At 63.2% G+C, this 54,731-nt stretch carries 60 protein-coding genes, 1 other RNA gene and 1 pseudogene (2 of these 62 running past the window's edge); 29 read left to right on the forward strand and 33 right to left on the reverse strand.

Features of this window, described 5'->3' with window-relative positions; all coding sequences use genetic code 11:
• Positions 1-101 carry the 5' end (the start) of an Lrp/AsnC family transcriptional regulator gene (locus tag NKJ75_RS15695; protein ID WP_352499917.1) on the reverse strand. The gene continues 337 nt to the left of window position 1, outside the view, so only the first 101 of its 438 coding nucleotides appear in the window; its start codon is at positions 99-101; its stop codon lies beyond the left edge, outside the window.
• 129 nt (positions 102-230) lie between these two features.
• Between NKJ75_RS15695 and NKJ75_RS15700 the strand changes: the two genes are divergently transcribed.
• The 3 genes from NKJ75_RS15700 to NKJ75_RS15710 all read left to right on the forward strand — a co-directional run bounded on the left by NKJ75_RS15700 (position 231) and on the right by NKJ75_RS15710 (position 3,050).
• The gene (locus tag NKJ75_RS15700) at positions 231-1,148 is read left to right on the forward strand and encodes a DMT family transporter (RefSeq protein ID WP_352499918.1); all 918 of its coding nucleotides are present in this window, start codon (positions 231-233) and stop codon (positions 1,146-1,148) included.
• A gap of 143 nt (positions 1,149-1,291) precedes the next feature.
• On the forward strand, positions 1,292-1,939 hold the full coding sequence (locus NKJ75_RS15705; RefSeq protein WP_352499919.1) for a thiamine phosphate synthase: 648 nt from the start codon (positions 1,292-1,294) through the stop codon (positions 1,937-1,939).
• 46 nt (positions 1,940-1,985) lie between these two features.
• The gene (locus NKJ75_RS15710) at positions 1,986-3,050 is read left to right on the forward strand and encodes a tetratricopeptide repeat protein (protein ID WP_352499920.1); all 1,065 of its coding nucleotides are present in this window, start codon (positions 1,986-1,988) and stop codon (positions 3,048-3,050) included.
• Between the two features lie 9 nt (positions 3,051-3,059).
• Here the strand turns inward: NKJ75_RS15710 and NKJ75_RS15715 are convergent, their stop codons facing one another.
• The gene (locus tag NKJ75_RS15715) at positions 3,060-4,076 is read right to left on the reverse strand and encodes a zinc-dependent alcohol dehydrogenase family protein (RefSeq protein ID WP_352499921.1); all 1,017 of its coding nucleotides are present in this window, start codon (positions 4,074-4,076) and stop codon (positions 3,060-3,062) included.
• 113 nt (positions 4,077-4,189) lie between these two features.
• Here NKJ75_RS15715 and NKJ75_RS15720 point away from each other — a divergent pair, with 113 nt between their 5' ends.
• The 7 genes from NKJ75_RS15720 (at position 4,190) to NKJ75_RS15750 (ending at position 10,301) form a co-directional block, all read left to right on the forward strand.
• Complete coding sequence (locus tag NKJ75_RS15720; protein WP_352499922.1) at positions 4,190-5,041, forward strand: LysR family transcriptional regulator; 852 nt, start codon at positions 4,190-4,192, stop codon at positions 5,039-5,041.
• Between the two features lie 141 nt (positions 5,042-5,182).
• Positions 5,183-5,749: an elongation factor P gene (gene efp / locus NKJ75_RS15725; protein ID WP_023668757.1), complete on the forward strand. Its 567-nt coding sequence runs from the start codon at positions 5,183-5,185 to the stop codon at positions 5,747-5,749.
• A 22-nt stretch (positions 5,750-5,771) separates the two neighbouring features.
• Positions 5,772-6,572, forward strand: a complete 801-nt coding sequence (locus NKJ75_RS15730; RefSeq protein WP_352499923.1) for an inositol monophosphatase family protein — start codon at positions 5,772-5,774, stop codon at positions 6,570-6,572.
• A 109-nt stretch (positions 6,573-6,681) separates the two neighbouring features.
• Entirely contained in the window at positions 6,682-7,398 is a 717-nt protein-coding gene (trhA, locus tag NKJ75_RS15735; protein ID WP_023700276.1) for a PAQR family membrane homeostasis protein TrhA, read from the forward strand.
• Between the two features lie 179 nt (positions 7,399-7,577).
• Positions 7,578-8,603, forward strand: a complete 1,026-nt coding sequence (locus tag NKJ75_RS15740) for a MotA/TolQ/ExbB proton channel family protein (RefSeq protein WP_023668754.1) — start codon at positions 7,578-7,580, stop codon at positions 8,601-8,603.
• A 1-nt stretch (position 8,604) separates the two neighbouring features.
• Positions 8,605-9,636 carry a peptidoglycan -binding protein gene (locus NKJ75_RS15745; RefSeq protein ID WP_023684164.1) on the forward strand — a complete coding sequence of 344 codons (1,032 nt, stop codon included), beginning with the start codon at positions 8,605-8,607 and terminating at the stop codon, positions 9,634-9,636.
• 239 nt (positions 9,637-9,875) lie between these two features.
• A complete protein-coding gene (locus NKJ75_RS15750; RefSeq protein ID WP_023688945.1) occupies positions 9,876-10,301 on the forward strand; it encodes a hypothetical protein in 426 nt (141 codons plus the stop codon).
• 78 nt (positions 10,302-10,379) lie between these two features.
• Here NKJ75_RS15750 and NKJ75_RS15755 read toward each other — a convergent pair whose 3' ends face one another.
• Complete coding sequence (locus NKJ75_RS15755) at positions 10,380-10,733, reverse strand: DUF1304 domain-containing protein (protein ID WP_023806573.1); 354 nt, start codon at positions 10,731-10,733, stop codon at positions 10,380-10,382.
• A 153-nt stretch (positions 10,734-10,886) separates the two neighbouring features.
• Here NKJ75_RS15755 and NKJ75_RS15760 point away from each other — a divergent pair, with 153 nt between their 5' ends.
• Positions 10,887-12,374, forward strand: a complete 1,488-nt coding sequence (locus NKJ75_RS15760) for a carboxypeptidase M32 (protein ID WP_023694585.1) — start codon at positions 10,887-10,889, stop codon at positions 12,372-12,374.
• Between the two features lie 10 nt (positions 12,375-12,384).
• Here NKJ75_RS15760 and NKJ75_RS15765 read toward each other — a convergent pair whose 3' ends face one another.
• On the reverse strand, positions 12,385-14,187 hold the full coding sequence (locus NKJ75_RS15765; protein ID WP_352499924.1) for an ABC transporter transmembrane domain-containing protein: 1,803 nt from the start codon (positions 14,185-14,187) through the stop codon (positions 12,385-12,387).
• 204 nt (positions 14,188-14,391) lie between these two features.
• Between NKJ75_RS15765 and rpmE the strand changes: the two genes are divergently transcribed.
• Entirely contained in the window at positions 14,392-14,613 is a 222-nt protein-coding gene (rpmE, locus tag NKJ75_RS15770; RefSeq protein ID WP_023668748.1) for a 50S ribosomal protein L31, read from the forward strand.
• Positions 14,614-14,798: 185 nt separating this feature from the next.
• Here the strand turns inward: rpmE and NKJ75_RS15775 are convergent, their stop codons facing one another.
• Positions 14,799-15,437 (reverse strand): TetR/AcrR family transcriptional regulator, encoded by a 639-nt coding sequence (locus NKJ75_RS15775; RefSeq protein WP_023829284.1) that lies wholly within the window; start codon positions 15,435-15,437, stop codon positions 14,799-14,801.
• 117 nt (positions 15,438-15,554) lie between these two features.
• Between NKJ75_RS15775 and NKJ75_RS15780 the strand changes: the two genes are divergently transcribed.
• Positions 15,555-16,382 (forward strand): NAD(P)H-binding protein, encoded by an 828-nt coding sequence (locus NKJ75_RS15780; RefSeq protein WP_023668744.1) that lies wholly within the window; start codon positions 15,555-15,557, stop codon positions 16,380-16,382.
• Between the two features lies 1 nt (position 16,383).
• Complete coding sequence (locus NKJ75_RS15785) at positions 16,384-16,860, forward strand: anthrone oxygenase family protein (protein ID WP_023752629.1); 477 nt, start codon at positions 16,384-16,386, stop codon at positions 16,858-16,860.
• A 33-nt stretch (positions 16,861-16,893) separates the two neighbouring features.
• Here the strand turns inward: NKJ75_RS15785 and NKJ75_RS15790 are convergent, their stop codons facing one another.
• The 4 genes from NKJ75_RS15790 to NKJ75_RS15805 form a co-directional block, all read right to left on the reverse strand.
• Positions 16,894-17,205, reverse strand: coding sequence for an Rdx family protein (locus NKJ75_RS15790; protein ID WP_023668742.1), 312 nt, complete (start codon positions 17,203-17,205; stop codon positions 16,894-16,896).
• Positions 17,202-17,990 carry an RDD family protein gene (locus NKJ75_RS15795; protein ID WP_023700267.1) on the reverse strand — a complete coding sequence of 263 codons (789 nt, stop codon included), beginning with the start codon at positions 17,988-17,990 and terminating at the stop codon, positions 17,202-17,204. The genes NKJ75_RS15790 and NKJ75_RS15795 overlap by 4 nt, the downstream gene beginning before the upstream one ends.
• Positions 17,991-18,071: 81 nt before the next feature.
• Positions 18,072-18,821: a YebC/PmpR family DNA-binding transcriptional regulator gene (locus NKJ75_RS15800; protein WP_023668740.1), complete on the reverse strand. Its 750-nt coding sequence runs from the start codon at positions 18,819-18,821 to the stop codon at positions 18,072-18,074.
• 180 nt (positions 18,822-19,001) lie between these two features.
• Entirely contained in the window at positions 19,002-19,325 is a 324-nt protein-coding gene (locus NKJ75_RS15805) for an ArsR/SmtB family transcription factor (RefSeq protein WP_023668739.1), read from the reverse strand.
• A gap of 50 nt (positions 19,326-19,375) precedes the next feature.
• Between NKJ75_RS15805 and NKJ75_RS15810 the strand changes: the two genes are divergently transcribed.
• From NKJ75_RS15810 to NKJ75_RS15820, 3 genes are read left to right on the forward strand one after another with little or no spacing between them, the layout of a single operon-like run.
• Positions 19,376-19,858 carry an SRPBCC domain-containing protein gene (locus tag NKJ75_RS15810; protein ID WP_023668738.1) on the forward strand — a complete coding sequence of 161 codons (483 nt, stop codon included), beginning with the start codon at positions 19,376-19,378 and terminating at the stop codon, positions 19,856-19,858.
• A complete protein-coding gene (locus tag NKJ75_RS15815; RefSeq protein WP_460221647.1) occupies positions 19,855-20,241 on the forward strand; it encodes a VOC family protein in 387 nt (128 codons plus the stop codon). The genes NKJ75_RS15810 and NKJ75_RS15815 overlap by 4 nt, the downstream gene beginning before the upstream one ends.
• Before the next feature lie 29 nt (positions 20,242-20,270).
• Positions 20,271-20,753: an SRPBCC family protein gene (locus NKJ75_RS15820; protein ID WP_023698429.1), complete on the forward strand. Its 483-nt coding sequence runs from the start codon at positions 20,271-20,273 to the stop codon at positions 20,751-20,753.
• Positions 20,754-20,774: 21 nt separating this feature from the next.
• Here the strand turns inward: NKJ75_RS15820 and NKJ75_RS15825 are convergent, their stop codons facing one another.
• The 6 genes from NKJ75_RS15825 to ssrS all read right to left on the reverse strand — a co-directional run bounded on the left by NKJ75_RS15825 (position 20,775) and on the right by ssrS (position 23,932).
• Positions 20,775-21,536, reverse strand: coding sequence for a TerC family protein (locus NKJ75_RS15825; RefSeq protein WP_023694576.1), 762 nt, complete (start codon positions 21,534-21,536; stop codon positions 20,775-20,777).
• A gap of 73 nt (positions 21,537-21,609) precedes the next feature.
• Positions 21,610-22,434 (reverse strand): TIGR00282 family metallophosphoesterase, encoded by an 825-nt coding sequence (locus NKJ75_RS15830; RefSeq protein ID WP_023668734.1) that lies wholly within the window; start codon positions 22,432-22,434, stop codon positions 21,610-21,612.
• Positions 22,435-22,490: 56 nt separating this feature from the next.
• Positions 22,491-22,733 (reverse strand): hypothetical protein, encoded by a 243-nt coding sequence (locus tag NKJ75_RS15835; RefSeq protein ID WP_155923592.1) that lies wholly within the window; start codon positions 22,731-22,733, stop codon positions 22,491-22,493.
• Positions 22,730-23,017 carry a hypothetical protein gene (locus tag NKJ75_RS15840; RefSeq protein ID WP_155923591.1) on the reverse strand — a complete coding sequence of 96 codons (288 nt, stop codon included), beginning with the start codon at positions 23,015-23,017 and terminating at the stop codon, positions 22,730-22,732. The genes NKJ75_RS15835 and NKJ75_RS15840 overlap by 4 nt, the downstream gene beginning before the upstream one ends.
• Before the next feature lie 82 nt (positions 23,018-23,099).
• A complete protein-coding gene (locus tag NKJ75_RS15845) occupies positions 23,100-23,684 on the reverse strand; it encodes a 5-formyltetrahydrofolate cyclo-ligase (RefSeq protein WP_023698428.1) in 585 nt (194 codons plus the stop codon).
• A 92-nt stretch (positions 23,685-23,776) separates the two neighbouring features.
• A non-coding RNA gene (gene ssrS / locus NKJ75_RS15850) (6S RNA) lies at positions 23,777-23,932 on the reverse strand.
• Positions 23,933-24,081: 149 nt separating this feature from the next.
• Here ssrS and NKJ75_RS15855 point away from each other — a divergent pair.
• Positions 24,082-24,921 (forward strand): AAA family ATPase, encoded by an 840-nt coding sequence (locus NKJ75_RS15855; RefSeq protein ID WP_023694573.1) that lies wholly within the window; start codon positions 24,082-24,084, stop codon positions 24,919-24,921.
• Positions 24,922-24,964: 43 nt separating this feature from the next.
• Here NKJ75_RS15855 and NKJ75_RS15860 read toward each other — a convergent pair whose 3' ends face one another.
• Positions 24,965-26,503, reverse strand: coding sequence for an MFS transporter (locus NKJ75_RS15860; protein ID WP_023834630.1), 1,539 nt, complete (start codon positions 26,501-26,503; stop codon positions 24,965-24,967).
• A 141-nt stretch (positions 26,504-26,644) separates the two neighbouring features.
• On the opposite strand from NKJ75_RS15860, the gene NKJ75_RS15865 reads away from it, so the two are divergent.
• From NKJ75_RS15865 to msrB, 6 genes are all read left to right on the forward strand, one after another.
• Complete coding sequence (locus NKJ75_RS15865) at positions 26,645-27,508, forward strand: LysR family transcriptional regulator (RefSeq protein ID WP_023824273.1); 864 nt, start codon at positions 26,645-26,647, stop codon at positions 27,506-27,508.
• Between the two features lie 58 nt (positions 27,509-27,566).
• Positions 27,567-28,013 (forward strand): GNAT family N-acetyltransferase, encoded by a 447-nt coding sequence (locus NKJ75_RS15870; protein WP_023668728.1) that lies wholly within the window; start codon positions 27,567-27,569, stop codon positions 28,011-28,013.
• A 35-nt stretch (positions 28,014-28,048) separates the two neighbouring features.
• Positions 28,049-28,291, forward strand: coding sequence for a type II toxin-antitoxin system HicB family antitoxin (locus NKJ75_RS15875; RefSeq protein WP_031204429.1), 243 nt, complete (start codon positions 28,049-28,051; stop codon positions 28,289-28,291).
• A gap of 26 nt (positions 28,292-28,317) precedes the next feature.
• On the forward strand, positions 28,318-29,508 hold the full coding sequence (locus tag NKJ75_RS15880) for a vWA domain-containing protein (RefSeq protein ID WP_023815246.1): 1,191 nt from the start codon (positions 28,318-28,320) through the stop codon (positions 29,506-29,508).
• 16 nt (positions 29,509-29,524) lie between these two features.
• Positions 29,525-30,322, forward strand: coding sequence for an MBL fold metallo-hydrolase (locus tag NKJ75_RS15885; protein WP_023704917.1), 798 nt, complete (start codon positions 29,525-29,527; stop codon positions 30,320-30,322).
• Between the two features lie 100 nt (positions 30,323-30,422).
• On the forward strand, positions 30,423-30,827 hold the full coding sequence (msrB, locus tag NKJ75_RS15890; protein ID WP_013529102.1) for a peptide-methionine (R)-S-oxide reductase MsrB: 405 nt from the start codon (positions 30,423-30,425) through the stop codon (positions 30,825-30,827).
• Between the two features lie 62 nt (positions 30,828-30,889).
• On the opposite strand, the gene NKJ75_RS15895 is transcribed toward msrB, so the two are convergent.
• From NKJ75_RS15895 to NKJ75_RS15955, 13 genes and pseudogenes are all read right to left on the reverse strand, one after another.
• Entirely contained in the window at positions 30,890-31,201 is a 312-nt protein-coding gene (locus tag NKJ75_RS15895; RefSeq protein WP_031196451.1) for a hypothetical protein, read from the reverse strand.
• Positions 31,202-31,208: 7 nt separating this feature from the next.
• On the reverse strand, positions 31,209-31,649 hold the full coding sequence (locus NKJ75_RS15900) for a hypothetical protein (protein WP_352462247.1): 441 nt from the start codon (positions 31,647-31,649) through the stop codon (positions 31,209-31,211).
• A gap of 93 nt (positions 31,650-31,742) precedes the next feature.
• Positions 31,743-32,003 (reverse strand): DUF2312 domain-containing protein, encoded by a 261-nt coding sequence (locus NKJ75_RS15905; RefSeq protein WP_023668722.1) that lies wholly within the window; start codon positions 32,001-32,003, stop codon positions 31,743-31,745.
• Between the two features lie 149 nt (positions 32,004-32,152).
• Entirely contained in the window at positions 32,153-35,611 is a 3,459-nt protein-coding gene (gene pyc / locus NKJ75_RS15910) for a pyruvate carboxylase (RefSeq protein WP_352499925.1), read from the reverse strand.
• Positions 35,612-35,890: 279 nt separating this feature from the next.
• Positions 35,891-37,012 (reverse strand): branched-chain amino acid ABC transporter substrate-binding protein, encoded by a 1,122-nt coding sequence (locus tag NKJ75_RS15915; RefSeq protein WP_352499926.1) that lies wholly within the window; start codon positions 37,010-37,012, stop codon positions 35,891-35,893.
• A gap of 137 nt (positions 37,013-37,149) precedes the next feature.
• The gene (locus NKJ75_RS15920; protein ID WP_023806580.1) at positions 37,150-37,497 is read right to left on the reverse strand and encodes a DUF6867 family protein; all 348 of its coding nucleotides are present in this window, start codon (positions 37,495-37,497) and stop codon (positions 37,150-37,152) included.
• A 112-nt stretch (positions 37,498-37,609) separates the two neighbouring features.
• Positions 37,610-38,338 (reverse strand): ABC transporter ATP-binding protein, encoded by a 729-nt coding sequence (locus NKJ75_RS15925; protein ID WP_023668718.1) that lies wholly within the window; start codon positions 38,336-38,338, stop codon positions 37,610-37,612.
• A 20-nt stretch (positions 38,339-38,358) separates the two neighbouring features.
• Positions 38,359-39,465, reverse strand: a pseudogene (locus NKJ75_RS15930) (ABC transporter ATP-binding protein); the annotation flags it as partial.
• On the reverse strand, positions 39,465-41,060 hold the full coding sequence (gene livM, locus NKJ75_RS15935; protein ID WP_352499927.1) for a high-affinity branched-chain amino acid ABC transporter permease LivM: 1,596 nt from the start codon (positions 41,058-41,060) through the stop codon (positions 39,465-39,467). The pseudogene NKJ75_RS15930 and the gene livM, both read right to left, overlap by 1 nt.
• A 4-nt stretch (positions 41,061-41,064) precedes the next feature.
• Entirely contained in the window at positions 41,065-41,967 is a 903-nt protein-coding gene (locus NKJ75_RS15940; RefSeq protein WP_023668715.1) for a branched-chain amino acid ABC transporter permease, read from the reverse strand.
• 458 nt (positions 41,968-42,425) lie between these two features.
• Positions 42,426-43,427: a 4-hydroxyproline epimerase gene (locus tag NKJ75_RS15945; protein ID WP_023700251.1), complete on the reverse strand. Its 1,002-nt coding sequence runs from the start codon at positions 43,425-43,427 to the stop codon at positions 42,426-42,428.
• Between the two features lie 13 nt (positions 43,428-43,440).
• On the reverse strand, positions 43,441-44,859 hold the full coding sequence (locus tag NKJ75_RS15950; RefSeq protein ID WP_280938707.1) for an NAD(P)/FAD-dependent oxidoreductase: 1,419 nt from the start codon (positions 44,857-44,859) through the stop codon (positions 43,441-43,443).
• A gap of 51 nt (positions 44,860-44,910) precedes the next feature.
• A complete protein-coding gene (locus tag NKJ75_RS15955) occupies positions 44,911-45,804 on the reverse strand; it encodes a dihydrodipicolinate synthase family protein (protein WP_352499928.1) in 894 nt (297 codons plus the stop codon).
• A 69-nt stretch (positions 45,805-45,873) separates the two neighbouring features.
• Here NKJ75_RS15955 and NKJ75_RS15960 point away from each other — a divergent pair, with 69 nt between their 5' ends.
• Positions 45,874-46,563 (forward strand): GntR family transcriptional regulator, encoded by a 690-nt coding sequence (locus NKJ75_RS15960; RefSeq protein ID WP_352499929.1) that lies wholly within the window; start codon positions 45,874-45,876, stop codon positions 46,561-46,563.
• Positions 46,564-46,600: 37 nt separating this feature from the next.
• On the opposite strand, the gene NKJ75_RS15965 is transcribed toward NKJ75_RS15960, so the two are convergent.
• Positions 46,601-46,900: a hypothetical protein gene (locus NKJ75_RS15965; RefSeq protein ID WP_352499930.1), complete on the reverse strand. Its 300-nt coding sequence runs from the start codon at positions 46,898-46,900 to the stop codon at positions 46,601-46,603.
• Between the two features lie 202 nt (positions 46,901-47,102).
• Complete coding sequence (locus NKJ75_RS15970; RefSeq protein WP_023698411.1) at positions 47,103-48,599, reverse strand: CoA-acylating methylmalonate-semialdehyde dehydrogenase; 1,497 nt, start codon at positions 48,597-48,599, stop codon at positions 47,103-47,105.
• Between the two features lie 365 nt (positions 48,600-48,964).
• Between NKJ75_RS15970 and NKJ75_RS15975 the strand changes: the two genes are divergently transcribed.
• From NKJ75_RS15975 to NKJ75_RS15990, 4 genes are all read left to right on the forward strand, one after another.
• Positions 48,965-49,846, forward strand: a complete 882-nt coding sequence (locus NKJ75_RS15975) for a LysR family transcriptional regulator (RefSeq protein ID WP_352499931.1) — start codon at positions 48,965-48,967, stop codon at positions 49,844-49,846.
• Between the two features lie 123 nt (positions 49,847-49,969).
• The gene (locus NKJ75_RS15980) at positions 49,970-50,410 is read left to right on the forward strand and encodes a phospholipase A2 family protein (protein WP_352499961.1); all 441 of its coding nucleotides are present in this window, start codon (positions 49,970-49,972) and stop codon (positions 50,408-50,410) included.
• 93 nt (positions 50,411-50,503) lie between these two features.
• Positions 50,504-51,490, forward strand: coding sequence for a hypothetical protein (locus NKJ75_RS15985; protein WP_352499932.1), 987 nt, complete (start codon positions 50,504-50,506; stop codon positions 51,488-51,490).
• Between the two features lie 108 nt (positions 51,491-51,598).
• On the forward strand, positions 51,599-52,555 hold the full coding sequence (locus NKJ75_RS15990; RefSeq protein ID WP_245274186.1) for a phospholipase D-like domain-containing protein: 957 nt from the start codon (positions 51,599-51,601) through the stop codon (positions 52,553-52,555).
• Between the two features lie 102 nt (positions 52,556-52,657).
• Here NKJ75_RS15990 and NKJ75_RS15995 read toward each other — a convergent pair whose 3' ends face one another.
• Positions 52,658-53,914 carry a D-amino acid dehydrogenase gene (locus NKJ75_RS15995; RefSeq protein ID WP_023668705.1) on the reverse strand — a complete coding sequence of 419 codons (1,257 nt, stop codon included), beginning with the start codon at positions 53,912-53,914 and terminating at the stop codon, positions 52,658-52,660.
• Positions 53,915-54,007: 93 nt separating this feature from the next.
• On the reverse strand, positions 54,008-54,731 hold the 3' portion of the coding sequence (gene alr / locus NKJ75_RS16000) for an alanine racemase (RefSeq protein ID WP_023834625.1). Its footprint extends 422 nt past the window's final position; only the last 724 of its 1,146 coding nucleotides appear in the window; its start codon lies off the right edge, out of view — the gene reads right to left on this strand; the stop codon is at positions 54,008-54,010.

Raw genomic sequence — 54,731 nt, forward strand, 5'->3', positions numbered from 1 at the left:
CTCGGCGACGACAGCCCGACCTGCTGCGCCAGATCCTTCAACGAAGTCCGCGAATCCAGGATCAGGATGTCGAGAAGCTTTCTGTCCAACTCGTCCAGCATTTTCATCTCCTCGCAAAAGGGCAGCGCGCGCCTTATTAAATAAGGTGTTGTCCCCTTATAACCTTTCATAGGGCATATAAACCCTCAAGACGGCATGAGATTATGGCCTCAACAGATAGAGGTATTGTCATGGACAACACGGTACGCGGCACGATCGAGATGACGGCGGCGATGACGATCGTCGGCACGATCGGCTGGTTTGTCGTCATGTCGGGCCAGCCCGTCATGGACGTGGTGTTCTGGCGCTGCGCCTTCGGCGCGGTGGCGCTGCTGATCACCTGCGCGGCACTCGGGCTGCTGCGCGGCAGGCTGACGCTGCGCATTGTTGCCATCGCCGCTCTTGGCGGCGCGGCCATTGTCATCAACTGGCTGTTGCTGTTCAGCGCCTTCTCCCGCGCCTCGATCTCGATTGCCACGGCGGTCTACAACACGCAGCCCTTCATGCTGGTCGGCTTCGGCGCGCTGTTCTTCGGCGAGCGGCTGACCCTGGCCAAGCTGACCTGGCTCGGCATCGCCTTCGCCGGCATGCTGCTGATCGTGCAGACAGGGCCCGATGCGGGTGTCGGTTCCGGCATAACCGGCACAGATTATGTCATCGGCATCGTCATGGCGCTCGGAGCGGCCTTCTTCTGGGCTGTCGCGGCAATCGTCGCCAAGAAGCTCAAGGGCACCCCGCCGCATCTGATCGCGCTGATCCAGGTCTGCGTCGGCGTCGTCATGCTGGCGCCCTTCGCCAACCTCTCGCATTTGCCCGCCGATGCCTGGAGCTGGGCCATGCTGGCCACGCTTGGCGTCGTTCACACCGGCCTGATGTACGTATTGATGTACGCCGCCATCCAAAAACTGCCGACGCATCTCCAGGGGTCACTGTCCTTCATCTATCCTGTCGTTGCGATCCTGGTCGATGTGATGGCCTTCGGCCACCGGCTGCATCCGGCCCAGCTCGTCGGCGCAGCCGCGATCCTGATCGCCGCCGCCGGCATGAATCTCGGCTGGACTTTGTGGAGGGCCAAATCGCCGGCCGAAAGCCCGCAAGCCGTCAAATGAGCCGCAGAGCGTCGGCTCGCCGGCGATCGTAAACCAAAGCCATCGCATCGATCCCCGCCCGCCTGTTCAAGGCGGGCGCTTTGTTCTATGCCGCAATGCAACCATCTTCGCCCGGCATAGGCGAAACCCGGGATCGAAAGCCAATGAACGACGCAACACCCCCCAACCGCTGCCGCATCGTGCTGATCGCACCCAAGGACGCTCCGGCCGAGCGCATTGCGGCTGCCTTCGACGGCGGTGATATCGCTTCGCTGATCCTGCCTGAGAACGGCATGGACGAGGCTGCCTTCCAGGCTTTTGCAGAACAGATCGTACCGGCCGCGCAAGCGGCCGGCATCGCCGTCATCATCGCCGGCGATACCCGCATTGCCGGCCGTGTCCAGGCCGACGGCATTCATGTCGAGGTTTCCAAGGACGCGCTCGCCGAGACCATCGAACACTTCCAGGGCAAGATGATGGTCGGCGCCGGTGGCGCCAAGACGCGCGACGACGCGCTGGAACTCGGCGAAACCAGGCCCGACTACATCTTCTTCGGCCGCTTCGGCTACGACAACAAGCCCGAGCCGCACCAGCGCAACCTGTCGCTCGGGCAATGGTGGGCGGACGTGATTGAGATCCCTTGCGTCGTCATGGCCGGTTCCGCCATCGCTTCGGTAGAAGCGGTGGCCGCCACTGGCGCCGAGTTCGTGGCCGTCTCAAGCGCTGTCTTCGCCGAAGGCGCCGATCCGAAGGCGGCGATTGCTGCCGCCAATGCGCTGCTCGACCAAACCGCGCCGCGCTTCGAGGGCTGACGTGCGCCGACCTGGACTTCCTCTCGCGGTTCTCGTTGCGGCCTTGATGAGCGGGGCAGCGATCGCGGCGGAGACCGTTCCGCTGCCGCAGCCGAGGCCGGACACCAGCCCGCCCGCCCTCAGCGTGCCGGATGCGGTCGCCCCCGATGCGGGTGCCCCAAAAGCCGGTGCCACCGATTCCGGCGTCCATATCGACAAGCCGATCGACACCCCGCTGCCCCAGCCCGCGACCACCGCGCCGCTGCCGTCGGCCGACGCCATCAACCCCGAACGTTTCGGCGCCAAGCCGGCGGACCCCGCCTATGGCGCTTTCCAGCGCGGTCTTTATAAGACGGCCTACAATCTGGCGTTGGTGCGGGCTCAGAATGGCGACCCGGCGGCGCAAACGCTGGTGGCCGAGATCCTGTCGCGCGGGTTGGGCGTGCCGCTCAACCCAGCGGAAGCCGCCAAATGGTATGCGCAGGCCGCCGAGCAGGGGATTCCTGAATCGCAGTTCCAGTATGCGCTGATGCTGCTCGACGGCCGCTACGTCAAGAAGGACGAGAAGGGAGCTTATGCGCTGATGCAGGCCGCCGCCGAGGCCGGCAACCGGCTGGCGCAGTTCAACTTCGCGCAATTGCTCGTGCAGCAGGATCCGGGCGATGCCGGCATCGCCAGGGCTGTGCCTTATTATGAGCGTGCCGCGGCGACAGGGCTTGCCGACGCCCAGTATGCGATGGCGCAGGTCTATGCCAATGGCGTCGGCGGCAAGACCCGCGACGATGGAAAGGCCCGCAGCTTGCTGGCACAGGCTGCCAGGCAGAACTACGACACCGCGCAGATCGATCTTGCCGCCTGGATGATCGAGGGCCGGGGCGGTGTTCGCGACCTGAAATCCGGCTTCAACTGGATGAAGCAGGCAGCTGAAGGCGGCAATGTCGCTGCCCAGAACCGGTTGGCAAAGCTCTATATGGGCGGCATCGGAACCGACCCCGACCTGATCCTGGCCGGGGCCTGGTATGTGGTCGCCCGCCGCGCCGGCCTTATCGATCCGGAGATGGACGATTTCCTGCAAGGGCTGACCGACGACCAGACAAAGCAAGCCTTGCAGAAGGCCAACCGCCTGCCCTGACACGCAACGTCACTGTGTATGATCCAGAACGACCTTGCCGAAGGGAGAGCCGTGTTCGAGATGGCGAAAGGCCTGCGCTGCCTCTGCCCATGGGAAGACCCGGTCGATCACCGGCCGCAGCCGATTGACGGCGAGCGCCCGGTTCATCGCTTCGAAGGACTCGCGCGAGCCGACCGGTATGCCGCGTGCTTTCACCTGGCGTCGGAAGATGTCGAGCGGATTGATCACCCCTTCGCTGCCGCCGAGATAGCCGATGACATTGATCTGGGCGCCGCGCGCCGACGCCTTGAGCGACTGCGCGAAACTTTGTGGCCCGCCGACTTCGACGATGTGATCGGCGCCGCGGCCATCGGTCAGCGCCAGCACGGCCGACGACCAATCCGGATTGTCGCGGTAGTTGACGCCATCATGCGCGCCAAGCCCCTTCGCCCGGGCAAGCTTCTCATCGCTGCTCGACGTAACAATGACGCGCGCGCCGGCCGCGCTTGCCAACTGCACGGCAAACAGCGACACGCCGCCGGTGCCGAGGCTGAGCACGGTTTCGCCTGGCTTGAGCTTGCCCTCGGTGAACAACGCATGCCAGGCAGTGACTGCGGCGCAAGGCAATGTCGCCGCCTCGACATCGCTGAGATGTGCCGGGACGATGACCGCCGCCTGTTCGTCCAGCCGGGCGAATTCGCTTAGCAGCCCATCGATGGGGCCACCGCGCTGGTATGAGGGTTCGGCCATGGCGAAGCTGCCGCCGACCCATCGCTGCCAGAACGTGCCGCAGACCCGGTCGCCAACCTTGAAGCGGCTGACCTCGGGGCCAAGCGCGACGACCTCGCCGACGCCGTCGGAAAGCGGCACCAGCGGCAAGGGGAATGTCGTGTGATAGCTGCCGCGCGCGATCTCGACATCGCGATAGTTGAGCGCCGTCGCCTTGACGCGGACGATCATCTCCTGACGGCCGGGCTCCGGCATTGGTCGTTCGACCATCTTGAGATTGTCGATGCCGCCCGGCTTCTGCAGTTCGATTGCCTTCATTGTCGTCGTCCTTTCGTTTGAAAGGAAAATTGCTTGCCAGGCGATGGATTTCAAATTCATAATGTTTACAATGATTATGCTTACGAGACATAGTTCTAGCTGTGCTTGAGGAATTGCGCACGCTCGCCCTGTTTGCCGAGGAGGGCTCGATCCAGAAGGTCGCCCGGCGCCTGCCGCTGACGCAGCCGGCTGTGACCCGGCAAATCCAGCGGCTGGAGGACATGCTTGGCACGACGCTGCTCGACCGCCGGCAAAAGCCGCCGCGACTGACGCCGACGGGGCTGGAAGTGCTGGCGCGCGGACGCGATATCATCGCTTCCGTAGAAGCGCTGAAATCCTTCGCCGGAAAGACCGAGCCGGAAGGACTGTTCCGCCTGGGTCTCGCCCATGGCCTCTCGGACCGCGACATCGCCGGGGCCATCGCCAACGCCGCGGCGGCGTTCCCGAAAGTGTCGCTACGGCTCAAGACGGGCTGGAGCGCCGAACTAATCGGTCAATTCGAACGCGGCGAGCTCGATGTGACGATTGTTCTGCGATCGTCGGATAAGCCAGGCCCGGAAGCGCTTGGCACTGAACGTCTTGGCGTCATAGCTGCGTCCACCGTCCCCGATCCGGAAGACGGTGGCCGGACACCCATGCCGTGGGTGCTTAGTCCGGCCCCTTGCGACGCGCGCCAGAAACTCATGTCCGTTCTGGTCGGCGGAAGGCGTTATTTCGAGATCGCGGCGGAGATACAGGATCCGGCCTTGCAGATGGAATGGGTCCGTCGGGGGCACGGCCTTGGGCTAGTGCCGTTGCGTCTTGCAAGGCGCGGACTTCCCGACGGCCTCATGCTGGTCAACACGGAAGATGTCGACCTTTCCTTGCAGGTCGCCGCACTTCGTTCGCCTCATCTCAACCGGCTGACTGAGGCTGCGGATGCCATAGTCGAGGCCGTCGGCAAAGTCATTGCAGCCCAGGTTTGAGGCTACCAGCCGCTGTCGGGCGATCTGGCATCCCTTGCCTCTCCTGCCGATTTGTGGTCTTGGGGGCCCGAAATCGCTTGTCCAGCAACCATCCCCATACCAACGGCCAAGCCGTTGGTAGCATCCCGGATCAATCTCATCATGGCCAAGATCAATGGCAACGAAATCCGTCCCGGCTATGTCATCGAGCACGATGGCGGCCTCTGGGTGGCGGTCAGGACCAACACCGTCAAGCCCGGCAAGGGCGGCGCCTACAACCAGGTCGAACTTAAGAACCTGATCAACGGCACCAAGCTCAACGAGCGCTTCCGCTCAGCGGAGACCGTCGAGCAGATCCGGCTCGATCTGAAGGATTTTTCCTTCCTCTACGCCCAGGACGACGCGCTGGTGTTCATGGACACGCAGAGCTACGAGCAGCTCGAGCTGGCGAAGGATTTCGTCGGCGACCGCGCCGCCTTCCTGCAGGACGGCATGATGGTGACGGTCCAGCTCTATGAGGACAGGCCGATCGGCATTTCGCTGCCCGACCAGGTGACGCTGACCATCACCGAGGCCGACCCGGTGGTGAAGGGCCAGACGGCCGCGTCCTCGTACAAGCCGGCGGTGCTGGAAAACGGCATCCGCGTGCTGGTGCCGCCATTCATCGGCGCCGGCGAACGCATCGTCGTCGACACCAACGAACTCACCTACATGCGCCGCGCAGACTGACGCGTAGGCAGGAACAGATACGATGGCACGCTCCGCACTTCTCAATGTCATGGTCCAGGCCGCCATGAAGGCCGGCCGTTCGCTGTCGCGCGACTTCGGCGAGGTGCAGAACCTGCAGGTGTCGATGAAGGGACCGGGCGACTATGTCAGCCAAGCCGACCGCAAGGCCGAGGACATCCTGTTTGCCGAACTGTCGAAGGCGCGCCCGGGCTATGCCTTCCTGATGGAAGAGCGCGGCATGGTCGAAGGCGACGACGACCAGCACCGTTGGATCGTCGACCCGCTCGACGGCACCACCAATTTCCTGCACGGCATTCCGATCTTTTCCATCTCGATCGCGCTGGAGCGACAGGGCCAGTTGGTCGCCGCCGTCATCTACAATCCGGCAATGGATGAGCTCTACACCGCCGAGCGCGGCGGCGGCGCCTTCATGAACGATCGCCGGCTGCGCGTTGCCGGCCGCAGCAAGCTCACCGACTGCGTCATCGGCTGCGGCGTGCCGCATCTCGGCCGCGGCCAGCACGGCAATTTCCTCGTCGAGTTGCGCAATGTGATGGCCGAGGTCTCGGGCGTGCGCCGCCTGGGTTCCGCCGCGCTCGATCTCGCTTATGTCGCCGCCGGCCGCATGGACGGCTTTTGGGAAACCGGCCTGTCGGCCTGGGACATTGCCGCCGGCCTGCTGCTGATCCGCGAGGCCGGTGGCTTCGTCTCCGACATGGATGGCGGCCAGGATATGCTCGAGGCGGGTTCGCTCGTCGCTGGCAACGAGGTCATCCAGCGCGCGCTGCTCAAGGCGGTGAAGAAGCCGATCTCGGCGCGCTGATTACTTGGCATGCCGGCGCGGCGCGCTGAAGCGCCGCAGTCGCAAAACCGCAATCAAAGCTTGAAATACTGCCCGGCGGCCGCCCAGATAAGGGTGACGCAGGATCTTTATGACGAGCATACCTTCACTATCCTCGCGAGAAGCGCAGCCAGACCAGCCAATTGAAATCCCTTTTGTCGGGCGTTGGCACTATTCGCGTGCGGAGATGATCGCCGATGGCATCGTCCACGCGGTCGGCATCGTGCTGGCAATAGCCGCCGGCTCGGCGTTGCTGGCGCTGGCCGCCTTCCATGCCGGTCCCGGCGAATACATCGCCGCCGCCTTCTTCGTGGTGTCGCTGCTGACTGTGCTGTCGATTTCGCTGACCTACAATCTGTGGCCGGTGACGTCGCCGGCGAAGTGGATCTTGCGGCGCTTCGATCATGCGGCGATCTATCTCCTGATCGCCGCGACCTACACGCCCTTTCTGGCCCAGCTCGACGGCTCGCCGCTGGCGCTGCCGATGATTGTCCTTGTCTGGACCGCTGCTTTGACCGGCATTGCCATGAAAGTGTTCCTGCCCGGCCGCTTCGATCGTCTGGCCATTGTCTTCTATCTCGCCATCGGCTGGAGCGGCGTCGTCCTGGTCAAGCCGCTGGTGGCGACGTTGCCGACGACCTCGATCGCGCTGATTGTCGCCGGGGGCATCGTGTACTCCTGCGGCGTCATCTTCTTCGCCTGGAAACGCCTGCGCTTTCACAATGCCCTCTGGCACGGCTTTGTCGTCACCGGCGCCGGGCTGCATCTTGCCGCCATGGTCGACTGCCTGGTCGTCAACCGCCTCTGAACGGCGTGGTGCGGCCCGACAGTCGGGCAATATTGCCAAGCGCCATTCAATTTGGTCACAATTCCGTTTAGAGTCGCGAATTACGTGATCGGCGGCACTGGAGCAGTTCCAGGGAAGTATGAGCGGCTTCCCGTTCGGAATTGCGTCAAGGCAAATAGAGCATCGGAAACGGGGCACGGATGGCTTTTCTCAGATCCTTCGGCGTGGGCAGGCGTTCTGATGTCCTGATGTACGATCCGCACAAACTGTCGAGCCCGCAGGTCTTCCTCCTGACCATGGTCATCTTCCTGGTCATCGTCGCCTTCATCGCCGCCATCCTCACCCGCCAGATCTCGACCGCTTTCGGGAGCAATCCCGGCCTCAACGGCCTGATCGTCGGCGTCCTTGTGGTCGGCATCCTGCTCGCCTTCGCCCAGGTCGGACGACTGTTTCGCGAAGTGCGCTGGGTCAATTCCTTCCGCGCCGGTTCCGAAACCACCGAGCCGGTGCTGCTGGCGCCGATGAAGGCGATGATCGGCCGCTCCTCGACGGTGGCCTTCTCGACGTCTTCGATGCGCACCATGCTGGATTCGATCGCCACCCGCCTCGACGAAAGCCGCGACACGTCGCGCTATCTTGTCGGCCTGCTGGTGTTCCTCGGTTTGCTCGGCACCTTCTGGGGCCTGCTCAACACCATCGGCTCGATCCGCGAAACCATCGAATCGCTCGATCCCGGCACCGGCGACGCCGCCGCGGTGCTCGATTCGCTGAAGCAGGGGCTGTCGGCACCGCTGGCCGGCATGGGCACGGCCTTTTCGTCCTCGCTGTTCGGTCTTTCCGGGTCGCTGGTGCTAGGCTTCCTCGACCTGCAGGCCGGCCGCGCCCAGACCCGTTTCTATACCGAGCTGGAAAACTGGCTCTCCTCGGTCACCGATCTCTCCTCCGACATCGCCGTCGCCGACCCGGCCAAGACTGAATCCTCCGACGAGATCCGGGTCCTGTCGGAACGGCTGCGCAGCATGCAGGAAAGCGGCGGCGGCTCCAATCCGCGCGTCGCCACCGCCATGGCCAATCTCGCCGACGGCATTTCCGGCCTGGTCAAGAACATGCGCTCCGAGCAGCAGATCATGCGCGACTGGGTCGAGGCCCAGTCGGACGAGCAGAAGGCGATGCGCAACACGCTGGAAAAGATCGCCGACGCGCTGAAGAAACCCGGGGTCCACTAGCATGGCTCTCGCCAGGGGCCGGCGCACCGATCGCCGGATCGACTATTGGCCGGGCTTCGTCGACGCGCTGTCGACGCTGCTGCTCGCCATCATGTTCCTGCTCACCGTTTTCGTGCTGGCGCAGTTCCTGCTCGGACGCGAACTCTCCGGCAAGGATACGGCGCTCACGCGCCTCAACTCGCAGATCAACGAACTGACGCAGTTGCTGGCGCTGGAGCGCTCGAGCGCGCAGGACAAGGACGATTCGCTGGCCAATCTGCAGGCGTCGCTGTCGGCCGCCGAAGCTGAGAAGAGCCGGCTCGAGCAGCTGCTGGCGCAAGGTGCCGGCGCCGGCGACGCCGCCACCCAGCGCGCCGCGGAACTCGGCGGCGAACTCGACAGCCAGCGCCAGATCAGCCAGCAGGCGCTGAGCCAGGTCGAGATCCTGAACCAGCAGATCGCAGCACTGCGCAAGCAGATCGGCGCGCTCGAGGACGCCCTCAATGTGTCCGAAACGCGCGACCGCGATTCCAACACCAAGATCGCCGATCTCGGCCGTCGGCTCAACGTCGCGCTGGCGCAGCGCGTGCAGGAGCTGAACCGCTATCGCTCCGACTTCTTCGGCCGCCTGCGCGAAATCCTCGCCGACCGCGAGAACATCCGCATCGTCGGCGACCGCTTCGTCTTCCAGTCGGAAGTTCTGTTCCCGACCGGGTCGGAAGTGATCAACGATGCCGGCAAGGTCGAGATGAAGAAGCTCGCCGATGCCATCATCGAGTTGCAAAAGGAAATCCCGCCCGAGATCAACTGGGTGCTGCGCGTCGACGGCCACACCGACAACAAGCCGCTGTCCGGCGCCGGCCGCTATCGCGACAATTGGGAATTGTCGACGGCGCGTTCGACCTCGGTGGTCAAGTTCCTGATCGAGAACGGCGTGCCCGCCAACCGGCTGGTTGCGGCCGGCTTCGGCGAATTCCAGCCGCTCGACCCCGCCGACACCGAAGACGCCCGCAACAAGAACCGACGCATTGAACTGAAGCTCACCGAACGGTGATTTTCAGTCACGCGAAATTGTTTGCCGGCTCAACTCTAGGGCGCAACGCCAGGTCGGCAAGGCCTGAAAACATTATCTTTCTTTAATTACACTTCGCGTTTCCGGGCTCCTACTTTGACGCGCAGGGCCGAGAACCGCCGGCGATGCCTCCCATCGCGACGCGACGGAACCGGACGGCCCGCTTCCGGAAGGCGGAGCGAAAGCGCTTGCCCCTTCCATAGCAGGAGGAGACGCACATCATGCGCTCTTTGAAGACTCTCAGGACCGCAACCCTCACGACACTTCTGATCACTGTTCCACTCGCCGGCGCCTATGCCGCCGGACATCACAAGGGCGCCCTCGACGCCAGCGACCCGACCGACATGACCGGTCCGCGCGTGACCGGCCTGATCGAGCAGGTGCGGGGCGTCGAACAGGGCATCACGGATGCGCGCGAGACGAAGGGCATCTCGACCTCGGAAGCGCAGTGGCTGCATCTGCGTGCTGCGCATATCGGCCAGGCCGCCGAACGGGTCGCCGCTTCGGACCATGGCCGGATCCCGGCCGCGCAATATCACGATCTGCTGCGCCGCCTCGACAATGTCGATCAGAGGCTGATGTCCGACACCGGCAGCGGCTTCATGATCGGTGATGGCTCCGACGGCGGAAATTATCCGAACGGCTGAGATCCGCTCTGATATCTCCAGGAATGAGGAAGGGACTGTCTGACGCCCCCGGATCTGGCTCCGAGGGCGTCTTTTTTGTCACCAGCCCAGCCACAGCGCAGCGAGGGCCAGCACCGCCGGCACGGTCTGAATATAGAGGATCTTCCGGCTGGCAGTCGCCGCGCCATAGAGGCCGGCGACGGCGATGCAAAGCAGGAAGAACACCTTGATCTGGAATCCGGCTGCGCCGAGATAGAGGCCCCAGATCAGCCCGGCGGCAAGGAAGCCGTTGTAGAGCCCCTGATTGGCGGCGAGCACCTTCGATGCGCTGGCGAAGTCCGGCTTGAGGTTGAACGCCCTGTGCCCGCGCGGTGTGTCCCACGCCACCATCTCCAGATAGACGATGTAGAGGTGGATCAGGGCCACCAGCCCGACCAGGATATTGCCGATCATCTTAGTCTCCCCTGCATGGCGGTGTTCCACCGCCAGCCAGCATTCCACGCACAAGCTCATCGGCGCAAGCTGCATCGGCGAAAGCCACCTTTGAGGGTTGCCAATCCTGGCGCGTTGGTATCTTTTCCCGCGGTCCAAAACGCGGAACCTGCCATGTCTTTTCAGAAGCTCGATGATCTCGGCCACAAGCTCGAAGCGCTGGAACATGCGCTCGCTATCCTCGGCGCCGACGAGGCGACCCACATGGCCGTCGGCGGCGGCGAGAAGCGCGCCGAAGCCATGTCGTCCCTGGCCGGGATGCTGCATATCAGGGCTACCGCGCCGGAGATCGCCGACTGGCTCGCCGCCGCCGAACAGGAGGCGCTGAACGAGGAGCAGCAGGCGGCGGTGCGCGAACTGCGTCGCCAATACACCAACCTGACCTGCCTGCCGGTCGAATTCGTCGAGCGCCAGACGGTGGCGCGTATGCGCTCCGAGCAGCTCTGGCGCGACCTGCGCGCCAAGAATGACTGGGCAGGCTTCCTGCCGGCGCTCGAAGGTGTCATCGCGCTGGTGCGCGAGGAAGCCGCTTTGCGCGCCGACGCGCTCGGCCTCGATCCCTACGACGCACTGATGGAGCAATACGATCCTGGCAACCGCGCCGCCGACATCACGCCGGTCTTCACCGAGCTGAAGACATTCCTGAAGGGCTTCGTGCCGGAAGCCCTGGCCGCGCAGGAAGCGCGCCTGGCCAGGCATCCCGTGAAGCCGCTCTCCGGCAGCTATGCGATCGACCGGCAGCGCGAGCTTGGTCTCGCCATGATGGCTTCGGTCGGCTTCGACCTCACCCACGGTTCTCTGTCCGTATCGCACCATCCCTTCTGCGGCGGCGTGCCGAGCGACGTGCGCATCACCACCCGCTACAAAACGTCCGACTTCCTGTCGGCCTTGATGGGCGTGCTGCACGAGACCGGCCATGCGCTCTACGAGCAGAACCTGCCGAAGGCCTGGGCGCACTGGCCGCTCGGCAAGGCGCGCGGCATGGCGGTGCATGAAAGCCAGAGCCTGTTCGTCGAGAAACAGGTCGGCCGCAACCCCGAATTCTGGCGCTGGGCGCTGCCCGTGGTCGAAAAGCATCTCGGCGAAGCCTGGTCGCTCGACGACATCCTGCCGCATGTGCACCGGGTCGAGCGCGGCCTGATCCGCGTCGACGCGGACGAGGTAACCTACCCGCTGCATGTCATCCTGCGCTACGAGTTGGAGCAGGAGCTGGTCTCGGGGCGGCTGCAGGCGGCCGACCTGCCCGAAGCGTGGGACGCCAAGATGCGGGAGTATCTTGGCCTTTCGACCATCGACAACCCAGCCGACGGACCGATGCAGGACGTGCATTGGCCGGGCGCCGCCTTCGGCTATTTCCCGTCCTATACGCTGGGCGCCATGATGGCGGCGCAGCAATGGGCTGCGCTGACGCGCGACCATCCTTCAGCCGACAGCGATCTCGCCAGGGGCAATTTCGCCGCCATCAATGACTGGCGCCGCGACAAGATCTGGTCGCAGGGATCGCGCTGGTCGACGCCCGAACTGCTTGAGCGCGCCACCGGCGAGAAACTGAATGCCGCGCATTTCACCGAGCATCTCCGCAAGCGGTATGGTCCCGCCTGATTGCGGGTTGCTACTCCGCGGCACCCCTGAAGGCGCTTGCTCCGGTTTCGAACTGCAGCTTGGCCAGCCTTGCATAGATTCCGCCCTTGGCGACCAGGCTCTGGTGCGTGCCTTCCTCGACGATGCGGCCGCCATCCATGACCAGGATGCGGTCGGCCTTCAGCACGGTCGCCAGCCGGTGGGCGATGACGATGGTGGTGCGGCCCTGCATCAGCCGTTCCAGCGCCGTCTGCACCAGCGTTTCGCTTTCGGCGTCGAGCGCCGACGTGGCCTCGTCGAGCAGCAGGATCGGCGCGTCGCGCAGGATGGCGCGGGCGATCGCCACGCGCTGGCGCTGGCCGCCGGACAAGGTGACGCCGCGCTCGCCGACCTGGCTGTCGTAGCCCTTGTCGAGCCTGAGGATGAACTCGTCGGCCAGCGCGTCCCTGGCGGCGGCCTCGATCTCGGCATTCGTCGCGCCCGGCCGGCCAAAGCCGATATTGTCGCGCGCGCTTGCCGCAAAGATGGTGACATCCTGCGGCACGATCGCAATGCGCTCCCGCACTTCAGCCGGATCGGCTTCGCGCACGTCGACGCCGTCAATGGCGATGCGGCCGGTTTCTGGATCGTAGAAGCGCAGGATCAGCGAAAAGACGGTGCTCTTTCCGGCGCCCGACGGGCCGACGATCGCCACCGTCTCGCCGGGCTTGACCTGAAAACTCAAGCCGTGGACGGCGGCACGGTCCGGCCTTGCCGGGTAGGAGAAGGAGACGTCGTCGAAGCTGATCGCGCCTGTCGCCTTGGCGGGCAGCGGCAGCGGATTGGCCGGCGGTTGAATCGCCGGCGTCTCGTCGAGTATCTCGGTCAGCCTTTCGGCCGCACCCGCCGCCTGGGCAAGCTCGCCCCAGACTTCCGACAGTGCGCCCAGCGCGCCTGCGGCAAACACGGAGTAAAGCAGGAACTGGCCGAGCGTGCCGGGCGACATCGTGCCGGCAAGCACGTCACGCGAGCCGAACCACAACACCGCCACGACCGAGGAAAAGATCATGAAGATGGCAAAGAAGGTGAGCAGCGAGCGGGAGAAGATCGACGAGCGCGCCGCCTGGAAGGCGGCTTCCACCGCGGCCGAGAACCGCCCGGTGACCAGCGTCTCGTTGGTGAACGCCTGCAGCGTGCGCACCGCGCCGATCTGCTCGCTGGCATAGGCGGTCGCTTGCGCCAGCGTGTCCTGCGCCTGCCGTGACCGGCGCCTCACCGAACGGCCGAACGCGACCAGCGGCAGCACGATGAGCGGAATGGCCGCGATCACCAGGCCCGACAGTTTCGGGCTGGTGACGACCATCATCGCCGCCGCGCCAAGGCCGAGGATGACGTTGCGCAGCGCCACCGAGGCGGTGGCGCCGACGGCGGATTTCACCTGCGTCGTGTCGGCGGCAAGCCGCGAGACGATCTCGCCCGATTGCGCGGTGTCGAAGAAGGACGGCGAAAGCGTCGTGACATGCGAAAACACGTCGCTGCGGATGTCGGCGACGACCCGCTCGCCGAGCGTGATGACGAAGTAGTAGCGTCCGGCCGACGCCGCCGCCAGAATGGCTGCCATCGCAACCAAAGCGGCGAAATATTCGGCGATGACGACGGTGCCGGAAGCACTGAAACCGTGGTCGATCATGCGCCGCACGGCCAGCGGCAGCGCCAGCGTCGTCGCTGCGGCGATGGCGAGCGAAATGAGGGCGCCTATGACCAGTTTGCGGTAGCGGAATATGTAGGGATATAGGCGCCTGAGCGGCCCGAGCGAGCGCCTGCGCCCGTCTTGCTCGCCGCTGATGTCCGCCATGACCGTTTCCTCTGGCCGCTCCAGGTGGGCGCGTTCAATATGCGCCTGCCGTGGCCTTGTGATTCAATTCCGGCTGATGTATAGGCTCGCCGACCGTTTTAGAAGCCGTGGCTTTTCAATAGCTGCGGCTTCGAGTTTTAAAAAGGGGCGCATCGACGCAGGCCGCGGGCCCGTCTGTAGCGCCGCAAGCCAGGAAGCACGACAATGAAGGCCGATATCCATCCCGACTACCACACCATCAAGGTCGTCATGACCGATGGCACCGAATACTCGACCCGTTCGACCTGGGGCAAGGAAGGCGATACGATGAACCTCGATATCGATCCGACCACGCACCCGGCCTGGACCGGCGGCCAGCAGACCCTGCTCGACCGCGGCGGCCGCCTGTCGAAGTTCAAGAAGCGCTTCGAAGGTTTCGGCCTCTAAAGTTTACCTGTATCGCTGAATCAAGAACCCGCCTTTGTGGCGGGTTTTTTTGTTGCCGCCAAAGTCAGTCGCTTCGAGCTAACGCGCCGATACCTCCCGCTTGTGGGGAGGTCGCCCAGGGTCGGGTGCGGTCCGACGCCTCCACCCTGCTGCTTCGAAGCGACCCTTCCCAGAGTGGTGCGAGCCTACCCGTCCACCAATTCCCGCAGCGCCATGCGCTTGTAGGCGGCGACCAGCCTGTCGCCCTCCTGCCGGTCGACCGAGATCGCCAGCCGCACGGCAGCCTCGCCCATCTGCCAGACCAGAAACGCTGTGGTCTCCAGCGCCACCGGATCGGCGCCGGGATGCAGCCGCTTCAGCACCATCGTCAGGAATTCGGCATTCGCCCGGCTGTCGGCGAGTTCGAGCTGGCGCAGCGCCTTGTCGGCCTGGGTGCCCGACCAGATGTCGCGCATCACCGGCTCGGCCAGGAACAGCTGATAGTAGATATCCACCAGCTCCGAAAACGCCTGCCGCAGGCCCTCGGCGTCGACGACATCCTTGAGCGCCGAGGAGATGCAGGCCTGGCTTTCGGCGGTGTATCGCTCGGCCAGCGCCCAGACGATCGCCCGCTTGTCGGGAAAGAACTGGTAGAGCGAACCGATCGACACCGCGGCCCGTTCCGCTACCTCGCCCATGCGCATGGCGTCGCTGCCTTGCTCGGCAATCAGCGCCGAGGCTGCGGCCAGCATGCGCTCGACCCGCTCGCGGCTGCGCTGCTGGGTGGGCGCCCGTCGCGGCGATGCGACCTGCTCCTCAGATGCGGGCGTTGCTGTGTCTTCCATGACGGCCTCCGGTCTCGACAAAATCTGCCAACAAACGGCTTGACTCCCAAAATACGAGGGTTTATCACATTTTGCAAATGTGAGGATTATTCATATTTGTAACAAAGGAAAACCACCATGACCGACACCAAACCAGTCCTGATTCTCGGTGGCACTGGCAAGACCGGCCGTCGCCTCGCCGGGCGGCTGACCTCACAGGGCATTCCCGTGCGCATCGGCTCGCGTTCCGGCAGCCCCCGCTTCGACTGGGAGGTTCCGGCGACCTGGGAGCCTGCCATGCAGGGCGTGGGCGCCGTCTACATCAGTTACTATCCCGACATCGCCGTGCCGGGCGCCGCCGAGACCGTCGGCGCCTTCGCCAGGCTTGCGGTGGCAAATGGCGTCACCCGCATGGTGCTGCTCTCCGGCCGCGGCGAGACCGAAGCCCAGCGCGCCGAAGAGATGGTCAAAGCCTCGGGCGCTGACTGGACGATCCTGCGTTGCGCTTGGTTTTCGCAGAATTTCAGCGAAGGTTTTCTCGTCGAGTCCTTGCGGCAAGGCGAAGTGGCTTTGCCTGTCGGCCCTGTTGGCGAGCCCTTCGTCGATGTCGACGACATCGCCGATGCTGCCTTCGTTGCGCTGACCGAACCGGGTCATGTCGGCCAGCTCTATGAGTTGACCGGGCCGCGGCTGCTAAGCTTCGCCGACGCGGTTGCCGAGATCGCCAAGGCGACCGGCCGCGACATCCGCTATATCAAGATCTCGCATGACGAATTCACCGCCGCGACGGCGGCATACGAACTGCCGCCCGAAATCGCCTGGCTGCTCAACGAGCTGTTCACCGAAGTGCTTGACGGCCGCAACGAGACGCTGACCGACGGCGTCCAGCGTGTGCTCGGCCGCGCGCCGAAAGACTTTTCCGCCTACGCAAATGAAACCGCTGCAACCGGCATCTGGAGCAACTGAGATGATCAAGCTTCTTCCCACCCTCACCATCATCGCCGCCATCGGCTCGGGCGTCGTCGGCGGCGTGTTCTTCGCCTTTTCCAACTTTATCATGGCGGCGCTTGCCCGGCTGCCGGTCCCCCAAGGCATCGCAGCGATGAATTCGATCAACATCACGGTGATCACGCCCACCTTCATGACGGCGCTGTTCGGCACCGGCCTGCTCTGTCTGGTGCTTATCGCCGCCGTTCTCATGGGGTGGAGCCAGTCCGGCTCATACTGGCTGCTTGCCGGCGCCGTGATCTATTTGATCGGCAACCCGATCGTGACCATGGTCTTCAATTTGCCGCTCAACGATGCGCTCGCCGCCGTCGACCCGGCCAGCGCCAATGGCGCAGCCGTGTGGGCGAACCATCTGAATCAATGGGTGATGTGGAACCACGTCCGCACCATCACCGCCATCGTGTCGATGGCCTGCTTCATCTTCGCATTGCTCTGAAAAATGACACTTCGCAAACGCAAGGACCTCGCCTCAAGCGGGGTCCTTTTGCGTGTGACCCTTGCGGTCGGAATGACCGAGATCGCGGCCCGGATCGATGACGTCGCGCACCAGCTGCTTGAGCTTGGCGGCATCGGGAAAGCCGCCGTCGCGCTTGCGGTCCCAGACCAGCACATCGTTGCAGGAAACGGTGAAGATGCCGCCTGTGCCCGGCACCAGCGTCACTTCACCAAGATCCGTGCCGAAGGTGGAGAGCAGTTCCTGCGCCATCCAGCCGGCCCGCAACAGCCACTGGCACTGCGTGCAATAGGTGATGACCACGCGGGGCCTCTCCGGCACACTCATGTCTGGGCCTCCTGTATGCGCACCGTGGTATTTGCGAATCGATCGTGTATCGGGTCGTCGCCCAGAGCTATGGATATCGCAATCCAGACCGGCCAGATCAGCACCAAAACGAGGGCAGCGGATGCAACCACTATTTCCAGGCTGGAGTAATCCTGCACGCCACCGGGAGCGGTGCCCCAAGCCTGAAAAGCATACCAGCTTCCCGTCAGGACGATCGGTAATGCGCCGAGAAACTTGATAAGTTGCCGCCGAACAGCCTTTCTCGCCGGCAGGCCGACCCTATGTCTGTCGTCCTCATCATGTACAGTGAGCTCCGTGAGCCGCTTGCCGATTGATTGGCCGGACTTCAACTCCATAATGAGGAGATAAGACGCCAGAGCGATCAGCTCGAGGAAACCCAGGTCCAATGCTGCAGGCCTGAAATTTCCTTGCGAATCCAGATCGATCGAGATTGAGGAGGTTTCTCCAGGCTTTGAGCCCGGCGCCGTACCCACGCTCCATATGGCGACCGGCAAACCGAGTACTGATGTTCTACACACCTGCCAGTCATAACGGGCAAGTGTCGGGGCACCGTGAACCGTACCCTCCTGGCATAGTTTCCAGTTCAGCCAAAAGCTGCCTTTTACGCCACCGTTGGTCAGCAGAAATAGAGCCCCTACGAGCAAATAGAGGGCGATCAGGATTACAAGGTAGTCGATGAGTGCAGCGAGAAACCGTCGCCATATGCCGGGCCGGCGAGGCCAGGCCACCGCATCGGCAAAACTTGCCTCTTTATAGTCGGTCATCGGCCCCCCCTGATAACTGACTAATCTATAGGCAGGCCGCCGTCATACAGCAATATTCGCATCCGACTGTATTGCACGGACCTACGCCGCGCTGAGCTTGGCCATGGTCTCGTCGTCGACCTCGAAATTGGCGTAGACGCTCTGCACGTCGTCATCGTCCTCGAGCGTTGCCACCAGTTTCATCAGCGATTGCGCCCGCTCTTCGTCGACCGGGACATTGTTCTGCGGCTGCCAGATCGGCTTCACCGATTCGGCCTCGCCAAGCGAGGCTTCCAGCGCCTTAGACACTTCGCCCATACTCTCGAACGCACAGTAGATGGTGTGGCCTTCCTCGTCGGACTCGACGTCATCGGCGCCGGCCTCGATCGCCGCGTCCATCACCTTGTCGGCGCTGCCGGCGGAGGCCGGATAGTAAATCTCGCCGGCGCGGTTCCACATGAACGACACCGAGCCGGTTTCACCAAGCGCACCCCCGGCTTTGGTGAAGGCGGCGCGCACGTTCGAGGCCGAGCGGTTGCGGTTGTCGGTCAGCGCCTCGACGATCAGCGCCACGCCGCCTGGCCCATAGCCTTCATAGCGCACCGCTTCGTAATTCTCGGCATCGCCCATCGATGCCTTGTTGATGGCGCGCTGGATGTTGTCCTTCGGCATCGACACCGCCTTGGCGTTCTGAATGGCCAGGCGCAAACGCGGGTTCATCGACGGATCCGGTGTTCCGCTCTTGGCGGCGACGGTGATTTCGCGCGCCAGCTTGGAAAACATTTTCGACCGCACCGCGTCCTGCCGGCCCTTGCGGTGCATGATGTTCTTGAACTGTGAATGGCCGGCCATGGCACCCCTGTCGTCTTCGGCTAGAGCATCCCGAAGCGAGGTGGTCTCACCTCGTCCTCCCGGGTACTCGAATTCAAATTTTCAGAGCCGTCCAAGGTGCAACGCGATGGATGCACGGCGTTCTCTGTCGGAATGGCCGGCTTATAGATAAATCGGCTCAATTCGTCCAGCCGCGCCGGTTCAGCCCTCCAGATCGGACTTCAGCCGGTCGATAATGCTGAGCGCATGGCCGGCATACTGGCTGATCCAGCGGTCGTGGATGTGCTTGATCGGCAGCGCGTTGAGATGGTTCCAGCGCTCTCGCCCTTGGCGCTTTGCCACCACCAGTTCGGCTTCTTCCAGCACCTTGAGATGCAGCATGACGGTGCAGCGATCGATGTCGGGAAACGCCTCGCACAACATGCCGGTCGTCTGCGGCGCATCCTTCAGCCGATCCAGCAATTCGCGACGGCGCGGATGCGCCAACGCCTTGAAAACGTGATCGTCTGCGGTTTGGCTTGACATGTTATGTTTCTATAACATATCGTCGAGCCAATCAAGGAGGAGCTGTGGATATGTCTCTTGGATTCAGAGTTTCCGGGCGCATCGGCAAACCGGTCGCCGAAGTCTTCGACGCCGTCGTCAATCCCAAAAAGCTGAGTGGCTATTTCACCACCATCGGCGGCGCCAGCGCGCCGCTGAAGGCCGGCACCGGGGTGGTCTGGTGGGGCAAGGTGCCCGTCGAAGTCGATGAGGTGATCAAGGACCGCCATATCGTGCTGCGCTGGGATGCCACCGATGCCGAAGGCAAGCCCGCCTACAAGACACGCATCGAGATGAACTTCGAGCCGCTGGACGATGGCGGCACCCTTGTGACCATTGCTGAATCCGGCTGGCCGGAAGGCGTGGTCGGCCTGCAGAAATCCTACCTCAATTGCGAGGGCTGGTCGCAGATGCTGGCCTGCATGAAGGCCTATGTCGAATACGGCATCAATCTGCGCGACGGCTACTACCGCGGCGAGATGAGGGGCGAGCCGGCCAACGAGACAAACAGATGAACAGCGCAACGGAGCCCGCAATAACCGCGAAAATGACAGGTGGAATCAACATCGCCATGAAAGTCCCGTCACATCAGTACGAGGCGACGATCGCCTTCTATCGCGACGTCGTCGGCTTGAATCCATTCACCGCCAAGACGCCGGCCATCGGCTTCGAGCTTGGCCCAAACCGTCTGTGGATCGACGAGGCGCCGATGCTGAGCCAGGCCGAAGTCTGGCTTGAGCTTTTCACCGACAATTCTGCAGCCATTGCGGATCATCTCGCCAAGGCCGGCGTCGTCCGTTGCGACGCGGTCGAGCCCCTGGGCGAAAGCTTTCGCGGCTTCTGGATCGCCAACCCGGCCAGCATCGTTCACATGGTGCGCGAGCCTTACGCCTGGTGAGCGCAAACCGGACAAGGAAAGGAGCATCGATGGAAATTCACAAAACGCCGACTGCCGAAGCCGGCATGCTGATCAGGCGGCCGGTCGCCGAGGTCTTCGAGGCGATCGTCGACCCGGCCATCACCACGAAATTCTGGTTTACCCACAGTAGCGGCCGGCTGGATAGCCGCAAAGAGGTTCGCTGGGAGTGGCGCATGTACGGGGCCTCGGCGATGGTCAATGTCAGCGAGATCGTCGAGAACAAGAAGATCGTCATGCAATGGAGCGATCCGCCGACCACTGTGGTCTGGACATTCACGGAGATGCCCGGCGCCGAAACGCCTGACGGTGCGACCTTTCTTGAGGTCAGCAATTTCGGCTTCGCCGGCACCGCCGACGAGCAGGTCAAGCAGGCGGTCGGCTCGACCGACGGCTTCGCACTCGTTCTTGCCGGCGCAAAGGCATGGCTGGAACAGGGCCTGTCGCTTGGCCTGATCGGCGACCGTTATCCGAAGGGCGTGCCGGGGCGCTAGGATCGCCCCGATCGCCCAGCCTCAATGCCCACCGCTGGATTTCTTCCTTCGCCGCGCCAGCATGTTGAGGCCCTCGACCAGGGCGGAAAAGCCCATCGCGGCGTAGATGTAGCCCTTCGGCACATGATAGCCCATGCCGTCGGCGATCAGCGTCATGCCGATCATCAGCAGGAAGCCCAGCGCCAGCATGACGATGCTCGGGTTTTTGGCGATGAAATTGGCCAGCGGCCCGGCCGCCAGCATCATCACGCTCACCGCCACGATCACGGCGATGTACATGATGGCAATCTCGTCGGTCATGCCGACGGCGGTGATGATCGAATCGATCGAAAAGACGAGATCGAGCAGCAGGATCTGGAAGATGGCGCCGGCAAGCGAGATCTGCAGCGTCTCGCCCATCATCGTATCCTTGTGGTCGTCGGGATCGACGGTGTGGTGGATTTCCTTGGTCGCCTTCCAGACCAGGAACAGGCCGCCGGCAATCAGGATCAGGTCGCGCCAGGAAAAGCCATGGCCGAACGCTGTGAACACCGGCGTCGTCAGCTGCACGATGATGGAGATGGTTGCGAGCAGCACCAGCCGCATGATCAGCGCCGCCGAGATGCCGAGACGGCGGGCGCGGGCGCGCTGCGCCTCAGGCAATTTGTTGGTCAGGATCGAGATGAAGATCAGATTGTCGATGCCGAGCACGACCTCGAGGACGATCAGCGTCAGCAACGCGACCCACGCGGTTGGATCGGAAACAAATTGAAAATGCGGCGCAAAGAACTCGATCAGCTGCATGGAGGTCGTCCCCTCTTTAACGATCTAGAGCAGTTTCGTCGCCAGTTAGGTACTTTACTCGACTATATCAATGTCAAGACCAGAAGGATGGCGCGGTTTCTTCGAGCCGCGGCCCGCGACGAAAAGGCGCGATCTTCTCGGTCAGGCCGGTGCGGTCGGAAATAGTGACGCCGACGCCGCACAATGTCGCCGGTCCGGTCGCCGCCTCGAAGCGGCCTTTCGGCACTTTCGACAGGAAGCGGTTGAGCGGCTCTTCCTTGTCCATGCCGAGCGAGGAATCATAGTCGCCGCACATGCCGGCATCGGACATGTAGCCGGTGCCGCCGTTGAGGATCTGGTGGTCGGCCGTCGGCTGGTGCGTATGGGTGCCGATGACGAGGCTGGCGCGGCCGTCGACGAAATGCGCGAAGCACATTTTCTCCGAGGTCGCTTCGGCATGGAAGTCGATGACCACGGCATCGGCCTGCTCGCCCAGCGGACAGGCGGCCAGCTCGCGCTCGCCGGCCTGGAACGGATCGTCGAGCTCGGGATGCATGAACACCCGGCCCATGATGTTGGCGACCAGCACGCGCGCGCCGTTTTTGGCGATATAGACGCCGGAACCGCGCCCCGGCGTGCCCTTGGGGAAGTTGGACGGGCGCAAGAAGCGCTCCTCGCGCGGCGCGAAGACCAGTGCGTCGCGCTGGTCCCAGACATGGTTGCCGGTGGTGACGACATCGGCACCGGCGGCGATGGTGTCGCGAAAAATGTCTTCGGTGATGCCGAAGCCGCCGGCGGCGTTCTCGCCATTGACGATGACGAAGTCGAGTTTGAAATCCGAGATCAGGCCGGGCAGTTGTTCCCACACCGCCGTACGTCCCGATTTGCCCACCATGTCGCCGAGGAAGAGAAGTCTCATCCCCACTTCTATCCAGAGGCACGGACGCTAGGCAAGCGCTACCCGGGCGATTGGCGCTAACGCCGGCCGAAAGTACCACGCTGCTGTTGAGACGGCTTTGCGCTCGCGCCCGCGACGCGAACTGCCGAAGGCATCATTGGTGACGCCGGCGGTGCGGCGCGTCCGCGCAGCCAGAAGAACCAGACGTAGAAACCAGTGAACCCACCAGTAGCGGCCAGGAGCAACAGCCCGCCGCGCCAGCCCTTCATCGCCGCGGTATCGAGGATAGATGGATTGGCAGGGTTGTAATACAACTTCACCGCGTCGCCTTGGACGCCGTGTAGAGGCCGATGTCCTTTCCCTTGCCGGACCACGTCATCGGTGCATCGTTCGCGACATAGGTGACAGCGACGTTGATGCCTTTCGCGGTGAGGCCATTACCCTGGGCTTCGCTGTAGGAACTGACATCCGTCACTGTGGCAACCGTCTGATGCCAGGCGAACTGGTGGTGCAGGGCCGTTCCGGAAATGTGCAATGCCATCGCGAACAGCGTTACCGCGATGAGGACGAACGGCATCAGCAGGAAGCGTGCGAAGACAAACATGATGGCCGCCATCGGCTCGGACTGTGTTGCCGGAATACTATCCGGCACGTCTTGGAAACGCGTTAAGCGGGATCGCGGTCTTTTAAGCGATGTCGAAGCGGCGCAAACCGCTCTCGGTCAGTATTTCCGGGATGATGACGTCGTGCGCCTCATCCGGCACCAGACCCACCTCCTGGCAATCGAAAGCGATGCCGATCAGTCGTGGCGGCTGGCCCTTGTCGATCAGCCTGGCGATGGCGCGGTCGTAATAGCCGGCGCCATACCCGATGCGATGACCGCGGCTGTCGAAGGCCGCGAGCGGCACCAGCATCACCGCGGGATCGAGAACCTCGGCCTCCGCATGCGGACCGACCGTGCCAAAACCCATCTCGACCATCGGCGCGCCGCGCACCAGTTCGCGAAAGACGATGGTGGTCTTGTCGAGGATGGCCGGCAGGCAAAGCCTGGCCCCGTTCTCGCGCAAGGCGAACATCAGCGGCCTGACGTCGACTTCCGATCGCATCGGCCAGAAAGCTGAAACGATCTGACCCGGCTCGATGGCGAGGTGGTCGCGCGCCGTCTCGGCCATTTCAAGCGCGATCTCCACCCGCCACAGCGGATCGAGCGCATCGCGACGGCCGAGTGCCTCGAGGCGCAACTGCTTTTTCAGGTCTTTGGGAGATGTCATGCGCGGCCGATAGAAAAGGTCGGATCTGGGTGACGTTTCATGAGCGACGTTTTCTACCACATCATCCGCCAAACTGGGCGGATAGAGGTAAGTGACGATCCACACAACCGGTGGAGAGAGCGATCCCGGGAACCTACAAAGTAGGTGGGCGCCGTATGAGAAAACCCACGGGTCTTCCCAGGGACAGCTCCCTAAGGATCGTTAAGGCCCCGGGGAAAATGTTCTCCTGCCGGGAAGCGCAGACCGCCAAGCCCAATATAGGCGGCTGGTCGGTCAAGCGCTAGTGACATGAGCCGATGTTTCGATTTCGATCTCACACGCTTTGGTCGCAGCCGGCTCGCCCTTGCACAGGTCAAGCAGCGTCCTTACGCTCGCGCTGACCAACCGAGGAGCAAGTATGCGTTTCGAAGGCACGGCGGCCTATGTCGCCGACAAGGATCTGATGGTGGCGGTGAACGCCGCGATCGCGCTGGAGCGGCCGTTGCTGGTCAAGGGCGAGCCGGGCACCGGCAAGACCGAGCTTGCCCGCCAGGTGGCATCGGCGCTCGGCCTCGACCTGATCGAATGGCACGTCAAGTCGACCACCCGTGCGCAGCAGGGACTGTATGAATATGATGCTGTCTCGCGGCTGCGCGACAGCCAGCTCGGCGATGCCAGGTTCAACGACATCAAAAACTACATCAAGCGCGGCAAGCTCTGGCACGCCTTCGCGGCCGGTAAGAAGGTCGTGCTGTTGATCGACGAGATCGACAAGGCCGATATCGAATTCCCCAACGACCTGCTGCAGGAACTCGACCGGATGGAGTTCTTCGTCTACGAAACCGGCGAAACGATCCGCGCCGCTGTGCGCCCCATCGTCATCATCACTTCCAACAATGAGAAGGAACTGCCCGACGCCTTCCTGCGCCGGTGCTTCTTCCACTACATCCGCTTTCCCGATGTCGACACGCTGCACAAAATCGTCGACGTGCACTATCCCGGCATAAAGCAGAATTTGGTGCGTGCTGCCCTGACCCAGTTCTACGAGATCCGCGACGTGCAGGGGTTGAAGAAGAAGCCGTCGACCTCCGAGGCGCTCGACTGGATCCGCCTGCTGGTCGCCGACGACATCGCACCCGAGGATCTGCGCGCCGACCCCAGGAACGCGCTGCCGAAACTGCACGGCGCGCTGCTGAAGAACGAGCAGGACGTGCATCTGTTTGAGCGCCTTGCTTTCATGGCCAGGCGGCAGGGATAAGGATCGTCGGGCGGGCTGAGCGCTATGAGCGGGCTTCGGCCGATCACTCGGCCGCCGCAAGCCCTGTCTCCTGCGGCGCGACGCGCTTCGGCCCGAAGATGGCGAAGCCGATGACCGACAGGGCGAGAACGCCGATCCCGCAATAGAGCATGACCCAGCCGAAACCGTTGACCAGGGCGGCATGCACGATGGCGCCGGATGGGTCGAGGGCTGCGAGCTTCGGCGTCCCCTGCGCAAGGCCCTCCAGATTGCCGGTGGCGACCCTTTCCGCCAGTGCCCGCAACTCATCCGGCTCCAAAGCCGCGCCGAGTGTGGCCCGCAGGTGGGAAACGATACCTTGCGTCAGCAGCAGGCCGAGCACCGCGATGTTGATGGCAAGCGTGATCAGGCGTGCGCTGATGTCGATGCCGGACGCCATGCCGGCGCGATCCGGCGATACCGCGCCGGTCGTGGTGTTTGTGGTCGGCGAATTGGTGAGACCGATGCCGATGCCGGCAATCAGCGTGCCCGGCAGCATGGTCAGCCAGGTGGCGCCCTCGAGCCTGGAGCCGATCCACATGGCGATGAAACCGATCCCTAGCGTCAGCAGACCGAGCGGGATGGCAATTCGTGCCTGATAGCGCGCGCGAATGCGCTCGGCGATCGGCGGCATCACCATGAAGGGCAGCGTGTAGACGAGCAATAGCAGGCCGGTCGTCGTGCTGTCGTAGCCGAGAACGCCGGAATAATAGATCGGCAGATAGATGATGAACGGCCAGTAGCTGAAATTCATGCCGATGGCGCCCATGATCGCGCCGGAAAACTGGCGGATGCGGAACACGGAGAAATCGAACATCGGATAGGGATTGACCCTCTCGGCCACAAGGAAAGCGATGAACGCAGCCACGGAGGCTGATATCACGCCGATGCGGGCGCTGGTCCCGAGATCCGCACCCTGCGTAATCAGATAGGAGAAGCCGAACACCGCCGCCGACAGCGTCAGCATGCCGGCCCAGTCGAGCTTCTGGGCGTTGTGATCGCGCGATTGCGTGACACCGGCGCCGATAAAGGCGAGCGCCAGGAGCGCCAGCGGCACGTGGATGAGGAACACCCATTGCCAGTTCGACAGCGCCACGATCAAGCCACCGATGGCGGGACCGAAACCAAGCCCGATGCCTGAGACGACGCTCCAGGCAACAAAAGCCTTGCCGCGTTCGCGGCCGTCCTGGAACTGATGCGACAGCACGGCGACGCTGCAGGTCAGCATCGCGCCGCCGGCGAGGCCTTGCAGGAAGCGGGCGGCGATCAGCAGCGCCGCACTCGGAGCCAGGCCGCACAGCAGCGAGGCGAGGCCGAAGGCGACGGTGGTGATCACCATCACGCTCTTGCGGCCGAAACGGTCGGCCAATGTCCCCGTCGCCATCAGCACCGTGGTGCAGGCAATGGTGTAGGCGTTCATGATCCATTGCAGGTCTTTGAAATCGGCGGCGAGCACGCTTTCGAGTTTCGGCAGGATCATCGGCACGCTGGAGATTTCGAGCCCGAACAAGAGCGACGCCAAGCACACGCCGGTGAGCGCGATGGTGTTTCGTTGAATTGGCATATCGATCTCTTTCCATCCGAGTATGAGGCGCTCTTCAAACCGCGACCAGTTTGACATAGAGGAGACTTGACCATGAAAAAAGACTATGCTCGGCTATATCAGAAATGACAAAATCGAATAGTTGGCCAATGGAGTGCTGCGATGACCAGTCTTGATGTGGACGCCGTACGAACCTTTGTGATGGTGGCCGATCTGCAGAGCTTCACCCAGGCGGCATCGGCGCTGGGCAGCACGCAGGCGACGATCAGCGTCAAGCTGCGCCGCCTTGAGGAGAAGCTCGGCGCGCGATTGATCGAAAGAACGCCGCGCCGCGTCAGCCTGTCGGCACGAGGCGCCGTCTTCCTCCCCGCCGCGCGTGACTTCCTTGCCGCGCACGAGCGCGCCATGGCGGAGTTTGCGTCAGCACCGTGCCGGCTTGCGCTCGGCTTTGTCGATCATGCCGCCGGTCCGGCGCTGTCCATTCTGATTGCCCAGCTCCATGCGCACGATCCATCGCTGACGCTCAGTTTGAGGATCGACACCAGCACGGTGCTCAAGGAAGCTTTCGATCACGGCGAGCTCGACGCAGTCATCGTGCACCGCGAAGGCGACAGCCGTCCTGGCCGGACCTTGTCGCGCAACCACTATGGCTGGTTCGCCGCACCTTCCTTCGAGTGGCAGCGCGGAACGCCGTTGCGCCTCGCGCTCTTAAGCACCGTGTGCAACTGTCCGGATCGTGTGCGGGCGCTCGAGGCGCTGGACAAAGCAGGCATCGCCTGGGAGGAGGCCTTCGTCGGCGGCGGCGGCGCGGCCGTCAACATTGCGATATCGGCGGGCTTTGCCGTTTCGGCGCTGGCTCACTGCGTCGCTCCGCCCGGCCTGATCGAGGTTGGCCGCAAGCTCGGCCTGCCGTCGCTTGACCCCTCCGAAGTGGTCCTGCATTCGCACAATCTGGCGCCGCGGGCGCGTGACGCGCTGCAAATGCTGGCGACCGCATTTCGCGAGTACAATTCGCCGGTGGATTAGGCGATGGTGTTTCCGATCTGATTCCGCCGGAATCCGATAAGGCCTTCGAGGAACCGAAATGACCGAGATCACCGTCCGCCCGCTGGCGCTGGCCGACCATGCCGACTGGCGGCGGCTGTGGACTGCCTACCTCACCTTCTACGAGACCAAGCTGCCGGACGAGGTCTACGACATCACCTGGAAACGACTGTTCACGGAAGGTGAATTCGAACCGAAGGGGTTTATCGCCACGCTCGACGGCAAGGCGGTCGGCCTGACCCATTATCTCTATCACCGCTCCGGCTGGTCGGAGAAAAACAACTGCTACCTGCAGGACCTGTTCGCAGACCCTGATGTGCGCGGCAAGGGCATCGGTGCGGCCCTCATTGAAGCGGTCAAGCAGGAAGCCGGCAAGATCGGCGTCAAGAACGTCTATTGGATGACCCACGAAACCAACGCCACAGCGCGCAAGCTCTACGACCATGTCGCGCGGCGGACAGGTTTTATCGAGTATGATCTGCTATGATGCGAGCGCGGTCGAAATAACGCGGAAGGAGCCGAATGATCCGCTATGTCGGAATCCTGGATGGCAGTGACGGCGTTTGGGGAGTGCGGATGCCCGATCTCGCCGGCTGCCACGGGGCCGGCGCAAACCCGGCGGAAGCGATAGCCGATGCCGCCTCGGCTATGCGCGAATGGGCGGAAGCCCGCATCGCAAAGCACTTGCCCATGCCCAACCCACGACTGTGGCAAATCTTCTGCAATCCGGCGAAATCGACAGTGCCCGTGGCGACTCCGCCGTGACCGTTCGGCATAGATAACGGCAAACCATGTTCCTCCCCTTCTTTCTCGAACTAAAGGCCGCGCGCGTTCCCGTTTCGCTCAGGGAATATCTGTCGCTGCTGGAAGGGCTGGAGGCCGGGCTGGTCGACTATGACGTCGAGGGTTTTTACTACCTCGCCCGCGCCGCGCTTGTGAAGGACGAACGCCATATCGACCGCTTCGACCAGGTGTTTGCGCATGTCTTCAAGGGGATCGAGGCGCTCACCGGCCCCGATGCCGTCGGTGTCGCCAACATCCCTGAGGAATGGCTGCGCCGGCTCGCCGAAAAGCACCTGACCGAGGAAGAGAAGAAACTGATCGAGGCGCTCGGCGGTTTCGACAAGCTGATGGAGACACTGAAGCAGCGGCTGGAGGAGCAGAAAGGCCGCCACCAGGGCGGCTCGAAATGGATCGGCACCGGCGGCACTTCGCCTTTCGGCGCCTATGGCTACAATCCCGAAGGCGTGCGCATCGGCCAGCATGAAAGCCGCAATCGCCGTGCGGTGAAAGTCTGGGACAAGCGCGAGTTCAAAAATTTCGACGACGCCGTCGAGCTCGGCACCCGCAACATCAAGGTGGCGCTGAAGCGCCTGCGTCGCTGGGTGCGCGAGGGTGCGGAGGAAGAGTTCGACCTGCCCGGCACCATCCATGCCACCGCCGAGCACGGCTATCTCGATGTGCAGACGCGCCCCGAACGGCGCAACGCCGTGAAGCTCTTGATGTTCTTCGATGTCGGCGGCTCGATGGACGACCACATCAAAAGCGTCGAGGAGCTGTTTTCGGCCGCCCGCGCCGAATTCCGCCAGCTCGAATATTTTTACTTCCACAACTGCCTTTACGAGGGCGTCTGGAAGGACAATCGGCGCAGGCATGCCGAGACCATCCCGACCTTCGATCTGCTTCACAAATACGGCCCCGACTACAAGGTGATCGTCGTCGGCGATGCCTCGATGAGCCCTTACGAGATCGCGCATCCCGGCGGTTCGGTCGAGCATTGGAACCCGGAAGCCGGCAGTGTCTGGCTTGGCCGCCTCATCCAGCAATGGCCGAATGCGGTCTGGCTGAACCCCGAAAACCAGAAAAACTGGGGCTTCACCCATTCGATCGCGATGATCCGCGATCTCTTCGGCGGCCGCATGTTCCCACTGACGCTGGCCGGGTTGGAAGCCGCGACGAAGCAGCTCTCACGCAAGCATTGATATGAGAGGAAAACCGATGACCTGCTTTCTTTGCCCGCAATGCGGCGTCCAGTTCGCGGCAACGCAGACCCCTCCAGAAAATTGCCCGATCTGCGAGGACGAGCGGCAATATGTGCGCTGGGAAGGCCAGGCCTGGATCACTGGGGAAGAACTCTCTGCCGGGCATAGGCTTGTGATGAAGGACGATGCCGGCGTTCTCGCTTTCGGCATCGAGCCGCGCTTTGCTATCGGCCAGCGGGCGCTGCTGGCGCAGACGCCGCACGGCAATGTGCTGTGGGATTGCATCTCGATGGTGAGCGACGAGGCGGTAGCCGAAATCAACCGTCGCGGCGGCCTGGCCGCGATCGCCATTTCGCACTGCCACTATTATTCGGTGATGGTCGAGTGGAGCGAGGCGTTTGGCGGCGTGCCGATCTATCTCCATGCCGACGACCGCCAGTGGATTATGCGGCCGCACAACGCCATCGTCAGCTGGGCGGGCGAGACGCTGGCCATAAACCCGTCGCTGACACTCGTGCGTTGCGGTGGCCATTTTGCCGGCGGCCAGGTGCTGCATTGGAAACGCGATGACGGTAACGCCCTGCTGTCCGGCGACATATTGCAGGTGACGCCGACGCGTCGCCATGTCAGCTTCATGTACAGCTATCCGAACTACATTCCGCTCAATGCGCCGGCCGTGCGACGCATCGCGGCGGCACTTGAGCCTTTCGAATTCGACGACATCTACGGCGCGTGGTGGCAGCAGAACATCATCGGCGACGCAAGAACGGCATTTCATGCGTCGATCGCCCGCTATCTTCAGGCGATTGGGTAGGAGCTCGGCTGAAAATGCGAGCAAAACACGTAACAAACGCCTATCTCTAAGCGAATATAGCTTGCAACCAACAACAAGCCGCCAAGGCTGAGGAGATCAAATGGACACCCACACCTACCCTGTCACTCGCACCGACGCCGAATGGCGCGCCCGCCTGACGCCCGAGCAATATGCGGTCATGCGCGGCCATGGCACCGAACGGCCCGGAAGCTGCGCGCTGCTCTACGAAAAGCGCGCCGGCACCTTTTCCTGCGTCGGCTGCGACCAGCCGCTGTTCGAATCCAAGCTCAAGTTCGAGAGCGGCACCGGCTGGCCGAGCTTCAATGATCCGGTGCCCGGTTCGGTCGAAAACACCGTCGACCGCAGCTACGGCATGGTCCGCACCGAATGCCACTGCGCCCGCTGCGGCAGCCATCTCGGCCATGTCTTCGAGGACGGCCCGCCGCCGACCGGCCTGCGCTATTGCATCAACGGCGTGGCGCTGAAATTCGAGCCGGCGGCTTAAGCCGCGGCTTGACCACCATCTTCAAAGGGCGGCTTCGGCCGCCCTTTTTCGTGTCAATCTTCTCAGACAACCACCACCAGGATCAGCCAAAGCGTAGCCCCGAGGGTCATCAACGAAGCCTTGGCGCCACTGGATTTTTCCGTGGTTCGCCAGACGGCAAAGGTCAGAAAGATGTTGTAGGGCACGGGCGCGAAATGCACCGCCAGGACGACGGCGAGCGGCAGCTTCAAGCCGAGCAGAATGAGCGCGGCCACCGACGAGGTGATGTTGATCGCCGTGCCGACAAGGACTAGATCGCGCCAGAACAACCGCTCGACCGGAACCGCGCCTTGCCAGCGCGAGCCGAAGAAGGATCCGATGCTTTGCACCAACACCTGATAGCTATCCCTCTCCCAGCACGTCGGTGACGGCGCGCTCGAAGCGCGAGCATTCCGTCACCAGCCAGTCGGCCATGGCCGGCCAGTTGTCCTCGGCATAGCAGTTCACCCGCCACATCGAATTGGTGCCGAGGGCCTCGCAGCTCTGCTCCGGCCTGAGCTTCAGCCTGTCTTCGATTGCCGGTTGGAACGGCTTCAGCCGCGACCAGACCCCGGTCGCGCCGAACTTCTCGTTACGGCCGAAAAAGACGCCAACTTGGCTTTGCGCCGGCGCGACATACATGGACAGGACCAGAGCGAAGTCGGGCAGCCCGCGCTGCCAGAACCAGGGTCCGCGCCGCGCCATGGAAGCGCGTTCCTCCGGATGCCGTTCGGCGAACAGCGCCCAGAAGCTGCGTTGGCGGAATTCAGAGGCGCGGCGGGCGCCGAAGTCGAATTCGCTCATGGTTCGATGCCCGTTCCAGCATCATTCCTTGGCCCGAGACTGTTTCGAAATTCGCTCCGGCGATATCAGCCGGAGTAGAATTTCCAGACAGCCTTACACCATGCCGAGCGCGGCCTTGTAGAGATCGAGGATGGTTTCCTCTTCCTGGCGCTCGGCCTGGTCCTTCTTGCGCAGCCGGATGATCGACCGCATCGCCTTGGTGTCGAAGCCGGTGCCCTTGGCCTCGGCGAACACTTCCTTGATGTCGTCGGCGATGGTCTTCTTTTCTTCCTCGAGCCGCTCGATGCGCTCGATGAAGGCGCGCAACTGGCCGGCGGCAACAGTCTGGCTGGTATCTGTGATGTCGTCGGCCATGTTTTTTCTCCGCTACTTTTTAAGCACCGCGATTCTGGGCGGTAAATTGGGAGCGGGTTCGATGCCCGAGCAGGCGCGGCGGGTCAAGCCATTATCGGCGCTTCGTGAACGGCTGCTGCCAGCCGTCCCCAGTGTGATGGATCCGCGCGTCAGCCAAACGCGATCAACAGATCCTTCGCATCGATCTGATCGCCGGCCTTGACCAGCACTTCGGCCACTGTGCCGTCGCGCTCGGCATGCAGGGCCGTCTCCATCTTCATGGCTTCGATCGACAACAGCACGTCGCCGGCCTTGACCGCTTGGCCGGCGGCAACCGAAAGGGCGGAGACCACGCCCGGCATCGGCGCGCCGACATGCGCCTCGTTGCCGGGCTCGGCCTTGCGCCGAGCCTTGGCCGCCGAGGCGCCATGCGCCCTGTCCGGCACCCGGACACGGCGCGGCTGGCCGTTGAGCTCGAAGAACACGGTGACCATGCCCTTCTCATCGACGTCGCCGATCGCAAGGCAGCGCACTACAAGCGTCTTGCCTTTTTCGATGTCCAGGAAGATCTCGTCTTCGGACTTCATGCCGTAGAAATAGGTCGGCGTCGGCAGCACACTGACCGGCCCGTAGGTTTCCTGCGCGGCGGCGAAGTCGGTGAACACCTTCGGATACATCAGCCAGGAGGCGAATTCGTACTCCGAGAGCTTGCGCTCCAGCTTCTGCTCGATCTCCTTGCGGCTGGCCTTGAGGTCGGCTGGCTTGAGCAGCGAGCCCGGGCGCTCGGTGATCGGCTTGCTTTCCTTCAGTGCCTTCTTCTGCAGCTTCGCAGGCCAGCCGCCGGGCGACTGGCCGAGATCGCCGCGCAGCATCGAGACGACCGAGTCCGGGAAGGCGATGTCCTTGGCTGGGTTTTCGACGTCGGCAACGGTCAGATCCTGGCTCACCATCATCAGCGCCATGTCGCCGACCACCTTGGACGACGGCGTCACCTTGACGATGTCACCGAACATCAAATTGACGTCGTGATAGGCTTGTGCCACCTCGTGCCAACGCGTTTCCAGCCCCAGCGAACGCGCCTGTTCCTTGAGGTTGGTGAACTGGCCGCCCGGCATTTCGTGCAGATAGACTTCCGAGGCTGGCCCCTTGAGGTCGCTTTCGAAGGCGGCATACTGGTTGCGCACCGCTTCCCAGTAGAAGGAGATTTTGCGGATCCATTGCGGATCGAGGCCGGGATCGCGCTCGGTTCCCTTCAGCGCCTCGACGATCGAGCCCAGGCAAGGCTGCGAGGTGTTGCCGGAGAAGGAATCCATCGCCGCGTCGATGGCGTCGACGCCGCTTTCCACGCCGGCCAGCACCGTCGCCGCCGACAGGCCTGACGTGTCGTGGGTGTGGAAATGGATCGGCAGGTCGGTCGCCTCGCGCAGCGCCTTGAACAGCACGCGGGCGGCAGCCGGCTTCAAAAGCCCGGCCATGTCCTTGACGGCGATGATATGGGCGCCGGCTGCCTGCAATTCCTTCGCCAACCCGACATAGTATTTAAGGTCGTATTTGGCGCGCGCCGGATCGAGGATGTCGCCGGTGTAGCAGATCGCCGCTTCGACCAGCTTGCCCTCCGCGCCCACCGCGTCCATGGCGACGCGCATATTCTCGACCCAGTTCAGGCAGTCGAAGACGCGGAACAGGTCGACCCCACCGGCCGCTGCCTGGCTGACGAAATGTTGCACGACATTGTCGGGATAGTTGGTGTAGCCGACGCCATTGGCGCCGCGCAGAAGCATCTGCAGCAAAAGGTTGGGGGCCGCTTCGCGCACTTTGCTCAACCGCTCCCACGGATCCTCGGTGAGGAAGCGCATGGCGACGTCGAAGGTGGCGCCGCCCCAGCATTCCAGCGACAGCAGCCGCGGCAGCGCGCGCGCATAGGTACCGGCAATGCCGGCAATGTCATGCGTGCGCATGCGGGTGGCGAGCAGCGACTGGTGACCGTCGCGCATCGTCGTGTCGGTGACAAGCACCTCTTTTTGCTCACGCATCCAGGCAGCGAATTTCTCCGGCCCCAACGCGTCTAGCTTCTGCTTGCTGCCATCAGGCACATTGCCGTTGAGATAGGGCACGACAGGCGCTGCCGCATCGGTCTTGGGCATCGGTCGGCCGCGGGTTTCGGGATGGCCGTTGACGCTGACGTCGGCCAGATAGTTGAGCAGCTTGGTGGCGCGGTCCTGCCGCTTCACCTGCGCGAACAGCTCCGGCGTCGTGTCGATGAACCTGGTCGTGTAGGAATTGTCGGCGAAGCGCGGGTGGTTGATGATTGCCTCGAGGAAGGTGAGGTTGGTGGCCACGCCGCGGATGCGGAACTCGCGCAGGGCCCGATTCATGCGGGCGATCGCCTCGGCCGGTGTCGGCGCCCAGGCAGTCACCTTCTCCAGCAGCGGATCGTAGAAGCGGGTGATGACCGCGCCCGAATAGGCGGTGCCGCCGTCGAGGCGGATGCCGAAACCGGCGGCTTCGCGATAAGCGGTGATGCGGCCGTAGTCCGGAATGAAACTATGCTCCGGATCCTCGGTCGTGATGCGGCACTGCAGCGCATGACCGTTCAGCCTGATGTCGGCCTGCGCCGGCACGCCCGACTCTTTCGTGCCGATGGCAAAGCCGTCCAGTATGTGGATCTGCGCCTTGACGATGTCGATGCCGGTCACCTGCTCGGTGACGGTGTGCTCGACCTGGATGCGCGGATTGACCTCGATGAAGTAGAATTTGCCGGTGTCGGCGTCCTGCAGGAATTCCACCGTACCGGCGCCGATATAGCTGGTCTCGCGCGCGATCTTGAGCGCATAGCCGCAAAGCTCCTGGCGCAATGCCTCGCTGAGATAGGGCGCCGGCGCCCGTTCGACGACCTTCTGGTTGCGGCGCTGGATCGAGCAGTCGCGCTCGAATAGATGTACAGCGTTGCCATGCGTGTCGCCGAGCACCTGGACCTCGACATGGCGAGCGCGCTCGATCAGCTTTTCGAGATAGACCTCGTCCTTGCCGAAGGCGGCCTTGGCCTCGCGCTTGCCTTCCATCACCTCGCGGGCGAGGTCGGCTTCCGCGCGGATGGCGCGCATGCCGCGCCCGCCGCCGCCCCATGATGCCTTGAGCATCACCGGATAGCCGACTGTCTTGGCGAGCTGCTTGACTGCTTCCATGTCGTCCGGCAGCGGTTCGGTTGCCGGCACCACCGGCACGCCGACCTCGATGGCCAGATTGCGCGCGGCGACCTTGTTGCCGAGCCGGCGCATCGTGTCGGGCTTCGGTCCGATGAAGGTGATGCCGGCCTCGGCGCAGGCATCTGCGAATTCAGGGCTTTCCGACAGAAGGCCATAGCCTGGATGGATGGCGTCGGCGCCGGACAGCCTGGCGACGCGGATCACTTCCTCGATCGACAGATAGCTTTCGATCGGCCCCATGTCCCTGGCCAGATGCGGCCCGCGCCCGACCTGGTAGCTTTCATCGGCCTTGAACCGATGCAGCGAATATTTGTCCTCCTCGGCCCAGATCGCCACGGTTTTGAGGCCGAGCTCGTTGGCCGCGCGAAAGACGCGGATGGCAATTTCGGACCGGTTGGCGACGAGGATCTTCGTGATGGCCAAGGAAGCAGGCTCCGGACAGGAGGGTGGGGCAGAGGCATGATTAACGCGAAAATGCTGCAGTGCAACCAAAATCGGGGAGAGGTTAAACCGATTTAAATGCGATTCTAGCACCACCGATCGAAAAGATGCGTGCGATTGGCGTCGCGAGCTGACGCTAATTGTCGTGCCCGCACAAATTCGACCCGGCTAGCGGCTTATCCAGCCACCCTCGCTGCGCCCTGTCACCAAAGAAAAATGCCCGGCGCGAGCGCCGGGCATTCCATAGAGCTGCGTTCCGAATTACGACTTCGGGAACCAGGAGATCTTGCCGTCCGGACCCTTCTTCCATTCGTACATGATGTAGCCCGGGAGCTTCGGATCGCCCTTCGCGTCATAGGCGAGATCGCCCAGAACGGTCTTGAACGGGCCCTTCTCGTGCAGCGCCTTGGCCACTTCCACGGGGTCGTTCGACTTGGCCACGGCAGCAGCCTCGGCGATCACCTGCATGGCGGCGTAGGAGTAGAGAGTGTAGGCTTCCGGCTCGAAGCCCTGAGCGCGGAACTTCTCGACTAGTGCCTTGTTCTCGGGGATCAGGCGCGGATCGGGACCGAAGGTGTTGAGCGTGCCGATAACCGCATCGCCGGCGATCGCAGCCAGCTCGTCGGTGACGACGCCGTCGCCCGACATCAGGGTAGCCTTGAGGCCCTGGTCCGCCGACTGGCGGATGATCAGGCCGGCTTCGGTATGCAGGCCGCCCCAATAGATCAGGGTAACACCGGCGTCCTTCATCTTGGCAATCAGCGCCGAGAAGTCCTTGTCGCCGACATTGACGCCTTCGTACATGACTTCGGTCAGGCCGGCTGCGTTCATCGCCTTCTTGGTCTCGTCGGCAAGGCCCTGACCATAGGGGGTCTTGTCGTGGATGACGGCAACCTTGGCGTCCTTGAAGTTGGTCGCGATATAGCCGCCGGCGATGCCGCCCTGCTGGTCATCGCGTCCGCAGGTGCGGAACACGTTCCACAGGCCGCGCTCGGTGAATTTCGGGTTGGTCGCCGCAGGCGTCACTTCGACGATGTTGTTGTCGACGTAGACTTCCTGCGAAACCGGGATCGAGACCCCCGAGTTGAAGTGGCCGATCACGAATTTCACGCCGTCGCCGACGAACTTGTTGCCGACCGAAATGCCCTGCTTCGGATCCGAGACGTCGTCGCCGACTTCGAGCTTGATCTGCTCGCCGTTCATGCCGCCTGCTGCGTTGATGTCGGCAACGGCCGCTTCCGCACCCTTCTGCAGCTGCGCACCGAAGGCCGCATTCGGACCGGTGATCGGACCTGCGACGCCGACGATAACGTCAGCCCATGCATTGCCACCGAACGCGACAAGCGCGGTCAGGGCAACGGCGGACAAAAGTGATTTCTTCATTTAAACGCTCCCATTTACGAGGTGGGCGTGGATGAAACTTTCATGCGATGCCCACCCTTATCGCAGAAAGCGTACTTTGCCGATTTTCAGGCCCTTGTCACGCCGATTCATCCCCGGAACGGCGTTAATGATGAACGTCAACCTTTCGGTTTCCAGCTTAAGATCGAAGCCCGTTCGTAAAGCCAATTATACTGCGTCACCATCTGGTTCGTACGCGTGTATTGAAAGCCGACAAACCCCAATATCATGAGCACGATTGTGTCCACGACATAGTATTGCAGCGAAAACATCGTGCCGCCGAACAAGGCATGATGGATGAACCTGATGCCGATGCCGAGGCCCAGCAGATAGGCGAACAGCGCCGGCAGGCTGCGCCATGTCTGGGCGCTGGCCTTGCCGGTCATCCATGCCGCCCAGCCGCCGAGCAGACAGGTGACGAAGAAGAACTGCCAGATGGAAGGTTCCTCGTGAAGAATGCCTTGCATGATGAAGACTCCCTAGCATGATCCCGAAAAGTTGCAGACTTTTCGGACAAAGGTCATGCGACAAACAAACAAGTTGGAGCGGAATACCGTATGCATACATTCCGCTCCAAAATCAGTGATGGCCGCCTTCGAGATAGGCCGCCCGCACTTCCGGATTGGCGAGCAATTCCTTGCCTGTGCCGCTCATGGTCACGTTGCCGTTGACCATGACATAGCCGCGCGTGGCGAGTTTGAGCGCGCCGAAGGCGTTCTGCTCGACCAGGAACACGGTCAGCCCTTGCGTGCGGTTCAGTTCGCGGATGGCATCGAAGATCTGCTTGACGATCAGCGGCGCCAGACCCAGCGACGGCTCGTCGAGCAGCAGCAGCTTCGGCCGCGCCATCAGCGCACGTCCGATCGACAGCATCTGCTGCTCACCGCCCGACAGCGTGCCGCCGCGCTGGGCAATGCGCTCCTTGAGGCGCGGGAACAGCGCGAACACCTTCTCAGCATCTTCGTCATAGTGCTTGAGATTGTCGAGACCGGCGCCCATCTGCAGGTTTTCCATCACCGTCATGCGCGGGAAAATGCGCCTGCCTTCCGGCGACTGCGCAATGCGCATGCGGGCGATCTCGTGCGTCGGCATCTGGGTGATGTCGGTGCCGGCGAAAGTGATTGAGCCGGCACGAGCGCGCGGCGCACCGAAGATGGTCATCATCAGCGTCGACTTGCCGGCGCCGTTGGCGCCGATCAGCGCGACGATCTCGCCCTGGTTGACGTGGACATCGACGCCGTTCAGCGCCTTGATGTTGCCGTAGTAGGTCTCGACGCCCTTGATGTCGAGCAGCGTTGTCTCGGCCATCACTTACGCCCTCCGCGCGGCTTGCCTGTCGGGGATTTGGTGGCCGCCGGTTTGGACTTGGCCGTTAGACGCTCGGACGGTGCTCTTGGCGCGGAGTTGGCTCTTGTATCGTGTTGGGTGGCCTTTGAAGCTCCCTTCGACACTGTGACCCGCTCGCCCTGGCTGTGGCCGATCGTGTCGCTTACCGGGCCGGCGAGATAGGAAGACGATGTGCCTGGTCCTTGAGCCGAATCCGGCCCGATGTCCAGCTGCTCGATGACGTCTTCATCGCCGACCTCGGTCAGCACCGTCTCGACCTCCTCGTCGTCGACGCCGAGATAGGCGGCGATGACGCGCGGGTCGGTACGCACCGATTGCGGGCTGCCGTCGGAAATCTTGCGGCCATATTCAAGCACCACGACATGGTCGGAAATCTGCATGACCACCGACATGTCATGTTCGATCAGCAGGATCGAGGTACTGCTCTTGATGTCCATCAGCAGCGAATTCAGCGCTGCCGATTCCTTCGGATTGAGACCGGCCGCAGGCTCGTCGAGGCACAGAAGTTCGGGCCCTGTGCACATGGCGCGCGCAATCTCGAGGCGCCGCTGCGCGCCATAGGGCAGGTCGCCGGCCGGATCGTCGGCGCGATCGACAAGGTCGGCCTTCTCCAGCCAGTGCTTGGCAAGCTCCACCGATTCAGCCGAGGCCCTGCGGTAGCCGCCGATCCCGAATAGGCCCAGGATCGTGTAGCCGGATGCCTTCATCAGCTTGTTGTGCTGGGCAACCAGCAGATTCTCCAGCAGCGTCATGCCCGAGAACAGGCGGATGTTCTGGAAGGTGCGCGCCACCTTGGCGCGCGCCGGGATCTCATGATTGGGCAGCCGTTCGAGCAGAAAGCTCGAGCCGTCGGCCCGGTTGAGCGTAATCATGCCTTCCGACGGCTTGTAGAAGCCGGTGATGCAATTGAAGACGGTGGTCTTGCCGGCGCCATTGGGTCCGATCAGAGCGGTGATCTCGCCGCGCTTGGCCTGGAACGACAGATCGCCGATGGCGATCAGGCCGCCGAACTTCATCGAAAGATGCTCGACCTGGAGGATGGCGTCTTTCATACCCGGATTGGTCTTCTGAATGGAGGTCGCGCTCATCAGCCGTGCCCTTCCTTGGTGAAGGAGGAGGAGACCGCTTTTCGTTCACTGAGGAAGGCCGTCGGTTCACGGCTGCCGACAAAGCCGCGCGGCTTCCACAGCATGACGATGACCATCGCCATGCCGAACAAAAGCATGCGGTAAAGCTCCGGCGTGAAATCTTTTCCGAAGACACTTTTCAGGAAATCGAGTTCGCGCAGTGCCTCGGTGCCGCCGATCATCACCAGCGCGGCGACCGCGATGCCGACCAGCGAGCCCATGCCGCCGAGCACCACGATGGCCAGGATGATCGCCGATTCCAGGAAGACGAAGGATTCAGGGCTGACGAAGCCTTGCCGTGCGGCGAAGAAGGCGCCGGCAAAACCGCCGAACATGGCGCCGGTGGCAAAGGCGGTGAGCTTGGTGGTGGTGGTGTTGATGCCAAGCGAGCGGCAGGCAATCTCGTCCTCGCGCAGCGCCTCCCAGGCGCGGCCGACAGGCATGCGCCTGAGCCTGATGGTGACGAAGGCGGTCAGCAGCGCCAGCCCGAGAATCAGATAGTAGAGGAAGATCTTGTAGTAGGCGCTCGACTGCGCAATGTGCAGCACCTTGCCGATGTAGTTCGGGTCGGTCGAATTAAACGTCATCAGGCCGAAGAAGGTGACCTTCGGGATGCCGGAGATGCCGGCCGAGCCGTTGGTGACTTCACGCCAGTTGATCAGCACCAGGCGGATGATCTCGCCGAAGGCCAGCGTCACGATCGCCAGGTAATCGCCACGAAGCCTGAGCACCGGAAAGCCGAGCATAACGCCCCAGAAGGCGGCCATGGCGCCGGCGGCGGGCAGCAGGATCCAGAACGACAGGCCGTATTGCGAACCGAGCAACGCATAGGCATAGGCGCCGACCGCGTAAAAGGCGACGTAGCCGAGATCGAGCAGGCCGGCGAGGCCGACGACGATGTTCAGCCCCCAGGCCAGCATCACATAGATCAGGATCTGGATGCCGAAATTGTCGACCCACTTCAACGAGCCCTGCAGGCCGCCGGTTATCGACCACGCGTAGATCGACAGCACCACGACGACGAGGATCGGGTATAGCACCAGCGCCGCAATCCCGAGCTTGGTGAAATTGGCGTGGATGAAGGAGCGGAAATAGAAGATCACGCAAGCGAGCGCGTAAATGACGGCCAATGCGCGCAGGAACTGAAGGTAGCCGGCCAGATCGGGTCCCACCAACGCCGGCAGGGCGCTGCCGAACGCAACCAGGCCAACCGCCAGAACGACGGCGACGATGAAGGCCGGAAGCAGGAAGAAGCGCGACGCGACGCTCGCCGGCAACAGGCCGGTGGCGACATTGGTGATCTTCTGATTGGCCATGAACGGCTGGCCATATGCAATGTAGAAGAAGCGGCCAAGCATGGTCAGCACGACCACGGTGATGAGCAGCAACCAGCGCTGCACCAGGATCAGCTGGTTGCTTATGTTCTGGTCGGTCTTCAGGCCGATGAAGAGAATGAACAACCCCAGCGAGATGGCGCCGGCATAGAACGCTTCGCGCAATGCACGCTGCACGGGGGAGGCGACGGTGTCGCGCTCCGAGGATACGGAAACCGCCATTGTCTCAGACCTTTTCGACTTCTGGCCGGCCCAAAATGCCGGAAGGCAGGAAGATCAGCACGATCGCCAGGATCGAGAACGCCGCGACGTCCTTGTAGTCGATCGAGAAATACGCCGACCACATGCTCTCGATGAAGCCGATCAAAAGCCCGCCAAGCACCGCGCCCGGCAGAGACCCGATGCCGCCGAGAACGGCCGCGGTGAAGGCCTTGACCCCCGGCACAAAGCCGTCGGAAAAGGCGATGACTCCGTAATACATCAGGAATAACGTGCCCGCGACGGCCGCAAGCGCTGCACCCATGATGAAGGTGATCGAGATCGTACGGTCGACATCGACGCCGAGCAGCGCCGCCATCTTGCGGTCCTGCTCGCACGCCCTTTGCGCCCGGCCGAGGGAAGTCCTGTTGACCAGGTACCAGAACAGCGCCAGCAGCAGGGCGGTGACGACGACGATGATGATCTGCTTCAGCGACACGCTGATGCCGTTGATGTTGTAGACTTGGCTGACCATCGGCGGGATCGGCTTGTTGCGCGGGCCTTGCGTCACCTGGATGAAGTTCGACAGCGCGATCGACATGCCGATGGCGGTGATCAGCGGCGCCAGCCGGAACGAACCGCGCAGCGGCCGGTAGGCCACCTTCTCGATCGTCCAGTTGTAGAGGCTGGTGAGCAGCATCGCCACGATCATCATGATCAGCAGCGCCAGGACGACCGGCACCGAATAGAACAAGGAGCCGAGGATGAGGAAGACGACGAGGGCGGCGAAGGCCCCGACCATGAAAATGTCGCCGTGGGCGAAGTTGATCATGCCGATGATGCCGTAGACCATCGTGTAGCCGATTGCGATCAGCCCATAGATCGATCCCAGCGTCAGCCCATTGATAAGCTGCTGGACAAAGTACTGCATGTGTACGTGGCTCCCCTGGAATGTCGCCCATGCAGACGCATTCCTTTTGGTATTTCCCCTAGTCGTAAAGTTTCGAGCCCGGATTGCAACGTGATTTTTCAAACGTCGAGCGTGTTTTGCCGGCACGCCTTCCGATTGCCCGTTTTTTTGCTCCCGACCCCTGGACTATCGCGGACCCTATCATTGGCATAACGCAATGTCTTTGACGATTCAGCCGGACCAGCGACCTCATTTCGAAGAAGTCCCGGTCAAAATTAGGTGATGAGACGAATCTTTGCGTTGTTGGCGGCTTCGTTTTTTAGCCACATTCCGTAGTGACCAGCTGCAACATGGGTTACTTCCGACTATGGCGGTGGATGCCTCGCCCAACGCGCTAACCTTTCGCTGACTGGTTTCGCCAAGAGGTCCCGCCCTGGGTCCAAGTCCTGGCCTCGGTGGATGATCGGCAGCCTACCGTATCACTTAACCACAAAACCGTGCGCGAACGGATCGCGGTCGTCGATGAAGATGGTGTTCAGGCCGGTCATCCGCGCCCAGCCGCCGATCGAGGGAATGATGGCCGGCTTGCCGGCAACAGTGACATCCCTCTCGACCTTGCCCTTGAACAGCGAGCCGATGATCGATTCGTGGACAAAACTGTCGCCGGCCTTGAGCTTGCCCTTGGCGTGGAGCTGCGCCATGCGCGCCGAGGTGCCGGTGCCGCAAGGTGAGCGGTCGATCGCCTTGTCGCCATAGAAGACCGCGTTGCGCGCATCGGCGCCCGCCATTGTCGGCTCGCCCGTCCACAGCATGTGGGACAGCCGGTTGATGCCGGGGTTTTCCGGATGCACGAACGAGTACTTCTCGTTGAGCCGCTGCCGCACCACGGGGCTCCAGGCGATGAAATCGCTGGCGGAATAATCAGCCATGTCGCGAAAATTCGCCTGCGGCTCGACGATTGCGTAGAAATTGCCGCCATAGGCGACATCGACAGTGATCTCGCCAAGCAGCGGGCAGTCGACCGTCAGTCCCTCGGCATAAAGGAAGGACGGCACATTCGTGATGCGCACCTCCTCGACATAGTCGCCGACTTGTTTGTATTCGGCGATAACCAGCCCGGCCGGTGTGTCGAGCCGGAGCACGCCGGGTGTCTTCGGCTTGATCAGCCCATGTTCGATGGCCATCGTCACCGTGCCGATCGTGCCGTGGCCGCACATCGGCAGGCAGCCCGACGTCTCGATGAACAGGATGGCTATGTCGCAATCCTCGCGCGTCGGCGGATAGAGGATCGAGCCCGACATGACATCGTGGCCGCGCGGCTCGAACATCAGCCCGGTGCGGATCCAGTCATACTCCGCCAGGAAATGCGCCCGCCGCTCCATCATCGTCGGCCCCTGAAGCAAAGGGCCGCCGCCGGCGACCAGCCGCACCGGATTACCGCAGGTATGGCCGTCGATGCAAAAGAAGGATTTTTTGGCCATGATTTCCTCGAACTCAAAACCGTTGCGGGCTGAAGGGAGCAAGATCGATCGGCGAAGTTTGCCCGAGAACAAGATCGCGGATCAAGCGGCCGCTGGCCGCCGCCTGGGTCAGGCCGAGATGGCCATGGCCAAAGGCGTAGACGACGTTGGACGCGGTGCGCGCCGTGCCGATGACGGGCAACGAATCCGGCAGCGACGGGCGACACCCCATCCACTCGCGGCCACCTGACGCGTCCAGCCCCGGAAGGAATTGTCTGGCTTTTTCCAGCATGGCCTTCGAACGCGCAAAATTCGGCGGCCGGTCGAGACCGCCCAACTCGACGGCGCCGCCGACGCGCAAGCCCGTCTCGAGTGGCGTGATGACGAAGCCATGGCCGGAAAAGATCAGCATCCGCTGCACGTCGAAAGCGGTCTTCGGCAGTGTCGTGTTGTAGCCGCGCTCGGTTTCGAGCGGGATGGTGTCGCCAAGCGCCTTCGTCAGCAGATGCGACCATGCCCCGGCGGCCACGACAAGATGTCTTGCCTGCCTGGTCGTGCCGTCCGTCAGCGTCAGCGTCGCGCCATCAGGATTGGCGGCGACGCGCTCTATGCGCGCCTTTTCGAAACGCGCGCCCAGCCTTTCGGCATAGGCCCACACCCCCTTGCCGAGCAGTTTCGGATCGGCGACGGTCTTCCAGCCCGGCACGAAGGTGCCCTTGATGAAGCGCGGCGACAGTCCCGGCTGCAGCCGCGCCAGTTCGTCGCCTTCGACATGGCGAAAGCCGATGCCGAAGCGCTCGCGCGCCGCCCAGCCCGGCAGCCCGGCCTGAAATTCGGCCTCGCTTTCATAAAGCTCCAGCGAGCCGTCCTCGCGCAGCATCAGCCGCGTGCCGGAACGGTCGAGCAGGCCCATCCATTCGGCCTCGGCGAGCTTCATCATGCCTGCCTGAGCAGCAAGGCTCGCCTCATATTTTTCTGGTGCGCCAGCGCGCCAGAAGCGCAACAGCCAAGGCAACAGCTTCGGCAAGTAGGCCGGCGGGATGCTGAGTGGCCCGAGCGGATCGGCAAGCCATTTCGGCAAGTGCCGCATCATGCCCTTATGCGCCAGCGGCAGCACGTCGGAGAAGGCGAAGGCGGCGGCATTGCCGGAGCTCGTCTCCTCGCAGATGCCGGTGCGGTCGAAGACCGTGACGCTGCGCCCGGCCTCGGCCAGCATGGCCGCCGCGCAGATGCCGACGATGCCGCCACCGACAATGGCGATATCTACCCCTTCTCCCCGTTCACGGGGGTGAGGAGTGGTCCGCGAAGCGGTGGAAAAGCCGACTGCTTGGCTTTCCGAACGACGAACGCCCGGAGCGCCAGCGAAGGGCTGCGGGGCCCGAAGGGCGGATGAGGGGCGGCGGCCCTCCTCTGTGTCCCTGGAATTTCCTTGCACGTCGGCGCTGCCCCTCATCTGGCTGCCGCCATCTTCTCCCCGTGCACGTGCACGGGGAGAAGAAAGCCTTCAGAACTGCGGCAGCTTCGGCCGTACCGCCAGCGCGTCCTTGACGATCTTCTCGACCGCTTTGCGGCGCTCGCCCGACAGCGGCTGGCGCGGCATGCGCACGCGGTCATTTGTGTCGATCGCGAGCACTTCGGCAAGCTTGATGTTTTGGACCAGATAGGTCGAGACATCGAGATCGAGCAGCGGCCGGAACCAGCGGTAGATCGAAAGCGCCTCCTCGCGGCGGCCCTGCTTCATCAACTGGTAGATGGCGACGGTCTCGCGCGGGAAGGCGACGACCAGACCCGCCACCCAGCCGATGGCGCCCACCGACAGCGCCTCGAAGGCGAGATTGTCGACGCCGGTGAACAGATCGTAGCGGTCGCCGAAGCGGTTGATGATCTCTGTCGAGCGCCGGATGTCGTCGGAGGACTCCTTGATGGCGACGAAGCGCTTGTCGGCGGCCAGTTCCTCCATCTGGTCGACGGTGACGTCGACGCGGTAGGCGAGGCGGTTGGAGTAGATCATCACCGGCAGGTCGCCGGCCTGAGCGACGGCGCGCAAGGCGGCGACCGTCTCTTCCGAGTTGGTGTGATAGATCGGGCTCGGTACCACCATCAGCCCGTTGGCGCCTTCCCGGCTCGCGCGCTTTGCGATGCTCGCCGCCTCGCGGGTGCCCGCCTCGTTGACCGTCAGCAGCACCGGCTTGTTGCCTGCAACTTTCTGGGCAGTCTTCAGCACCTCGATCTTCTCGTCATGCGACAGCATCGGCCCTTCGCCGAGCGAACCGCAGACGATGATACCGTCGCAGCCTGCCTCCATCTGCAACGCAAAGCAGCGCTCCATTTCGGCATGGTCGAGGCGGTCGTCTTCGGTGAATTTGGTCGTGACGGCGGGGAAAACTCCGGTCCACATGATCGTCTCTCCATCTGATATATCAGCCGTATATCTATTTGAAAACCGGCTGTCAACGCGGAATTCGTTATGATATATGTAAGATATATCAGGAGCCCACCTTTGATATCCAGTGAGACAGCATACCCCGAGCCGGCCGCCGCCAAGGCCTACCATGTACTCGAGCATATGATCGTGACGTTGGAACTGGCGCCGGCGAGCTTTGTCACCGAAGGCGCCCTCATCGAGAAGCTGGCGCTAGGACGCACGCCGGTGCGCGAAGCGATCCAGCGCCTCGCCTGGGAAGGACTGCTGGATGTCAGGCCACGCGCCGGCATCGCCATTGCCCCGCTTCATCCCGGCGACTGGCTGCGCGTGCTGGATGCCAGGCGCGGCGTCGAGGTGGTGCTGGCGCGCTCGGCCGCCCGCTTCGTCACCCGTGAGGCCGCCGACCTGTTTCATGAGGCAGCCCTTGCCATGCAGAAGGCCGTCATCTCGGGCAATGTGCTGGCCTTCATCCAGGCCGACAAGGCGCTCGACGAGGCCTTGGCGATGGCCGCCGACAACCCGTTTGCGGCCCGTCTGGCCGCGCCCCTGCAGGCCCACAGCCGCCGCTTCTGGTTTCGCTACAAGGCCGACACAGGGCTGGCCGAATCGGCCGAGCACCACGTCGCGCTAATCCGCTCGATCCTGGCCGGTGACGAAGAGGCTGCCGCCAAGGACGCCAAACGCCTTATGGCACTGCTGCGCGGCCATGCCGAAGTGGCCGCCACACGCTGAACTCCGTCTCTGCTCCAGACTTCCGACCGGTCTTTTATCAGGTGCCCGGCAAGACTGCTGCCATAGCCGCCCCGTCCCAGCCTTCGCCAGCCGTGATGATGCAGCTTTGGCCGTGTGTGTCGGTGGCCAGGATGGTCCAGGTGCCCTGGTCGGAGACGAATATCTCCAGCACCACATTTGGGTTCACCAGGCCACGTGCGGCTTGGCTTTCGTGGAACTTCTCGCCGAGCGCCTTGACCAGGTCGGTCCGCGCCGCGCATTGATCGGCTTTGGCATGAGCGATGCCGGACATCGCGAACACCGCAAAGAACATCGCCGCCACAAGACGTCGTGTCATCTGACACCTCCTTGCGCCAGACGAGAACCCCGGCTGCTACCGGCGCTATTTTGATGGCCTGCACCACGGCAGGAATGCAATTTAAGGCAGATGACAGGCCCTTGGTTCCATCGCTTAAACGTGATGGCCAATGTCGGTTTCGTACAAAGAAAGGCCCGGGACGTTGAACCCAGGCCTTCTTGCCGATCTTCGAAATCGTCCGTCAGTTCATCGTCGGGATGACGAACTCGGCACCGTCCTTGATGCCTGAGGGCCAGCGCGAGGTCACCGTCTTGGTCTTGGTGTAGAAGCGGAACGCGTCCGGGCCGTGCTGGTTGAGGTCGCCGAAGGACGACGCCTTCCAGCCGCCGAACGTATAGTAGGCGATCGGAACCGGGATCGGCACGTTGATGCCGACCATGCCGACCTGGACACGGCTTGCGAAGTCGCGCGCAGCATCACCATCACGGGTGAAGATGGCGACGCCATTGCCCATCTCGTGGTCGTTGGCGAGCTTGATGGCGCTCTCATAGGTCGGCGCGCGCACCACCGACAGCACCGGGCCAAAAATCTCTTCCTTGTAGATGCGCATGTCGGCCGTGACGTTGTCGAACAGGCAGCCGCCCATATAGTAGCCATCCTCGTAGCCCTGCATGGAGAAGCCACGGCCGTCGACCACCAGCTTGGCGCCTTCCTTGACGCCGGTGTCGACATAGCCCTTGACGCGTTCCAATGCCTGCGCCGTCACCAGCGGGCCGAAATCGGCGGACGAATCCGTCGACGGGCCGACTTTGAGGCTTTCGACACGCGGGATGAGCTTTTCCATCAGCCGGTTGGCGGTGTCGTTGCCGACGGGAACGGCAACCGAGATCGCCATGCAGCGCTCGCCGGCCGAGCCGTAGCCCGCGCCGATCAGCGCATCGACGGTCTGGTCCATGTCGGCATCGGGCATGATGATCATGTGGTTCTTGGCGCCGCCGAAGCACTGCACGCGTTTTCCCGCGGCCGTGCCGCGCGAGTAGATGTAATGCGCGATCGGCGTCGAGCCGACAAAGCCGATAGCCTTGATATCAGGATCGTCGAGGATGGCGTCGACGACATCCTTGTCGCCATTGACGACGTTGAGAACGCCAGCCGGCAGGCCAGCCTCGAGGAACAGTTCGGCGATGCGCATCGGCACGCCAGGGTCGCGCTCGGAAGGCTTCAGGATAAAGGCGTTGCCGCAGGCCAGCGCCGGGGCAATCTTCCACAGCGGGATCATAGCCGGGAAATTGAACGGGGTGATGCCGGCAACGACGCCAAGCGGCTGGCGCATCGAATAGACATCGATGCCGGGGCCGGCGCCGTCGGTGAACTCGCCCTTCATCATGTGCGGCGCACCGATGCAGACTTCGACCACTTCGAGGCCGCGCTGGATGTCGCCCTTGGCGTCGGCGATGGTCTTGCCGTGCTCGCGCGCCAGGAGATCGGCCAGTTCGTCATAGTCGCGGGCAACCAGTTCAAGAAACTTCATCAGCACGCGCACACGCCGCTGCGGGTTGGTCGCAGCCCATTTGATCTGTGCTTCCTTGGCATTCAGGACAGCCGCACGCAGTTCAGCCGGCGAAGCCAGCGCCACCGTGCCGCGCACCGAGCCGTCCATCGGCTGCATGACGTCCTGCTTGCGCCCGCTGGTCCCGGCGACATGCTTGCCGCCAATGAAATGACCGTATTCGATCATGGTTTCTCTCCCTGAGTTTGTGATGAAGCATTCAACGCCTTTGCAGGCGCGAAGGCAACGCGAGGGGAAACGCAACCGTTGTGCGGGAAATAGACAACGAAGGACGAGTGTGCATTAATTGCCGCAAATTACAGATTGCTGAAAGGCCCGAAGGTTGCGCTCCGTCACACCCCCCTCTGTCCTGCCGGACATCTCCCCCGCAAGGGGGGATATCAGATGTGGTTGTTGCCTTCGCAAATCTTCAACGCTGCAAAAAAGGTGCCGTCGGCGGAGCTGCCAATCTCCCCCCTTGCGGGGGAGATGGCCGGCAGGCCAGAGGGGGGTGGGCGGGAACGCCGCGTTCGCCGCTAGCCCGGATCACCCCCATGAACTGGGATGATGTCCGCATCTTCCTCGCCGTGGCCCGCGCCGGGCAGATCCTTGGCGCCGCCAAGCGGCTGGAACTCAATCACGCCACCGTCTCGCGCCGTATCGCAGCGCTTGAGGATGCGTTACGGACAAAACTGTTTCGCCGGCTTACCACCGGCAGCGAGCTGACGCCGGCCGGCCAGCGCTTTCTCGACATTGCCGAGCGCATGGAAGCCGACATGATCGCCGCACGCTCCACCGTGTCGGGCGAAGGCGACGATATCTCCGGCACTGTGCGCATCGGCGCCCCCGACGGGTTCGGCGTTGCATTCCTCGCCACGCGTCTTGGCGCGCTGACCGCGCTGCACCGCGAACTCACCATCCAACTGGTGCCGGTGCCGCGTTCCTTCTCGCTGTCGCGGCGCGAGGCCGACATCGCCATCACCGTCGAGCGGCCGAGCGAAGGCAGGCTGGTGGCGGGAAAGCTGGTCGACTACACCCTCGGCCTGTTTGCCTCGCGCGACTATGCGCAGGCGCACGGCTTGCCACAAACGTCAGCCCAACTCGGCGAGCATACGCTGATCGGCTACGTCCCGGACCTGATCGTCAGCCCTTCGCTCGACTATGCGGCGGAGTTCAGCCCGGACTGGCGCACCAGCTTCGCCATCTCCTCAGCGCTGGGCCAGGCCGAAGCGGTGCGGTCGGGCGCCGGCATCGGCATCTTGCACACTTTTGTCGCCCGCTCGATGCCGGAGCTGATCCCCGTCGACATCGTGACGCCGATCCGCCGCGCCTACTGGCTGGTCTATCATGAATCGGTCCGGCCGCTGCGCCGCGTGCAGATCGTCGCCAACTTCATCACCAAGGCGGTCGAGAGAGAGCGCGGGCTGTTTGCCTGATGGCCGCGCCGCCTTGCCCTCGCCACAAAATCGGCCAGTGTGGCAACAAGCGCGATGTCGCCTATCATTAAGGATTGGCTGCGCCGGGTGGGACACTTTTTTGCAAAGCTGGTGCGGATCAAAATGCGAGCGGTGCTCGCCATCTCGCCGCTTGTCGCGCTTTCCGCCTGCGCCAATCCCTGGACCGAAGTTCCGGAAGCCGAACTGCCCAAGCCGGTCCGCATCGCGATGGCCCGCCCCTCGCCTTTCGTCTTCGGCAATTATTGCGGTCCCGGGACCCGCACCGGCGACCTCTCGGCTCGCCCTGTCAATCGCCTCGACAGCGCCTGCCAAATCCATGATGCCTGCTACATCGCGCGCCATAATCATTGCGACTGCGACGGCGCGCTCGTCGCCTCGGCAAAGGCGATCCGTGATGACAAGACAGCGCCGAAAAAGGAGCGCGGCGAGGCCGAGCTTTTGATCGCCACTTTCGCGCTTCCCGTCTGCAAGGTCTTTCCGCAAGGCTTCCTGCCGCCGCGCGACCCGGCTGAGCTGAAGACGATGAACGGTGCGACCGGATGAACCGCGCCATCTGCCTGGCCTTGGCCGGGCTGGGGCTGGCGGCCCTTGCCGGTTGCGCCGCCCCGATCCGGCACAGCTGCGATTTCTTCCCCGATGCGAAGGATTGCGGCCGGCCGTCGCTATCGGCCGCCGGGGCCGCAGACTGCAGCAGCAGCGTTTTTCGGCGATGCCGGCGCCCGCGACTATGAAAGGCAGTTTCTGGCGCTGCTCGCCCACAACCAGATCGGCGCCATCGACAGGGCGAACGGCACCGGTCCGTTCGGCCATGACCGCCACGCCATCGCCAACCGCGATTTCCAAGCCACCTACCGGACGCTGGAACAGCTGGCGAAGCCGGTTAGCGCCGAACAGATGCCGGCAGGTAGGGGCAAGCCCGGCGAAGGCCATTTCAACGGCCGTTGGCGCGTGTCGCGGCAGACGCTCTATGTCAACGCCGCCGCGCGGCCCTCCGCGCCAAAGACGTTCAGCTTTTCCGGCCTGCAGGCGCGCTCGGTCGAGGTCGTGCTGCACCAGTCGGGCCAGCAGCCAGTCGACATATTAGGCGCCTGCGACGGCGCGCTGGCGATTCGCGCCGGCGGTGGCTCGCGCAGCGTGGCGAGCGGCGCCGCCTTCCGGCTCCGCCTGTCGGCCGGGCAAACCGCCAGCCTGTTCCCCAGCGATGGTTTGAACCGTTGCAGCCTCAAGCTCAGCTCCAGTCTGGCGCCGGCAGGCGCCCCGCTCACCATCCTGCGCGAAGAGGTTGCCTATCCGGCGATAGCCGCGCTCGACAGCCGCTACGAGCGTTGTCCAGTGCCCGATCCATCCCGCCTGGATAAGCTTGCCAGCGTCTTTACGCCGGCCGCTGGCTGTCGCAGAGCTGTTCGCTGCCGCTCGGGTCACCGCGCCTGTTACGCAAGTCGCGCGACGGCTTTAACGCCAAGGTCGAAGCGCTGCTCGGCGCGCCTTTACCCGACAGCGCCTTCGACAAGGCCGACCCCGAACTGCCGCTCGATTTCTCGCGCGCGCCGAAACTCAAGCTGGTCTATCTGTCGTCGCTGGAGTTCAAGGCCGATTTTTCCGGCCGCGTCATCGAGCGGCTGATCCGCCATCACGCAGCCCTCGGCACCAAAGTGCGCATCATGGTCACAGACGTGCTGGAGCGCGACAAGGACGACGCGCTGCTGCACCGGCTGGCGGCCGATTATCCCAATGTCGAGTTGCAGGAATATCGTTGGCGGGCCGACCACGGCGCGCCGGTCGACGAGCAACTGTCACCAGCTGCACAAGACCCATCACGTCAAGATGCTGGCGACACTTGCCGAGGATCCCGCCCGGTCGCGCGTCATCATCGGCGGCCGCAACATTCATGACGGCTTCCTGTTCCACAAGCCGATCGACCTGTCGCGCTATCCGAACCTCGAGCAATACGGCAAGACCGACGGCCTCTCGCTCAACTACTATTCGAACTGGAGCGATTTCGACATCGAGTTTGCCGACCCGGCCACGGTCGAGACGCTGGCCACGCATCTCTCGACATTGTGGCTGCGCGACGCCGACACCAACGTCGCAAGACCCTTCTCCATTCCGGTGCGCTCCGACAGCCGGCGCCCGCCGGGCACGGTGCGCCATTTCATTTCCGTGCCCTACGAGGACAACCATGCGCTCGAGACCTATTTCGTCGAGCTGATCGACACTGCCCGGCACCATATCGAGATCGTCAATCCCTACCTTAATCTGACGCCGAAGCTCAGCCTGGCCATCGAGCGGGCGCTGGCGCGCGGCGTCAGGATCGACATTGTCGGCCGCATCGACCTCAAGGGCGATATTGGCGGCAAGCTGCTGACCGCGCTCAACAAGCTGTTCGTCGAGAAATATGGCGACCGCATCAACATCCGCGAATTCAAGGCGCCCGATGTCGTGCTGCACTCCAAGATCATGATGATCGACGAAAGGCTGGTGACGATCTCGTCGGTCAATCTCAACAACCGCAGTTTCTTCCACGATCTGGAGAACGGCATCACGGTGCTCGACCCTGCCTTCTACGCCAGGATGCAGCCGGTCTATGACGACTATGTCGCCCATTCGAACCCGGTATCGACCAAGGTGACGATACCGTGGGCCTACCGATGGCTGTTCTCGAAGGGATGGGTGAAGGAGGCGTTTTGAGGGGCTGGCGAGGCTGAAGGAATGCCGTTCTGTAGCGATCCTTTACACCCCCTCTGTCCGGTGCGACAGAGGGGTGCTGGCCGCGAGCTTTAAAAAGCACCCCTACCTCAAATACCGCTCCGGCCCCAGCTCCCGCACATCGATATCAGGCACCTTGCTGGAGATGATGTCGGACAGCACCTTGGCCGAGCCGCAGGCCATCGTCCAGCCAAGCGTGCCGTGCCCGGTGTTGAGATAGAGGTTGGAGAACTCGGTGCGGCCGACCAGCGGCGGCCCGTCCGGCGTCATCGGCCGCAGCCCGCACCAGAAGGACGCCGCCTTGAGGTCGCCGCCATCCGGGAACAGATCGCCGACCGAATGTTCGAGGGTGCGCCGACGCGATTCGTGCAGCCTGAGATCGAAGCCGGAAATCTCCGCCGTGCCGCCGACGCGGATGCGGTCGCCGAGCCTGGTGATCGCCACCTTGTAGGTTTCGTCCATTACCGTCGACACCGGGGCGGCGACCGCGTCCTTGATCGGAACGGTGATCGAATAGCCCTTGACCGGATAGACCGGGATCGGGCGCCTGAGCAGGCGCATGAAGCGCGCCGAATAGCTGCCCAGCGCCAGCACATAAGCGTCGGCCGCGCGCGAGCGCTGGTCGGTGCCGACGCTGACGATGCGATTGCGGTTCTTGGAGAAGCGCCGGATCTGCGTGCCGTACTCGAACGTGACGCCGCGCGCCACGCAGAGCTCGGCCAGCCGATCGGTGAACATCTTGCAGTCGCCAGTTTCGTCGCCGGGCAATCTCAGCCCGCCGACAAACTTTTCCCGCACGCCGGCCAGCGCCGGCTCGGCCCCAATGCAGCCTTCGGGATCGAGCAACTCGTAGGGAACGCCATATTTCTTCAGCACCTCTACATCGCCGCCGGTGCCGTCGAGCTGCTTTTGCGTGCGAAACAGCTGCAGCGTGCCCTTGGTCCGCTCATCATAAGCGATGCCGGTCGCCTCGCGCAGCGCCTTCAGCGTGTCGCGGCTGTATTCGGCGAGCGGCACCATGCGCGCCTTGTTGATGGCATAGCGATCCGCGGTGCAATTGCGCAGCATCTTGATGAGCCATGTCCACATATACGGATCGAAGGCCGGCCGCACCACCAGCGGGCCGTGCTTCATCAACAGCCACTTGATTGCCTTCAGCGGAATGCCGGGGCCGGCCCAGGGCGAAGCATAGCCGGGCGAGATCTCGCCGGCATTGGCGAAGCTGGTTTCCAGCGCCGGCCCTTTCTGGCGGTCGAACACCGTCACCTCGTGGCCGGCCTCAGCGAGATAATAGGCAGTGGTGACCCCGATAACGCCGCCGCCCAACACGAAGATCTTCATCGCATCACTCTCCACGACGACTTCCGTCAGAGGGCCGCCGCCTCCTGTCTGCCGGATTCTGCGGCGTCCGCCAAGGGGCGGCGTGTCGCGGCTCTATTCGTTGATATAGCGGCGGTGGAAGCGGGGGCCGAGACTGGTCAGGATTTCATAACCGATCGTGCCGGCATGACCGGCGGCGTCATCGACGCTCTGCGAGGGGCCTAGGAGTTCGACAAGGTCGCCCTCGCGCAGCCGGCCGGCCGGCAGGGCCGAGATGTCGAGTATGATCGAATCCATCGACACCCGCCCGACAAAGGGCAGTCGCACGCCGTCGAGCCAGGCAGCCGAAGCCGCGCGCCGGTGCCAGCCATCGGCATAGCCGAGCGAGATCGTGGCCGCGCGCAAGGGACCGCTGGCCAGAAACGCATGTCCGTAGCCGACGCCCGCGCCCTTATCGATGCCGCGTGTCTGGATGATCTTTGCCTCGAGCCGCACCACCGGCAGCATCGGGTTCGCCTCATCAGGCGTCGGATTGATGCCGTAGAGCGCAGCGCCCGGACGCGCGAGGTCGTACTGATAGCGCGGCCCAAGAAAGATGCCGGAGGAATTGTCGAGCGACGCCGGCGCCTTGGGCAGCATTTTGCGCAGCCGTTCGAACTCCCTGAGTTGCGCGTCATTGGCCGCATTGGTCGGTTCGTCCGCACGGGCCAGATGGCTCATGACGAGAACGACATCGACGCCGGCGAAAGCATCGGCCGTAAGCGCCTCGACCTCTGCCGGCGCCATGCCCAGCCGCGACATGCCGCTGTCGACCTGGATGGCGGCCTTGAGCTTGCGG

Origin of the sequence: Mesorhizobium sp. M0058, assembly GCF_040323095.1 — a bacterium.
Taxonomy (GTDB): domain Bacteria; phylum Pseudomonadota; class Alphaproteobacteria; order Rhizobiales; family Rhizobiaceae; genus Mesorhizobium.

Coding starts and splice junctions, on each gene's coding strand:
- NKJ75_RS15700 (WP_352499918.1), top strand. CDS start 231: ATGGACAACACGGTACGCGGCACGATCGAGATGACGGCGGCGATGACG.
- NKJ75_RS15705 (WP_352499919.1), top strand. CDS start 1,292: ATGAACGACGCAACACCCCCCAACCGCTGCCGCATCGTGCTGATCGCA.
- NKJ75_RS15710 (WP_352499920.1), top strand. CDS start 1,986: ATGAGCGGGGCAGCGATCGCGGCGGAGACCGTTCCGCTGCCGCAGCCG.
- NKJ75_RS15715 (WP_352499921.1), bottom strand. CDS start 4,076: ATGAAGGCAATCGAACTGCAGAAGCCGGGCGGCATCGACAATCTCAAG.
- efp (WP_023668757.1), top strand. CDS start 5,183: ATGGCCAAGATCAATGGCAACGAAATCCGTCCCGGCTATGTCATCGAG.
- NKJ75_RS15730 (WP_352499923.1), top strand. CDS start 5,772: ATGGCACGCTCCGCACTTCTCAATGTCATGGTCCAGGCCGCCATGAAG.
- trhA (WP_023700276.1), top strand. CDS start 6,682: ATGACGAGCATACCTTCACTATCCTCGCGAGAAGCGCAGCCAGACCAG.
- NKJ75_RS15740 (WP_023668754.1), top strand. CDS start 7,578: ATGGCTTTTCTCAGATCCTTCGGCGTGGGCAGGCGTTCTGATGTCCTG.
- NKJ75_RS15745 (WP_023684164.1), top strand. CDS start 8,605: ATGGCTCTCGCCAGGGGCCGGCGCACCGATCGCCGGATCGACTATTGG.
- NKJ75_RS15750 (WP_023688945.1), top strand. CDS start 9,876: ATGCGCTCTTTGAAGACTCTCAGGACCGCAACCCTCACGACACTTCTG.
- NKJ75_RS15755 (WP_023806573.1), bottom strand. CDS start 10,733: ATGATCGGCAATATCCTGGTCGGGCTGGTGGCCCTGATCCACCTCTAC.
- NKJ75_RS15760 (WP_023694585.1), top strand. CDS start 10,887: ATGTCTTTTCAGAAGCTCGATGATCTCGGCCACAAGCTCGAAGCGCTG.
- NKJ75_RS15765 (WP_352499924.1), bottom strand. CDS start 14,187: ATGGCGGACATCAGCGGCGAGCAAGACGGGCGCAGGCGCTCGCTCGGG.
- rpmE (WP_023668748.1), top strand. CDS start 14,392: ATGAAGGCCGATATCCATCCCGACTACCACACCATCAAGGTCGTCATG.
- NKJ75_RS15775 (WP_023829284.1), bottom strand. CDS start 15,437: ATGGAAGACACAGCAACGCCCGCATCTGAGGAGCAGGTCGCATCGCCG.
- NKJ75_RS15780 (WP_023668744.1), top strand. CDS start 15,555: ATGACCGACACCAAACCAGTCCTGATTCTCGGTGGCACTGGCAAGACC.
- NKJ75_RS15785 (WP_023752629.1), top strand. CDS start 16,384: ATGATCAAGCTTCTTCCCACCCTCACCATCATCGCCGCCATCGGCTCG.
- NKJ75_RS15790 (WP_023668742.1), bottom strand. CDS start 17,205: ATGAGTGTGCCGGAGAGGCCCCGCGTGGTCATCACCTATTGCACGCAG.
- NKJ75_RS15795 (WP_023700267.1), bottom strand. CDS start 17,990: ATGACCGACTATAAAGAGGCAAGTTTTGCCGATGCGGTGGCCTGGCCT.
- NKJ75_RS15800 (WP_023668740.1), bottom strand. CDS start 18,821: ATGGCCGGCCATTCACAGTTCAAGAACATCATGCACCGCAAGGGCCGG.
- NKJ75_RS15805 (WP_023668739.1), bottom strand. CDS start 19,325: ATGTCAAGCCAAACCGCAGACGATCACGTTTTCAAGGCGTTGGCGCAT.
- NKJ75_RS15810 (WP_023668738.1), top strand. CDS start 19,376: ATGTCTCTTGGATTCAGAGTTTCCGGGCGCATCGGCAAACCGGTCGCC.
- NKJ75_RS15815 (WP_460221647.1), top strand. CDS start 19,855: ATGAACAGCGCAACGGAGCCCGCAATAACCGCGAAAATGACAGGTGGA.
- NKJ75_RS15820 (WP_023698429.1), top strand. CDS start 20,271: ATGGAAATTCACAAAACGCCGACTGCCGAAGCCGGCATGCTGATCAGG.
- NKJ75_RS15825 (WP_023694576.1), bottom strand. CDS start 21,536: ATGCAGCTGATCGAGTTCTTTGCGCCGCATTTTCAATTTGTTTCCGAT.
- NKJ75_RS15830 (WP_023668734.1), bottom strand. CDS start 22,434: ATGAGACTTCTCTTCCTCGGCGACATGGTGGGCAAATCGGGACGTACG.
- NKJ75_RS15840 (WP_155923591.1), bottom strand. CDS start 23,017: ATGTTTGTCTTCGCACGCTTCCTGCTGATGCCGTTCGTCCTCATCGCG.
- NKJ75_RS15845 (WP_023698428.1), bottom strand. CDS start 23,684: ATGACATCTCCCAAAGACCTGAAAAAGCAGTTGCGCCTCGAGGCACTC.
- NKJ75_RS15855 (WP_023694573.1), top strand. CDS start 24,082: ATGCGTTTCGAAGGCACGGCGGCCTATGTCGCCGACAAGGATCTGATG.
- NKJ75_RS15860 (WP_023834630.1), bottom strand. CDS start 26,503: ATGCCAATTCAACGAAACACCATCGCGCTCACCGGCGTGTGCTTGGCG.
- NKJ75_RS15865 (WP_023824273.1), top strand. CDS start 26,645: ATGACCAGTCTTGATGTGGACGCCGTACGAACCTTTGTGATGGTGGCC.
- NKJ75_RS15870 (WP_023668728.1), top strand. CDS start 27,567: ATGACCGAGATCACCGTCCGCCCGCTGGCGCTGGCCGACCATGCCGAC.
- NKJ75_RS15875 (WP_031204429.1), top strand. CDS start 28,049: ATGATCCGCTATGTCGGAATCCTGGATGGCAGTGACGGCGTTTGGGGA.
- NKJ75_RS15880 (WP_023815246.1), top strand. CDS start 28,318: ATGTTCCTCCCCTTCTTTCTCGAACTAAAGGCCGCGCGCGTTCCCGTT.
- NKJ75_RS15885 (WP_023704917.1), top strand. CDS start 29,525: ATGACCTGCTTTCTTTGCCCGCAATGCGGCGTCCAGTTCGCGGCAACG.
- msrB (WP_013529102.1), top strand. CDS start 30,423: ATGGACACCCACACCTACCCTGTCACTCGCACCGACGCCGAATGGCGC.
- NKJ75_RS15900 (WP_352462247.1), bottom strand. CDS start 31,649: ATGAGCGAATTCGACTTCGGCGCCCGCCGCGCCTCTGAATTCCGCCAA.
- NKJ75_RS15905 (WP_023668722.1), bottom strand. CDS start 32,003: ATGGCCGACGACATCACAGATACCAGCCAGACTGTTGCCGCCGGCCAG.
- NKJ75_RS15915 (WP_352499926.1), bottom strand. CDS start 37,012: ATGAAGAAATCACTTTTGTCCGCCGTTGCCCTGACCGCGCTTGTCGCG.
- NKJ75_RS15920 (WP_023806580.1), bottom strand. CDS start 37,497: ATGCAAGGCATTCTTCACGAGGAACCTTCCATCTGGCAGTTCTTCTTC.
- NKJ75_RS15925 (WP_023668718.1), bottom strand. CDS start 38,338: ATGGCCGAGACAACGCTGCTCGACATCAAGGGCGTCGAGACCTACTAC.
- livM (WP_352499927.1), bottom strand. CDS start 41,060: ATGGCGGTTTCCGTATCCTCGGAGCGCGACACCGTCGCCTCCCCCGTG.
- NKJ75_RS15940 (WP_023668715.1), bottom strand. CDS start 41,967: ATGCAGTACTTTGTCCAGCAGCTTATCAATGGGCTGACGCTGGGATCG.
- NKJ75_RS15945 (WP_023700251.1), bottom strand. CDS start 43,427: ATGGCCAAAAAATCCTTCTTTTGCATCGACGGCCATACCTGCGGTAAT.
- NKJ75_RS15950 (WP_280938707.1), bottom strand. CDS start 44,859: ATGAGGGGCAGCGCCGACGTGCAAGGAAATTCCAGGGACACAGAGGAG.
- NKJ75_RS15955 (WP_352499928.1), bottom strand. CDS start 45,804: ATGTGGACCGGAGTTTTCCCCGCCGTCACGACCAAATTCACCGAAGAC.
- NKJ75_RS15960 (WP_352499929.1), top strand. CDS start 45,874: ATGATATATGTAAGATATATCAGGAGCCCACCTTTGATATCCAGTGAG.
- NKJ75_RS15965 (WP_352499930.1), bottom strand. CDS start 46,900: ATGACACGACGTCTTGTGGCGGCGATGTTCTTTGCGGTGTTCGCGATG.
- NKJ75_RS15970 (WP_023698411.1), bottom strand. CDS start 48,599: ATGATCGAATACGGTCATTTCATTGGCGGCAAGCATGTCGCCGGGACC.
- NKJ75_RS15975 (WP_352499931.1), top strand. CDS start 48,965: ATGAACTGGGATGATGTCCGCATCTTCCTCGCCGTGGCCCGCGCCGGG.
- NKJ75_RS15980 (WP_352499961.1), top strand. CDS start 49,970: ATGCGAGCGGTGCTCGCCATCTCGCCGCTTGTCGCGCTTTCCGCCTGC.
- NKJ75_RS15985 (WP_352499932.1), top strand. CDS start 50,504: ATGCGAAGGATTGCGGCCGGCCGTCGCTATCGGCCGCCGGGGCCGCAG.
- NKJ75_RS15990 (WP_245274186.1), top strand. CDS start 51,599: ATGTCGAGTTGCAGGAATATCGTTGGCGGGCCGACCACGGCGCGCCGG.
- NKJ75_RS15995 (WP_023668705.1), bottom strand. CDS start 53,914: ATGAAGATCTTCGTGTTGGGCGGCGGCGTTATCGGGGTCACCACTGCC.